The organism is Actinoplanes sp. NPDC021490 (assembly GCF_055562135.1).
The window spans coordinates 1-57279 of the sequence record NZ_JBVHFW010000001.1 but is presented as its reverse complement, the minus strand read 5'-3'; the positions used below and the strand labels follow the sequence as shown (position 1 = coordinate 57279).

The 57279-nt window shown below is 69.8% G+C and carries 51 protein-coding genes, 1 tRNA gene and 1 rRNA gene (1 of these 53 only partly in view); 20 read left to right on the top strand and 33 right to left on the bottom strand.

The genetic code is table 11. From position 1 onward, the window contains the following. From ACZ3I4_RS00265 to ACZ3I4_RS00255, 3 genes are all read right to left on the bottom strand, one after another. Positions 1-86: the 5' end (the start) of a SigE family RNA polymerase sigma factor gene (locus ACZ3I4_RS00265; protein WP_465379651.1), read on the bottom strand. 439 nt of this gene lie to the left of the window's left edge; 86 of the gene's 525 nt are visible here — the first part of the coding sequence; it begins with the start codon at positions 84-86; its stop codon lies beyond the left edge, outside the window. A 61-nt stretch (positions 87-147) separates the two neighbouring features. After that, entirely contained in the window at positions 148-1044 is an 897-nt protein-coding gene (gene mqnP / locus ACZ3I4_RS00260; RefSeq protein WP_465379650.1) for a menaquinone biosynthesis prenyltransferase MqnP, read from the bottom strand. After that, a complete protein-coding gene (locus ACZ3I4_RS00255; protein ID WP_465379649.1) occupies positions 1041-2501 on the bottom strand; it encodes a menaquinone biosynthesis decarboxylase in 1461 nt (486 codons plus the stop codon). The genes mqnP and ACZ3I4_RS00255 overlap by 4 nt, the downstream gene beginning before the upstream one ends. 115 nt (positions 2502-2616) lie before the next feature. Here ACZ3I4_RS00255 and ACZ3I4_RS00250 point away from each other — a divergent pair, with 115 nt between their 5' ends. After that, the gene (locus ACZ3I4_RS00250) at positions 2617-3522 is read left to right on the top strand and encodes a hypothetical protein (protein ID WP_465379648.1); all 906 of its coding nucleotides are present in this window, start codon (positions 2617-2619) and stop codon (positions 3520-3522) included. 1 nt (position 3523) lies between these two features. On the opposite strand, the gene ccsB is transcribed toward ACZ3I4_RS00250, so the two are convergent. The 6 genes from ccsB to hemL are packed head-to-tail and all read right to left on the bottom strand — an operon-like array spanning position 3524 to position 9488. Further along, a complete protein-coding gene (gene ccsB / locus ACZ3I4_RS00245; RefSeq protein WP_465379647.1) occupies positions 3524-4504 on the bottom strand; it encodes a c-type cytochrome biogenesis protein CcsB in 981 nt (326 codons plus the stop codon). Further along, on the bottom strand, positions 4504-6126 hold the full coding sequence (locus ACZ3I4_RS00240) for a cytochrome c biogenesis protein ResB (RefSeq protein WP_465379646.1): 1623 nt from the start codon (positions 6124-6126) through the stop codon (positions 4504-4506). The genes ccsB and ACZ3I4_RS00240 overlap by 1 nt, the downstream gene beginning before the upstream one ends. Beyond that, a complete protein-coding gene (locus tag ACZ3I4_RS00235; protein WP_465379645.1) occupies positions 6123-6929 on the bottom strand; it encodes a cytochrome c biogenesis CcdA family protein in 807 nt (268 codons plus the stop codon). The genes ACZ3I4_RS00240 and ACZ3I4_RS00235 overlap by 4 nt, the downstream gene beginning before the upstream one ends. After that, entirely contained in the window at positions 6929-7489 is a 561-nt protein-coding gene (locus tag ACZ3I4_RS00230; protein ID WP_465379644.1) for a TlpA disulfide reductase family protein, read from the bottom strand. Before ACZ3I4_RS00230 ends, ACZ3I4_RS00235 begins: the two co-directional genes overlap by 1 nt. After that, on the bottom strand, positions 7486-8142 hold the full coding sequence (locus tag ACZ3I4_RS00225) for a histidine phosphatase family protein (RefSeq protein WP_465379643.1): 657 nt from the start codon (positions 8140-8142) through the stop codon (positions 7486-7488). Before ACZ3I4_RS00225 ends, ACZ3I4_RS00230 begins: the two co-directional genes overlap by 4 nt. Further along, entirely contained in the window at positions 8139-9488 is a 1350-nt protein-coding gene (gene hemL, locus ACZ3I4_RS00220; protein WP_465379642.1) for a glutamate-1-semialdehyde 2,1-aminomutase, read from the bottom strand. Before hemL ends, ACZ3I4_RS00225 begins: the two co-directional genes overlap by 4 nt. A gap of 146 nt (positions 9489-9634) precedes the next feature. Here hemL and ACZ3I4_RS00215 point away from each other — a divergent pair, with 146 nt between their 5' ends. The 3 genes from ACZ3I4_RS00215 (at position 9635) to ACZ3I4_RS00205 (ending at position 10743) form a co-directional block, all read left to right on the top strand. Then, positions 9635-9961 carry an STAS domain-containing protein gene (locus tag ACZ3I4_RS00215; protein ID WP_465379641.1) on the top strand — a complete coding sequence of 109 codons (327 nt, stop codon included), beginning with the start codon at positions 9635-9637 and terminating at the stop codon, positions 9959-9961. A 69-nt stretch (positions 9962-10030) separates the two neighbouring features. Beyond that, complete coding sequence (locus tag ACZ3I4_RS00210; RefSeq protein WP_465379640.1) at positions 10031-10423, top strand: MerR family transcriptional regulator; 393 nt, start codon at positions 10031-10033, stop codon at positions 10421-10423. Further along, on the top strand, positions 10396-10743 hold the full coding sequence (locus ACZ3I4_RS00205) for a thioredoxin family protein (RefSeq protein ID WP_465379639.1): 348 nt from the start codon (positions 10396-10398) through the stop codon (positions 10741-10743). The genes ACZ3I4_RS00210 and ACZ3I4_RS00205 overlap by 28 nt, the downstream gene beginning before the upstream one ends. On the opposite strand, the gene ACZ3I4_RS00200 is transcribed toward ACZ3I4_RS00205, so the two are convergent. Continuing rightward, a complete protein-coding gene (locus ACZ3I4_RS00200; RefSeq protein ID WP_465379638.1) occupies positions 10740-11288 on the bottom strand; it encodes a response regulator in 549 nt (182 codons plus the stop codon). The two genes, ACZ3I4_RS00205 and ACZ3I4_RS00200, sit on opposite strands and share 4 nt — an antisense overlap. 22 nt (positions 11289-11310) lie before the next feature. Beyond that, positions 11311-15717, bottom strand: coding sequence for a HAMP domain-containing protein (locus ACZ3I4_RS00195; RefSeq protein ID WP_465379637.1), 4407 nt, complete (start codon positions 15715-15717; stop codon positions 11311-11313). A 113-nt stretch (positions 15718-15830) separates the two neighbouring features. Here ACZ3I4_RS00195 and ACZ3I4_RS00190 point away from each other — a divergent pair, with 113 nt between their 5' ends. Together ACZ3I4_RS00190 and ACZ3I4_RS00185 are read left to right on the top strand one after the other, a co-directional pair. Continuing rightward, complete coding sequence (locus ACZ3I4_RS00190; RefSeq protein WP_465379636.1) at positions 15831-17870, top strand: SpoIIE family protein phosphatase; 2040 nt, start codon at positions 15831-15833, stop codon at positions 17868-17870. 251 nt (positions 17871-18121) lie between these two features. Further along, complete coding sequence (locus ACZ3I4_RS00185) at positions 18122-18733, top strand: dihydrofolate reductase family protein (protein WP_465379635.1); 612 nt, start codon at positions 18122-18124, stop codon at positions 18731-18733. Between the two features lie 71 nt (positions 18734-18804). Here ACZ3I4_RS00185 and ACZ3I4_RS00180 read toward each other — a convergent pair whose 3' ends face one another. Then, positions 18805-19923, bottom strand: coding sequence for an FAD-binding oxidoreductase (locus ACZ3I4_RS00180; protein ID WP_465379634.1), 1119 nt, complete (start codon positions 19921-19923; stop codon positions 18805-18807). Positions 19924-20108: 185 nt separating this feature from the next. On the opposite strand from ACZ3I4_RS00180, the gene ACZ3I4_RS00175 reads away from it, so the two are divergent. The 3 genes from ACZ3I4_RS00175 (at position 20109) to ACZ3I4_RS00165 (ending at position 28306) form a co-directional block, all read left to right on the top strand. Then, complete coding sequence (locus tag ACZ3I4_RS00175; protein WP_465379633.1) at positions 20109-22187, top strand: S9 family peptidase; 2079 nt, start codon at positions 20109-20111, stop codon at positions 22185-22187. 95 nt (positions 22188-22282) lie between these two features. Further along, positions 22283-25300 carry an FG-GAP repeat domain-containing protein gene (locus tag ACZ3I4_RS00170; RefSeq protein WP_465379632.1) on the top strand — a complete coding sequence of 1006 codons (3018 nt, stop codon included), beginning with the start codon at positions 22283-22285 and terminating at the stop codon, positions 25298-25300. 24 nt (positions 25301-25324) lie between these two features. Beyond that, positions 25325-28306: an FG-GAP-like repeat-containing protein gene (locus tag ACZ3I4_RS00165; protein WP_465379631.1), complete on the top strand. Its 2982-nt coding sequence runs from the start codon at positions 25325-25327 to the stop codon at positions 28304-28306. Here ACZ3I4_RS00165 and ACZ3I4_RS00160 read toward each other — a convergent pair. The 6 genes from ACZ3I4_RS00160 to ACZ3I4_RS00135 are packed head-to-tail and all read right to left on the bottom strand — an operon-like array spanning position 28300 to position 33903. Beyond that, entirely contained in the window at positions 28300-29844 is a 1545-nt protein-coding gene (locus ACZ3I4_RS00160) for a SpoIIE family protein phosphatase (RefSeq protein WP_465379630.1), read from the bottom strand. The genes ACZ3I4_RS00165 and ACZ3I4_RS00160 overlap by 7 nt on opposite strands. Beyond that, positions 29841-31196 carry an ATP-binding protein gene (locus ACZ3I4_RS00155; RefSeq protein ID WP_465379629.1) on the bottom strand — a complete coding sequence of 452 codons (1356 nt, stop codon included), beginning with the start codon at positions 31194-31196 and terminating at the stop codon, positions 29841-29843. The genes ACZ3I4_RS00160 and ACZ3I4_RS00155 overlap by 4 nt, the downstream gene beginning before the upstream one ends. Beyond that, positions 31193-32224, bottom strand: a complete 1032-nt coding sequence (locus tag ACZ3I4_RS00150; RefSeq protein WP_465379628.1) for an ATP-binding SpoIIE family protein phosphatase — start codon at positions 32222-32224, stop codon at positions 31193-31195. Before ACZ3I4_RS00150 ends, ACZ3I4_RS00155 begins: the two co-directional genes overlap by 4 nt. Further along, positions 32221-32625 carry an ATP-binding protein gene (locus tag ACZ3I4_RS00145; protein ID WP_465379627.1) on the bottom strand — a complete coding sequence of 135 codons (405 nt, stop codon included), beginning with the start codon at positions 32623-32625 and terminating at the stop codon, positions 32221-32223. Before ACZ3I4_RS00145 ends, ACZ3I4_RS00150 begins: the two co-directional genes overlap by 4 nt. After that, positions 32622-33044, bottom strand: a complete 423-nt coding sequence (locus ACZ3I4_RS00140) for an STAS domain-containing protein (protein ID WP_465379626.1) — start codon at positions 33042-33044, stop codon at positions 32622-32624. Before ACZ3I4_RS00140 ends, ACZ3I4_RS00145 begins: the two co-directional genes overlap by 4 nt. 1 nt (position 33045) lies before the next feature. Next, positions 33046-33903, bottom strand: coding sequence for an STAS domain-containing protein (locus ACZ3I4_RS00135; protein ID WP_465379625.1), 858 nt, complete (start codon positions 33901-33903; stop codon positions 33046-33048). A 159-nt stretch (positions 33904-34062) separates the two neighbouring features. On the opposite strand from ACZ3I4_RS00135, the gene ACZ3I4_RS00130 reads away from it, so the two are divergent. From ACZ3I4_RS00130 to ACZ3I4_RS00120, 3 genes are all read left to right on the top strand, one after another. Continuing rightward, positions 34063-34416, top strand: a complete 354-nt coding sequence (locus ACZ3I4_RS00130; RefSeq protein WP_202997596.1) for an STAS domain-containing protein — start codon at positions 34063-34065, stop codon at positions 34414-34416. A 104-nt stretch (positions 34417-34520) separates the two neighbouring features. Then, positions 34521-34949: a large conductance mechanosensitive channel protein MscL gene (mscL, locus tag ACZ3I4_RS00125; RefSeq protein WP_465380427.1), complete on the top strand. Its 429-nt coding sequence runs from the start codon at positions 34521-34523 to the stop codon at positions 34947-34949. A gap of 63 nt (positions 34950-35012) precedes the next feature. Beyond that, a complete protein-coding gene (locus tag ACZ3I4_RS00120; RefSeq protein WP_465379624.1) occupies positions 35013-35246 on the top strand; it encodes a hypothetical protein in 234 nt (77 codons plus the stop codon). An 83-nt stretch (positions 35247-35329) separates the two neighbouring features. Here the strand turns inward: ACZ3I4_RS00120 and ACZ3I4_RS00115 are convergent, their stop codons facing one another. The 4 genes from ACZ3I4_RS00115 to ACZ3I4_RS00100 form a co-directional block, all read right to left on the bottom strand. Beyond that, positions 35330-36211: a zf-HC2 domain-containing protein gene (locus tag ACZ3I4_RS00115; RefSeq protein ID WP_465379623.1), complete on the bottom strand. Its 882-nt coding sequence runs from the start codon at positions 36209-36211 to the stop codon at positions 35330-35332. Positions 36212-36567: 356 nt separating this feature from the next. Further along, positions 36568-37206, bottom strand: a complete 639-nt coding sequence (locus ACZ3I4_RS00110; protein ID WP_465379622.1) for a CGNR zinc finger domain-containing protein — start codon at positions 37204-37206, stop codon at positions 36568-36570. Positions 37207-37520: 314 nt separating this feature from the next. Beyond that, the gene (sthA, locus tag ACZ3I4_RS00105) at positions 37521-38924 is read right to left on the bottom strand and encodes a Si-specific NAD(P)(+) transhydrogenase (protein WP_465379621.1); all 1404 of its coding nucleotides are present in this window, start codon (positions 38922-38924) and stop codon (positions 37521-37523) included. Positions 38925-38985: 61 nt separating this feature from the next. Continuing rightward, positions 38986-39444, bottom strand: coding sequence for a hypothetical protein (locus tag ACZ3I4_RS00100; RefSeq protein ID WP_465379620.1), 459 nt, complete (start codon positions 39442-39444; stop codon positions 38986-38988). Between the two features lie 166 nt (positions 39445-39610). Here ACZ3I4_RS00100 and ACZ3I4_RS00095 point away from each other — a divergent pair, with 166 nt between their 5' ends. After that, complete coding sequence (locus tag ACZ3I4_RS00095; RefSeq protein WP_465379619.1) at positions 39611-40522, top strand: tetratricopeptide repeat protein; 912 nt, start codon at positions 39611-39613, stop codon at positions 40520-40522. Here ACZ3I4_RS00095 and ACZ3I4_RS00090 read toward each other — a convergent pair. The 3 genes from ACZ3I4_RS00090 to ACZ3I4_RS00080 form a co-directional block, all read right to left on the bottom strand. Continuing rightward, complete coding sequence (locus tag ACZ3I4_RS00090) at positions 40516-41202, bottom strand: anti-sigma factor (protein ID WP_465379618.1); 687 nt, start codon at positions 41200-41202, stop codon at positions 40516-40518. The genes ACZ3I4_RS00095 and ACZ3I4_RS00090 overlap by 7 nt on opposite strands. Then, positions 41156-41734, bottom strand: coding sequence for an RNA polymerase sigma factor (locus tag ACZ3I4_RS00085; RefSeq protein WP_465379617.1), 579 nt, complete (start codon positions 41732-41734; stop codon positions 41156-41158). The genes ACZ3I4_RS00090 and ACZ3I4_RS00085 overlap by 47 nt, the downstream gene beginning before the upstream one ends. A gap of 127 nt (positions 41735-41861) precedes the next feature. Then, positions 41862-42683, bottom strand: coding sequence for a universal stress protein (locus tag ACZ3I4_RS00080; RefSeq protein ID WP_465379616.1), 822 nt, complete (start codon positions 42681-42683; stop codon positions 41862-41864). A gap of 447 nt (positions 42684-43130) precedes the next feature. Between ACZ3I4_RS00080 and ACZ3I4_RS00075 the strand changes: the two genes are divergently transcribed. The 5 genes from ACZ3I4_RS00075 to ACZ3I4_RS00055 all read left to right on the top strand — a co-directional run bounded on the left by ACZ3I4_RS00075 (position 43131) and on the right by ACZ3I4_RS00055 (position 46700). Beyond that, entirely contained in the window at positions 43131-44255 is a 1125-nt protein-coding gene (locus ACZ3I4_RS00075) for a glycoside hydrolase family 19 protein (protein ID WP_465379615.1), read from the top strand. Positions 44256-44449: 194 nt separating this feature from the next. Next, positions 44450-44890 (top strand): VOC family protein, encoded by a 441-nt coding sequence (locus tag ACZ3I4_RS00070; RefSeq protein ID WP_465379614.1) that lies wholly within the window; start codon positions 44450-44452, stop codon positions 44888-44890. Positions 44891-44968: 78 nt separating this feature from the next. Further along, positions 44969-46012 (top strand): SGNH/GDSL hydrolase family protein, encoded by a 1044-nt coding sequence (locus ACZ3I4_RS00065; RefSeq protein WP_465379613.1) that lies wholly within the window; start codon positions 44969-44971, stop codon positions 46010-46012. A gap of 257 nt (positions 46013-46269) precedes the next feature. After that, positions 46270-46482, top strand: a complete 213-nt coding sequence (locus tag ACZ3I4_RS00060) for a type II toxin-antitoxin system HicB family antitoxin (RefSeq protein ID WP_465379612.1) — start codon at positions 46270-46272, stop codon at positions 46480-46482. Then, positions 46482-46700, top strand: coding sequence for a type II toxin-antitoxin system HicA family toxin (locus ACZ3I4_RS00055; RefSeq protein WP_465379611.1), 219 nt, complete (start codon positions 46482-46484; stop codon positions 46698-46700). Before ACZ3I4_RS00060 ends, ACZ3I4_RS00055 begins: the two co-directional genes overlap by 1 nt. A gap of 281 nt (positions 46701-46981) precedes the next feature. Here the strand turns inward: ACZ3I4_RS00055 and ACZ3I4_RS00050 are convergent. From ACZ3I4_RS00050 to ACZ3I4_RS00040, 3 genes are all read right to left on the bottom strand, one after another. Continuing rightward, positions 46982-47053: transfer RNA gene (locus tag ACZ3I4_RS00050), tRNA-Lys, on the bottom strand. A gap of 124 nt (positions 47054-47177) precedes the next feature. After that, on the bottom strand, positions 47178-48809 hold the full coding sequence (locus ACZ3I4_RS00045; protein WP_465379610.1) for a hypothetical protein: 1632 nt from the start codon (positions 48807-48809) through the stop codon (positions 47178-47180). Further along, on the bottom strand, positions 48806-50725 hold the full coding sequence (locus ACZ3I4_RS00040; protein WP_465379609.1) for a hypothetical protein: 1920 nt from the start codon (positions 50723-50725) through the stop codon (positions 48806-48808). The genes ACZ3I4_RS00045 and ACZ3I4_RS00040 overlap by 4 nt, the downstream gene beginning before the upstream one ends. Positions 50726-50989: 264 nt before the next feature. Here ACZ3I4_RS00040 and ACZ3I4_RS00035 point away from each other — a divergent pair, with 264 nt between their 5' ends. Next, the gene (locus ACZ3I4_RS00035; RefSeq protein WP_465379608.1) at positions 50990-52063 is read left to right on the top strand and encodes a hypothetical protein; all 1074 of its coding nucleotides are present in this window, start codon (positions 50990-50992) and stop codon (positions 52061-52063) included. A 122-nt stretch (positions 52064-52185) separates the two neighbouring features. Here ACZ3I4_RS00035 and ACZ3I4_RS00030 read toward each other — a convergent pair whose 3' ends face one another. The 3 genes from ACZ3I4_RS00030 to ACZ3I4_RS00020 all read right to left on the bottom strand — a co-directional run bounded on the left by ACZ3I4_RS00030 (position 52186) and on the right by ACZ3I4_RS00020 (position 55006). After that, a complete protein-coding gene (locus ACZ3I4_RS00030; protein WP_465379607.1) occupies positions 52186-52563 on the bottom strand; it encodes a hypothetical protein in 378 nt (125 codons plus the stop codon). 176 nt (positions 52564-52739) lie between these two features. Further along, on the bottom strand, positions 52740-53867 hold the full coding sequence (locus tag ACZ3I4_RS00025) for a glycosyltransferase (protein WP_465379606.1): 1128 nt from the start codon (positions 53865-53867) through the stop codon (positions 52740-52742). Beyond that, a complete protein-coding gene (locus ACZ3I4_RS00020; protein ID WP_465379605.1) occupies positions 53864-55006 on the bottom strand; it encodes a glycosyltransferase family 4 protein in 1143 nt (380 codons plus the stop codon). The genes ACZ3I4_RS00025 and ACZ3I4_RS00020 overlap by 4 nt, the downstream gene beginning before the upstream one ends. 108 nt (positions 55007-55114) lie before the next feature. Between ACZ3I4_RS00020 and ACZ3I4_RS00015 the strand changes: the two genes are divergently transcribed. Further along, on the top strand, positions 55115-55846 hold the full coding sequence (locus tag ACZ3I4_RS00015; RefSeq protein WP_465379604.1) for a hypothetical protein: 732 nt from the start codon (positions 55115-55117) through the stop codon (positions 55844-55846). On the opposite strand, the gene ACZ3I4_RS00010 is transcribed toward ACZ3I4_RS00015, so the two are convergent. Further along, complete coding sequence (locus ACZ3I4_RS00010) at positions 55843-57015, bottom strand: phytase (protein WP_465379603.1); 1173 nt, start codon at positions 57013-57015, stop codon at positions 55843-55845. The two genes, ACZ3I4_RS00015 and ACZ3I4_RS00010, sit on opposite strands and share 4 nt — an antisense overlap. A gap of 170 nt (positions 57016-57185) precedes the next feature. Continuing rightward, positions 57186-57279, bottom strand: a 5S ribosomal RNA gene (gene rrf / locus ACZ3I4_RS00005); the annotation flags it as partial.

Genomic DNA, 57279 nt, shown 5'->3' with positions numbered 1-57279 from the left:
TCCCCGCACGTGAGGTACGCGAGCCCGCGCAGCGACTCCATCTGCGCCCCGACGAACTCGCGGAACTCGGCCTCGTTGTCGCTCACGCGGGTTGGACGGAGACCATGGCTCGAACGGTTACACCAGGGAGGAAGAGCCGGGGCGCCGTTACAGAAGGAGCAGATCGAGGAGGGCGAAGAGGAACAGGGCGATGCCGACGAAGCCGTTGGCGGTGAAGAACGCGCGGTTGACCTTCGACAGGTCGGACGGCGTGACCACGATGTGCTGGTAGACGAACGCCACGGCGGTCAGGGCCAGGCCGATCCACCACAGCCAGCCCAGGCCGACCAGCTGGCCGAACCACACGAAGAGCGCGAACGTCACCACGTGGGTGACGGTGGAGATGTGCAGGGCCGTGCGGACGCCGAAACGGGCCGGGGTCGAGTGCACGCCGATCTTGCGGTCGACCTCGACGTCCTGGCAGGCGTAGATGATGTCGAAGCCGCCGATCCAAAGGCCGACCGCGACGCCGAGCAGCCAGGCCGGGCCCGAGCCGTCGAACGTGCCGGTCATGGCCAGCCAGGCGCCGACCGGGGCCACAGCCTGGGCCAGCGCGAGCACGTAGTGCGGGAAGTTGGTGAACCGCTTGGCGTACGGATAGACGACCAGCGGGATCACGGCGAGCGGCGACAGCAGCAGGCAGAGCGGGTTGAGCAGGCCCGCCGCCACGAACAGCACGACCAGGGAGATCGCGGCGCCGGTCCAGGCCGTGCGCAGCGAGACCGCGCCGGTGACGAGCTCGCGGTTGCGCGTACGGGGATTGAGGGCGTCGATCTTGCGGTCGAGGATGCGGTTGGCCGCCATCGCGAAGGTGCGCCCGGAGACCATGGCCACGGTCACGAGCAGCAGGTCGAGCCAGTGGACGCCGGTGCCGAGGCGGTCGAGCGCGACGAACGCCGACAGGTAGGCGAAGGGCAGCGCGAACACCGAGTGCTCGATCGCGACCAGGCGCAGGAACGCCTTGACCTTGCCGGGTTTCTCGGGAACCTCCGCGACCGCCGTCATATGCCGTACTCCTTCCAGCGCTTGTCGACCAGGCTGATCACCTCGGGCGACATCGCCATCTCCTCGGGCCAGCCTCGTGAGTAGCCCTCCGACGGCAGCTTACGGGTGGCGTCGATGCCCGCCTTGCCGCCCCAGAACTGCTGGTAGGACGCGTGGTCGAGGTGGTCGACCGGGCCCTCGGTGAGCAGCAGGTCGCGGCTGTAGTCGACGTTGCCGAACGCGCGGAAGGCGACCTCGTTGTAGTCGTGGACGTTGCAGTCCTCGTCGACGATGACGATCAGCTTGGTGAACGACATCGAGTGGGCGCCCCAGATCGCGTTCATGATCTTTTGGGCGTGCTTGGGGTAGCGCTTGCGGATCGAGACGATCGCGCAGTTGTGGAAGACGCCGGCCGACGGCAGGTCGTAGTCGACGATGTCGGGGATCAGCATCTTGAGCAGCGGCCGGAAGATGCGCTCGGTGGCCTTGCCGAGGCCGTGGTCCTCCTGCGGCGGCTTGGACGTGATGATCGAGTGGTAGATCGGCTTCTTCCGCATGGTCATGCACTCGATGTGCAGCACCGGGAACGGCTCGACCGGCGTGTAGAAGCCGGTGTGGTCGCCGAACGGGCCCTCGGGCAGCCGCTCGCCGGGCTCGAGATAGCCCTCGAGGATGATCTGGGCCTCGGCCGGCACCTGCAGCGGGACGGTCACGCAGTCGACCATCTCGACCCGCTCGCCGCGCAGGAAGCCCGCGAACAGGTATTCGTCGATGTCGGAGGGAAGCGGGGCGCTCGCGGAATAGCTGACCACCGGGTCGCAGCCGATCGCGATGGCCACAGGCAGACGCTGGCCCAGCCGCTCGGCCACCGCGTGGTGGGCCGTCGAGTCCTTGTGGATCTGCCAGTGCATGCCCAGCGTGTTCTTGGAGTGCTGCTGCAGGCGGTAGAGACCCAGGTTGCGCTTGCCGGTTTCGGGGTGCTTGGTGTGCGTGAGCCCGAAGTTGTGGAAGATGCCGCCGTCGCCCGGCCAGATCTGCAGGCCGGGCAGCAACCCGAGATCGACCTCGTCGCCCTTGAGCACCACCTCTTGGCAGGGCGCCGTCTTGACCTTGCGCGGCGGCAACGACTTGAGCTGGAGCACCTTGCCGATGCCCTCGCGGATGCCGGACCAGCCGACCGGAAGCTCCGGCTTGATCATCCCTCCGATGCGGTCGCCCACCTCGTCAAGATTTTCGACCCCCAGGGCCATCGCCATCCGTTTCTCGGTGCCGAAGAGATTGATGGCCAGCGGCATCGAGCCGCGGGTGGGCCGCTCGAACAGCAGAGCCGGGCCGCCCTCGCGCACCGTGCGGGTCACCACCTCGCTGACCTCCAGCGTCGGGTCGACCGGGACGGTCACCCGGCGCAGCTCACCGGCCGCCTCGAGGGCGTCGAGGAAGCTCTGCAGATCTTCATAGGGAAACCCACGAGGCGCCATGACTCCCAGTCTCGCGCACCGGTCCGGCAGTTCCGCGTCCGGGCGATCACCGTCACTCATGATGTCCGATTCGCGTTGAGTGGTCGATTGTTACCAAGGCTCGGGCGAGGTGCAGGTGAAGATCCGGAACGCGGCGCTCTGGTGTGTGATGGCCGGCCTGGCCGCGGTCCCGGCGGCCGCGACTCCTGCCATATCCGCCGGTCCGCAGCTCAACGAGACGGTGTCCAGGGCACGCTCGCTGCCCGCCTGCCCGCCCGCCGGCAAGTCCACCGGGCCACCGAACCGACCAGCCGGTCCGGCCAGTGCCGGGGCCTGCCGTGCCAGAGGTCACATCCTCGAGTCGGGCGTGCGGATCCCCCGTCGCGGCGAGGCCGGGTTCACGCCGAGCGGCTATCACCACCTGGGCGCCAATACCGGTGGCGAGTGGGCCGGCGTCTCCGGCCGGATGACGGTCGTCGACACCACGATCCGGCCCCGCACGTACGACTTCGTCGCGGGCCGCTTCATGGTCAAGCGCGACATGGGCCGGGGCAACATCGCGTGGCTCGAAGCGGGCTGGGCCGAGACCGGCTGGGCCGACCCGGGCCGCCAGAAGGTCTACACGTTCAACACCAACACCAAGACCTGGCAGTTCTACGACCAGTACACGCTGCGGCCGGGCGAGAAGGTGTGGCTGGACCTGCACGCCGACTCCGACGGCGTGTGGAGCGCGTGGCTGTGGTGGGGCAACCGGTGGAACCTGCTCACCGCCCAGCGGCTCCCGCTGGGCCCCACCGCCACGATCGAGCAGTACGTCGAGGTGCACGTCGACGCCGGACGGCAGGGGCGGATCGACGTGCCGCCGGTGACGGTCGACAACGTGCGGCTCAAGCCCGGCGGCGGCGGGGAGACCCGGCTCTGGCGCGACGACGTGCCCACGCTGACCGGCTCGGACCCGGCCCGCCGCGAGCTCAGCGGCGGCTTCTGCCTCGACTGGCTGACGCGTTACGACACCTGGACGGCCGGGGACTGCGGCCGGTAGGTCAGCCCGCGTTCGCGTACGAGTGCAGGCCCTCGAAGAACAGGTTGACGCCGAACAGGTTCATCAGCATGGTCACGAAGCCGAGCAGCGCGATCCAGGTCGCCACCGTGCGCTTGACGCTGGGCGTGGCCCGGGCGTGCAGGTAGCCGGCGTAGACGATCCAGGAGATGAACGCCCAGACCTCCTTGGGGTCCCAGCCCCAGTAGCGGCCCCAGGACGCCTCGGCCCAGATCGGGCCCGCGATCAGCGCGCCAAAGGTGAACAGCGGGAAGGCGAACGCGTGCAGCCGGAACGTCAGCCGCTCGAGCGCCACCGCCGCGGGCACGTGCTTGCCCAGCGTGTAGGGGAAGCTGCGCTTGCCCTCGTCGTAGCCGTTGCGGATGAGGTACATCGCGGCCGGCACCGCGCCGATCAGGAAGATGCCCGAGCCGATGATGATCGTCGACACGTGGATGATGAACCAGTACGAGTGCAGGGCCGGCACCAGCGGACCGACCGGCGTGTAGGCGATCATGCTGGCCGCGCCGAGCATGACGACCAGCGCCAGTGAGGCGAACAGGCCGAGGTGACGCACGGCCGGGCGGGCCAGCACGATGCCGATCCACACCGCCGAGGCGATGAACGTGGTGGCCAGGATGTACTCGTACATGTTGCCCCACGGCATCCGGTCGGCCGCGACACCGCGGGTGACCAGACCGCCGAGGTGCAGCAGCACGGCGACGACGTTGAGCCCGACGGCGATCTTGCCGATCAGCTCGCCGCGGTCGCGCCGGACGGGCTTGGCCGGCTCGTCGACGACCGGCGGAGCGACGGCGTCGTCGTCGGCCGGGGCGCCCGCACCCACCAGCTGTTTGGCCGGGCGAACGGCGGCGCGGCCGATGCGGCTGCGCTTGCCGAACGCGTACTCCCCCGCGTAGGCGACCATGGCGGCCAGGTAGAGCAGGACGGCCGCCGCCATCAGCTGATTCGACAACTCCGCCATCAGGTTGTTCCTTCCTCGGCGGCCTTCACCAGAGACTTGAACTCGTCTTCGAAACCGGGATAGTCGGTGCGCGGCAGGCCACCGGCCGTCAATAACGTACCGCCGGACGCTCCCGGCGAACCTGTCAGGTCGGCATTCTCGTGGACTTTGAACCACACCCGCCGCCGGTGACCGCCCAGCGAGAGCATCAGGCCGAGCAGCCCGGCCACCGCGCCCGCCAGCGCCAGGGTCTGCGTGGGGTCGTGCCGGATGGACAGCGTGGCGAACGGGCGGGTGCCGACGAACTGGAGCTTGGTGCCGTCGTCGAGCGTCCACGTGTCGCCCAGCTTGAGCGCGTACGGCCGGGCGTCGCTGACCTTCTTGAGATCACCGCTGTGGATCTGATCCTGGTCGAGCGAATACACCGAGCCCGGCGTGCCGACGTCGAGGCCCAGGTCGCCCCGGTACGCGCTGAGGTAGAGCATCGGGTTCCGCTCGGCCGGGAACGCCGAGGTCGCGCTGCCATCGGTGGGCGCCGTGGGCAGGTAGAGGCCCTCGAAGCCCATCTGCAGCGACGGGTCCCGTTTGTCGGTCTTGGGGTCGATGTTGACGTCGGGGAACTGCGCGACGCCCTCGCTGGTCTGCATGGCGTCCATCGGCAGGAACGGCACGACCTTGGTCTGCGAGACGCCGTAGCGGTCGGTGTATTTCAGGACCGGCGCGTAGCCGTGGCCGAGCAGATAGATGTTGGCGCCGTCGAGCCGCAGCGGGTCGTTGACCGTGAACTTGCGGGTCTCGTACGGGCTGTTGTCCTGGCTGACCTGCACGGTGGCCGAGAAGGTCTTGGGCTGGCCGGTGCTCTGGAACGTCGCGTCGAAGTCGCTCAGCCGCAGGCAGAAGTTGGGCAGGTCGGACGGCTGGACGCGGGGCCCGAGCGTGGAGTCGTCGTACTGGGTGAGCGTGTTGCAGAAGCCCAGCTCGTTGCCGCCGATCAGGATCCGGTTGGCGTGCCAGCCGTACCAGTGGCCGAACCCGACACCGATCAGCACGGCCAGCAGGGCGGTGTGGAACAGCAGGTTGCCGCTCTCTTTGAGGTAGCCCTTCTCGGCCGAGACCGTCCAGCTGCCGTCCTCGCTCTCCCGCAGCCGGGTGCGGAACCGGCGGCGGCGCAGGACCGCGGCGACGCTCCGGGCGACCTCGGCCGGCGCGCCGGGCCGCGACCACTGGGCGGCGTGCTGGGGCAGCCGGTCGAGCCGCTTGGGCGCGTCCGGCGGGGCCTGGCGCAGCGCGCGCACGTGGTCGGCCATCCGGGGAAGGACGCAGCCGATCAGCGAGGTGAAGAGCAGCAGATAGATCGAGGCGAACCAGGGCGAGGCGTAGACCGAGAAGCCGCCGAGCCGTTCCAGCCAGGGGGCCAGATCGGGGTGCGCCTGGTAATACTGCGAGACGCGCTCGGCGTTGACCGCACGCTGCGGGAAGACCGAGCCCGGGATGGCCGCGACGGCCAGCAGGAAGAGCAGCACCAGGGCCGTACGCATGCTGGTCAGTTGCCGCCACGAGTTGCGCAGCAGCGCCCAGAGCCGGTTGGGGCGGCGGGGCGGCGGCGCCGACGCGGGCGCCTGACGTTCCTCGATGACGGTCACAGCACCGTGCCTCCGCCGAAGTCGAAGGTGATCTTGAGCCACACCATGAAGTGGTCCCATCCGCCGGTGACCAGGGCCAGCCCGACCAGGATGAGCAGCACCCCGCCGACCCGCGTGACCCACCGGCTGTTGCGGCGGACCGCGCGGAACACCCCGAGCAGCTTGCGGAAGAACAGGCCGAAGAGCACGAACGGAACACCCAGACCCAGGCTGTACGCCACCGCGAGGATCACCGCGCGGTCGGTCTGCCCGGTCGTGGAGGCGAGCAGCATCACCGCGCCCAGGGTCGGTCCGACGCACGGGATCCACGAGAACGCGAAGATCGCCCCGAAGACCGGCGCGCCCAGCAGGCCCGCGGCCGGGAGCCGGGTGATGCGGGCCTCGCGCTGCAGGCCGGGGATCCAGCCCAGGTACGCAACGCCCAGCACGATGATCAGGGCGCCGAGGACGATGTTGAGCACGTCCTGGTGGCGTACGAGGAAGGTCAGGTTGGCCACGGCCGTCGTGAGCAGGGTGAAGACGACGGTGAAGCCGAGCACGAAGAGGCTGGTGCCGGCCAGCACGCGCCCCCGCCCGGCCACGCGCGGCCGGGTGAGGGTCTGAACCGTCCCCGCCGACGAAGCCTCGGGCCGGTCCCCGGCGTCCAGATCGGAACCGGCCAGCCCGGTCACGTAGGACAGGTAGCCCGGCAGCAGTGGCAGGACGCACGGGGACAGGATGCTGACCAGGCCGGCCAGCGCGGCCACGCCGATCGCCAGCAGCAGCGGGCCGGTGCCGGCGATCCCGGCGAAGCTCTCGCCCATCAGCCGTTCCCCTCCGCGGCCACCCTTTCCACCAGCGGCCGAAGCTGCGTGATCGTGGTGGCCTGGCGCAGCGCGACGGCGATCCGGCCCTGACGGTCGATGATCAGCGTGGACGGCATCGCGGTGCTGGTCCCGTCGAACTGAAGACCGACCTTGCCCTCGAAGTCGTAGATGCTCGGATAGGTCACCCGGCCCCGCTCGAACTCGCGGGCGGCGTCCTTGTCGTCACGGGAGTTGACCCCGATGAACGTGACGCCCTTGTCCTTGGTGGCCTGGAACGTGTCCTCCAGGTCGTCGGCCTCGGCCCGGCAGGGCGCGCACCACGACCCCCAGAAGTTGACCACCACGACCTTGCCCTTGTCCTGGCTCAGGTCGTACGTGCCGCCGTCGAGCAGTTCGCCGCTGACCGGCTTGACCGGCGTGCGCTGATCGGGCGCGCACTCGACCACCCCGCTCACGGCCTGGCACTTGTCGGCCCACGTCTCCTCCCCGCATCCGGCGAGGACACCGGCCGTGACAGCGGCGGTGGCCAGGACGGCGGCGAGGCGGCGCATGGTCAAGCTCCCTTGGCGGTCTTGGCGGTCGCGGAGAGGGCCACGAGGTGGGCGGCGGGCTCGGAGTAATCGATCCCGACGACCTTGGAACCCTCGAAGCGGAACGAGGTGAGGCTGGCCAGGCCGCACTGGCGGCGGCGTGGGTCGTGCCAGAGACGCTTCTTCTCTATATAGCGCCTCAGCGTCCAGATCGGCAGTTGATGCGAGACGCAGACCGCTTCGTGACCCTCGGCGGCGACCCGGGCCGCCTGCACCGCGGCGAACATGCGCTGCGCGATGACCAGATAGGCCTCGCCCCAGGACGGGGTGACCGGGTCGCGCAGCACCCACCAGTGCCGGGGGTTGGTGAGCGCGCCGTCGCCGACCGACACCTTCTTGCCCTCGAAGTAGTTGGCGCTCTCGATCAGGCGGGTATCGGTCGCAATGTCGAGTTCGAACTCCGCGGCGATCGGCACGGCCGTCTCTTGTGCGCGCTCGAGCGGGCTGGCCACGACGTGCGTGATGTCGCGGGGGGCCAGCGCCTCGGCGGCCGCCTTGGCCATCTGCACGCCGAGCTCCGACAGGTGGAAGTCGGGCAACCGGCCGTACAGGATCTTGCCGGGGTTGAAGACCTCGCCGTGCCGAAGCACATGCACAGTGGTCCTGGTCGGTTCGCTCATGATGCCGCCTTCTCCCCCGCTGCCGCCCGAGCCGCGTAAGGCAGCGCGGCGGCGATCACTTCGAGCGCCTCCTCGTCGATCGCGGTCGAGACGAACCACGACTCGAAGGCGCTCGGCGGCAGATAGACGCCGCGGGCCAGCATCGCGTGGAAGAACGCCTTGAACGCGCCCGCGTCCTGCGTCTTGGCCGACTCGTAGTCGACGACCTCGGACTCCGTAAAGAAGATCGAGAACATGTTGCCCGCGAACGAGAGCCGGTGCGCGACGCCCTCGGTGGTCAGCGCGTCGGAGGCGAGCGCGCCCACGGTGGCCGAGAGCTCGTCGAGCCGCTTGTAGGTCGCGTCGTCGGCCAGCCGGAGCGACGCGATCCCGGCCGCGCAGGCCAGCGGGTTTCCCGAGAGGGTGCCGGCCTGATAGACCGGGCCGGCCGGGGCGAGCCGCGACATGATCTCGCGACGGCCGCCGAACGCCGCCGCGGGCAGTCCGCCGCCCATGACCTTGCCAAAGGTGAACAGGTCGGCGTCGACCGGGTCGAGCCCGGCCCAGCCGCCCGCCGAGACCCGGAAGCCGGTCATCACCTCGTCGACGATCAGCAGGGCGCCGGCCGCGTGGGCGATCTCGGCGAGCCGCTGGTTGAAGCCGTCGCGCGGCGGGATGACACCCATGTTGCCGGCCGCGGCCTCGGTGATGATCGCGGCGATCTCGCCGCCCTCTTGCCGGAAGGCTTCCTCGACCGCGGCGACGTCGTTGTAGGGCAGCACGATGGTCTCGCTCGCCGCCGCGCCGGTGACGCCGGGCGAGTCGGGCAGGCCCAGCGTGGCCACCCCGGAGCCGGCCGCGGCGAGCAGCGCGTCGACGTGGCCGTGATAGCAGCCGGCGAACTTCACGATCTTGGAACGACCGGTGTAGCCGCGGGCCAGCCGGATCGCCGTCATGGTCGCCTCGGTGCCCGAGTTGACCAGGCGGACCTCCTCGACCGCAGTACGCCGGACGATCTCCTCGGCCAGGTCGACCTCGCCCGCCGTGGGGGTGCCGAAGCTGGTGCCGAGCGAGGCGGCGGCCTGGATCGCGGCCACGATCTGGGGATGCGCGTGACCGTGGATGAGCGGGCCCCACGAGCAGACCAGGTCAACGTAGCGGCGGCCGTCGGCGTCGGTGAGCCACGGACCCTTGCCGTGCGCCATGAATCGGGGCGTGCCGCCGACCGCTCGGAACGCACGCACGGGTGAATTGACCCCGCCCGGCACGATGGCCCGGGCGCGGTCGAACAGGGCCTGAGAGACCGGGGCGTCCTCCGGATAGGGAAGGCCCTCGGCACGGTATGAGGTGGTCACAGCGGCTCCCATTGTGTCAGCGCGGTCCGGCAAGAATCTCAAGAGGGTTCCTCACATCACCCGAGGATCGCCGAATGCGGCAATCGGTCATGTCGGGATCGCCCCGATACGGTCGGGCCCAACAGGCCGAACATGCGCACAGGCGATAGGCTGACCGGGTGGAACGACCCGAGCTGTCGATCACGGCTGAGCACGCACCCGACGAGGTCATCTTCCACCTCGCCGGGGAAATCGACGTGCTCACGGTCACGAACCTGTCGACGCTGGTCAACGAGGTCCTGACCGATGCGCCGGCCCGCATCGTGCTCGACATGGCCGGTGTCACCTTCTGCGATTCGCAGGGCCTCGGCACCCTCGTCGTGCTGAGCCGCAAGGCCCAGCATGCCCGTTCCGTCCTGTCCCTGGCCAACGTCGGCGACTTCCTGCTGCGAGTGCTCGACATCACCGGATTGCGCAGCGCGCTGATGATCAGCAGCACGGCCTGACGCCCGTTTCGCCCTTGCGTTGACGCCGGTGTCAAGGCCTAGCGTCGGGTGACGACGGAGGGCTGAGGGATGTTGATCGGGGAGTTGGCATCGCGCGCCGGCACCAGCACACGCACGCTGCGCTACTACGAGCAGCACGGCTTGGTGCAGGCCGGTCGGGACGCGAACGGATACCGCCAGTACGACGACGCCGAGCTGCGCGTGGTGCACGAGATCCGGTCGCTGCTGGCGGTGGGCTTCGGCCTCGACGACATCCGGCCCTTCGTCGCGTGCCTGCGAGCCGGTAACGAGTCGGGTCACGTCTGCCCCGACTCGGTGCTCGTGCTGCGCCGCAAGCTGGCCGAAGTGGACGGCTACATCGGGCAGCTCACCGAGATCCGGCAACAGTTGCGCACCCAGTTGGACCACGCTGTCGAACAACGGGAGTCGCCGCTATGCCAAACACAGATCTGCCTGCCCTGACCGACGCCACCCTGGCCGCGACCGTCCGCGACTCGGCCGTCCCGGTCGCCGTCGACGTCTGGGCCGAGTGGTGCCCACCCTGCGGGCCGATGGCGCGCACGCTGGCCGAGCTGCAGCCCGAGTTCGCCGGGCGGTTGCTGATCACGACGCTGAACGCGGACGAGAACCCGGAGACCGCCCGGGGGCACCGGATCCTCTCGCTGCCCACTCTGCTGATCTTCCAGAACGGATCGGTGATCAGGACGCTCGTGGGAGCGCGACCGAAATCGGTGCTCCGGCAGTTGTTGTCGGAGGTCCTCAGCCCGTACGCGAACGTCTAGTTGCCCCAGCGGGCCTTTTCGAGCAGGGCCAGGGCCTCGGCGCCGGCGTCGGCGCCGCCGGAACGCAGCACCCGGGCCGCCTCGTCGACCGTGTCGGTGAGCCGCTGCCACTGGGTCTCGCGCTCGCGGGTCGCCTCGGCCTGGGCCTTGAGCTGCTGCGTCTTGGTCCACAGCTCGACGAAGATCGAGACCTTGGCCCGCAGCACCCAGGGGTCGAACGGCTTGGTCAGGTAGTCCACCGCGCCGACCGCGTAACCCCGCAGCGCGAGCTGGGCGTCGCGGTCGGCGGCGGTGAGGAACAGGATGGGCACGTGCCGGGTGCGCTCGCGCCGCTTGATGTGGCCGGCCGTCTCGAAGCCGTCCATGTTGGGCATCTGGGCGTCGAGCAGGATCACCGCGAAGTCGTCGGTGAGCAGCTGCTTGAGCGCCGCCTCCCCGCTTTCGACCGCCACCGCCGTCACCGGCAGGCCCTGGAGGATGGCCTCCAGGGCGAGCAGGTTGTCCTTGCGGTCGTCGACCAGCAGGGCCTTCGCGCGCTCCGCCACCTTGTTCCTTTCCGTGGACCGGTCAGCCCAGATCCCGCTCGGTCGTCTTGTCGGCGTTCACCCAGCGGGCCATCAGCTCGATCAGCTCGTCGAGGTCCACGGGCTTGGTGATGTAGTCGCTGGCGCCGGCGGCGAGCGCCGACTCCCGGTCGCCGGGCATCGCCTTGGCCGTGAGGAAGACTACCGGCAGATCCTGGAAGCGCTGATTGCGCCGGATTCCGCGGGTGGTCTCGTAGCCGTCCTGGTCGGGCATCATCGCGTCCATCAGCACGATGTCGACCTCGGGGTGCTCGGCCAGCAGCCGTACGCCGTCGACCCCGTTGTCGGAGTACAGGACGTTCAGCCCGTGCATCTCGAGCGCGCTGGTCAGGGCGAACACGTTGCGGACGTCGTCGTCGACGATCAGCACGGTGGCGCCGTCGAGCTGCCGGCTGGCCGGGCTCACCACGTGGCTCTCGAGCTCGGGCCGCTGGTGCAGCACCGGCATCTCCATCAGCGGGATGTCGATCGGCGCCGGCGCGGGTTGCACCACCACCGTGGCCGACGGCAGCGTGGGCAGGCTCAGCGGCGGGATGGCCTCGGCGCTGAGCGCGTCCGGCATGTAGAGCGTGAACGTCGAGCCCTCGCCCGGCCGGGACGAGACCACGATCGTGCCGCCGAGCAGGGCGGCCAGGTCGCGGCTGATCGACAGGCCCAGGCCGGTGCCGCCGTACTTGCGGGTGGTCGTGCCGTCGGCCTGCTGGAACGGCTCGAAGATGATCGCCAGCTTCTCGTCGTTGATGCCGATGCCGGTGTCGGTCACCGCGAAGGCGATCACCTGCCGGGCCGAGGCCAGCGCCGGAACGTCGAAGTCGGTCTCGGGCGGGGCGCCGAAGATGCTCAGCGTGACCGAGCCGCTGTCGGTGAACTTGACCGCGTTGGAGAGCAGGTTGCGCAGAATCTGCTGCAGGCGCTGCGGGTCGGTGAGGATCGAGTCGGGCAGGCCCGGCTGCAGCCAGACCCGGAACTCGAGGTTCTTCTCGTTGGCCTGCGGCGCGAACGCCTGCTCGACGTAGCTGCGGACGCCCTCGAACTCGACCTGGTCGGGCTCGACGTCCATGCGGCCGGCCTCGATCTTGGCCAGGTCGAGGATGTCGTCGATCAGCGACAGCAGGTCCGAGCCGGCGCTGTGGATCGTACGGGCGAACTCGATCTGCTTCTCGGTCAGGTTGGTGTCGTTGTTGTCGGCCAGCAGCCGGGCCAGCAGGAGCAGCGAGTTCAGCGGCGTCCGCAGCTCGTGGCTCATGTTGGCCAGGAACTCCGACTTGTACGCGCTGGCCCGGCTGAGCTGCTGTGCCTTCTCCTCCAGACCGCGGCGGGCCTGCTCGATCTCGCGGTTCTTGGTCTCGATGTTGGCCTTCTGCTCGCTGAGCAGCTGGGCCTTGTCCTCCAGTTCGGCGTTGGTGCGCTGGAGCTCGGCCGACTGGTCCTGCATCTCGCGAGCCAGACGCTGCGATTGGGAGAGCAGTTCCTCCGTACGCCGGTTGGCCTGGATGGTGTTGAGGGCGACGCCGATCGTGGACACGAGCCGCTCGAGGAACGTCAGGTGCAGGCCCGAGAACGCCGCCACCGACGCGAACTCGATCACGCCGAGCATCTCGCCCTCGAACAGCACCGGCAGCACGACCAGGTCGTTGGGCGGCATCGACATGAGGCCCGAGCGCATGGTCAGGATGCCGTCGTGGGTGGCCCGGACCCGGATCGTGCGGCGCGAGACCGCGGCCTGGCCGACCAGCCCCTCGCCCGGCCCGAAGGTCACCTCGTGGTTGCGGGCGACATAGCCGTACGAGGCGGCCAGGCGCAGCCGCATGACCGCCTGCTCGTTGTCGACCAGGAAGAACGCGCCGAGCTGGGCGTCGACCAGCGGGGTGACCTCGGTCATGATCATGCGGCAGACCTCGCCGAGATCGCGCTGGCCCTGCAGCAGGCCGCCGATGCGGGCCAGGTTGGAGTCGAGCCAGCCCTGCTCGGCGTTCGCCTTGGTGGTCTCGCGGAGCGTGACGATCATCTGGTTGATGTTGTCCTTGAGCTCGGCCACCTCGCCCTGAGCCTCGACCGCGATGCTCTGGGTCAGGTCACCGCGGGTCACGGCCGTGGACACCTCGGCGATCGCGCGCAGCTGGATGGTCAGCGTCGAGGCGAGCTGGTTCACGTTGTCGGTGAGGTCCTGCCACGTGCCGGAGACGCCCTTGACCTGGGCCTGACCGCCGAGCTTGCCCTCCACGCCGACCTCGCGGCCGACCCGGGTGACCTCGGTGGCAAAGCTGGAGAGCTGGTCGACCATCGTGTTGACGGTGTCCTTGAGCTCGAGGATCTCGCCCCGGGCGTCGACCGTGATCTTTTGCGACAGGTCGCCCTTGGCCACCGCCGTGGTCACCGAGGCGATGTTGCGCACCTGGGCGGTCAGGTTGGACGCCATGTAGTTCACGTTGTCGGTCAGGTCGCGCCACGTGCCGGCCACCCCGCGCACCTGCGCCTGACCGCCGAGCTTGCCCTCCGAGCCGACCTCGCGGGCCACGCGCGTGACCTCGTCGGCGAACGACGACAGCTGGTCGACCATCGTGTTCACGGTGTTCTTCAGCTCAAGGATCTCGCCCTGCGCGTCGACCGTGATCTTTTGCGACAGGTCGCCCTTGGCCACCGCGGTCGAGACCTGGGCGATGTTGCGCACCTGGCCGGTGAGGTTGGAGGCCATCGAGTTGACGTTGTCGGTGAGGTCGCGCCACGTGCCGGCCACCCCGCGCACCTGCGCCTGACCGCCGAGCTTGCCCTCGGTGCCGACCTCGCGGGCCACGCGCGTCACCTCGTCGGCGAACGACGACAGCTGGTCGACCATGGTGTTGACGGTCGACTTCAGCTCCAGGATCTCGCCGCGGGCGTCGACCGTGATCTTTTGCGACAGGTCACCCTTGGCCACGGCCGTGGTCACCGACGAGATGTTGCGCACCTGGCTCGTCAGGTTGGACGCCATGTAATTCACGTTGTCGGTCAGGTCGCGCCACGTGCCCGAGACGCCCTTGACCTGCGCCTGGCCGCCGAGCTTGCCCTCGGAGCCGACCTCGCGGGCCACGCGCGTCACCTCCTCGGCGAACGACGACAGCTGGTCGACCATCGTGTTCACGGTGTTCTTGAGCTCGGCGATCTCGCCGCGGGCGTCGACCGTGATCTTCTGCGACAGGTCGCCCTTGGCCACCGCCGTCGAGACCTGGGCGATGTTGCGCACCTGGTCGGTGAGGTTGTCGGCGAGCTGGTTCACGTTCTCGGTCAGGTCGCGCCAGGTGCCGGAGACCCCGCGCACCTGGGCCTGACCGCCCAGCCGGCCCTCGGTGCCGACCTCGCGGGCCACGCGCGTGACCTCGTCGGCGAACGACGACAGCTGGTCCACCATCGTGTTGACGGTGTCCTTGAGCTCGAGGATCTCGCCCTGCGCGGCCACCGTGATCTTCTGCGACAGGTCACCCTTGGCCACCGCCGTCGAGACCTGGGCGATGTTGCGCACCTGGCTCGTCAGGTTGGAGGCCATCGAGTTCACCGAGTCGGTGAGGTCCTTCCAGGTGCCGGCCACGTTGGGCACCTCGGCCTGGCCGCCCAGCTTGCCCTCGGTGCCGACCTCGCGGGCGACCCGGGTCACCTGCTCGGCGAACAGCCGCAGGGTGTCGGTCAGGCCGTTCATGGTGTCGGAGAGCTCGGCCACCTCGCCGCGGGCGGAGACCGTGATCTTTTGCGACAGATCGCCGCGAGCCATCGCGGTCGCGACCTGTGAGATTGATCGCACCTGGTGGGTCAGGTTCGACGCCATCGTGTTGACCGAGTCGGTCAGGTCCTTCCAGGTGCCGGCGACGCCGCGCACGTCGGCCTGTCCGCCCAGCTCACCCTCGGTGCCGACCTCACGGGCCACGCGCGTGACCTCGTCGGCGAACGACGACAGCTGGTCCACCATCGTGTTCACCGTGCGGCCGATGCGCAGGAACTCACCCCGCAGTGGGCGGCCGTCCATCTCCAGCGCCATGTGCTGCGAGAGGTCGCCCTCGGCCACGGCCACGATGACCCGGGAGATCTCGGTGGTCGGGCGGCCGAGGTCGTCGATCAGCGAGTTCACCGACCGGACGCTGTCGGCCCAGGCCCCGTCGAGGCCCTCGTCGTCTAGTCGCTCGGTGAGCCGGCCGTCGCGTCCGACGATGCGGCTGATCCGCCGCAGGTCGAGATTTTGCCGCTCCTGCAGCGACACCACCTCGTTGAACGCATCGGCGACCTCACCGGCTGTCCCGCTGCGGCGGGGCAGCCGGACCTTGAGATCACCACGGCGAACACGCCGCAGAGCCTCGGCGAGTTCACCGAGCACGGCGGTGTCGTCGGGCAGGCCGACGCTGGCTTCCTTGGCCGCGGTCATGCTGTCCTCACTCGCTGTCCATCCGGCGTGGGCTCCCTATCCTCTCTCGCTCGACCGGGTCAATGCGAGAGACGACTTTGTGCACGGGCCCACCTACAGGAGAGGATGCAGGCGTGTCAGTGGAGGCCGATGCGATCTCGGACACCCCGGCGGGTGGGCACGTCCGGCGCGTCCGGCTGCCCAACGACCGGCGGACGCCGGCGGCTGCGCGCGCCCTGGTGCGCTCGGTCCTCGAGGAAGCGGGGCTGGATCCCCTCCTCAACGAGGCGCTGCTGCTGACCACCGAGCTTTCCACCAATGCGGTGGTTCACGCCAACACCGAGCTCGACATCGAGGTTCGCGCCGACACCACCGGGCTGACGGTCACGGTCACCGACTTCGCGCCCGGCCCGGTCGAGCAGCTGGCCGTGGGGCCGCGCAACGAGAGCGTCGACATCGGCGAGGTGGCCGAGCGCGGGCGGGGCCTGCTGCTGGTCGACCACTTCGCGAGCCGCTGGGGCACGGTCCACGAGGGCACCGGCAAGGGTGTCTGGTTCCGGCTCGAGGCCGGGCCGGAGGTCGGTTCCACCACCGTGGTGCCGGCCGTGGGCAACGCGGTCGAGGACAACACGCCCAGCGTCGGCGCGCTCACGATGCTGCTGCAGGTCAGCCCCGAGCGCCACTCCGAGGAAGGCGTGGCCGAGTTCGCCGCCGACCTGCTGGCCCAGCTGGCCCGGCTGACCGGCGCGGCCGGCGGCGTGATCCGGCTCGACCGCGGCGACGGCGGCGGCCGGCAGATGCTGGCCCGCTACGGCCGGGCCCCGCGCGACGACGCCGACACGATCCGGGTGCCGCTGACCGTCCAGCGGCCCTGCTCCGGCGAGCTCGAACTCGACGCCTCCCCCGTCGGTTTCGCCCAGCCGCTGGCCACGCTGGTCGCCGAGCGGTTCTCGCTGCATCTCGAGAACGACCGCCTGCGCCGCACCGACCTGCGCCGGCAGACCTGGCTGACGTTCCTGGCCGAGGCCAGCGAGCTGCTCGCCCAGTCGCTCGACGTCAACCTCACGATGGCGCTGATCCCGCAGCTCGTGGTGCCCCGGCTGGGTCAGTGGTGCGCGGTGCACACGACCGACGCGTGGGGCCGGCTGCAGCTGGCCGCGGCGACCCACGCCGACGAGGCCGCGCTCCCGCAGCTGCACGACACGCTGGCCGAGACCGGGCCCGACTCGATCCTGTCCCGGCTCGAGGAGGCGTCGCGCCTCGGCACCCAGGTGATGCTGGGCGCGCCGACCGAGGGGTTCGCGGTGCCGCTGGTCGCCCGGGGCACCCGGCTCGGCACGCTGGCCGTGGGCCGGCACCACCGCATCCGGCACGACGCCGAAGAGGTGAACGTGCTGGAAGACGTCGCTCGTCGCGCGGCCCTGGCCATCGACAACGCGCGCATCCACGACGAGAGGCACAAGGTCGCCCGTACGCTCCAGGCCTCTCTGCTCCCCCCGGCCCTGCCCAAGGTCGACGGGATCGGGTTCGCCGCGGAATACGTGCCGACCGGTTCCGAGGTGGGCGGCGACTTCTACGACGTGGTTCCCTCGGGGCCGGACAGCTGGATCGTGGTCGTCGGGGACGTCTCCGGCAAGGGCGTGCAGGCGGCGACGGTGACCGGGCTGGTCCGCGACGTGATCCGCATCCTCGTCGACGACGGCAAGCCGATGGTCGAGATCCTCTGCCGGGTCAACAAGACGCTCGTGCAGCGGGGCGGCGGGCGCTACTGCACGCTCGCGATGGCCTCGGTGACCCGCTCGAACAACGGCGTGCTCGAGGTCGGTCTGCACCTGGCCGGCCACGACCGGGCGGTGCTGGTCCACGCGGACGGCAAGACGTCGTTCGTGGGCGAGGGCGGCACGGCCCTGGGCCTGCTCGAATCGATCACGTCACCCGACGTGGACGTGCGGCTGCAACCCGGCGACTCGCTGATCTTCTACACCGACGGCGTGACCGAGCGCCGCCGCGGCCGCGAGCTGTTCGGCACCGGCCGCCTGCGCGACGCCGCGGGCCCGCTGGCGGGCTATCCGGCCGAGGTGATGGCGGCCCGGCTGCGCTCCACGACGATCAACTTCTCGGTCGAGGAGCCACGCGACGACATCGCCATCCTGGTGCTGCGAAACGACGCCTGAGCCGAACGGCCGCGGCCGGGCCCCCGCGAACGTCCGACCCCACCCGCAGCCAGACCTCCGGAAACGTCCGACCCCGCCCGCGCCCGGTCCCCGGCAAACGTCCGACCGCACCCGCGCTTGGGCCTCCGCAAACGTCCGACCGCACCCCGCGGGCGGGGTCCCGGCCACACGCCACCTGCTCCTCCGGTCACCCCACCCAAGCCCGCCGATTCGCCCCTTTTCAGCGTTTATTTCGTGGCATGGTGTTTGTCATGGCGAAAACTCAGTACTACACGGCGACGAGCATCGACGGTTATATCGCCGACGAGAACAACTCGCTGGAGTGGCTCTTCGACGTCGACGGGGGCAACGAGAACCCGTTCGGCGGCTTCTTCGCGGGTGTCGGCGCGTTCGCCATGGGCGCGACCACCTACGAGTGGGTGCTGGAGAACGACAACGTGCTGGCCGAGCCGCAGAACTGGCACGACCTGTACGGCGACGTGCCCTGCTGGGTCTTCGCCAACCGTGAGCTGCCGCTCGTGCCCGACGCCAACGTCTTCATGGTCAGCGGCGACGTGAAGCGCGTCCACGAGGCCATGCTGGTCGCGGCCAAGGGCAAGAACGTCTGGCTGGTCGGCGGCGGCGACCTGGTCGGTCAGTTCGTCGACCAGGGCCTGCTCGACGAGATCATCCTGGGTATCGCCCCGGTCGTGCTGGGCGGCGGCGCCCCGCTGCTGCCCCGTCACCTGACGGCCCGCCACCTGGCCCTGACCGGCACGGCCCAGATCGGCCGCTTCGCCTACCTGACCTACGCCGTCGGCAGCGAGCCCATCCCCGACCGCCACCCGGCCGCCGCCGAGCACCGCCACGCCGTCCTGCACTGACCGCCCCGGACCAGAACGGACCGGAGTAGAACGGACCGGCAGCCCCGACACCCAGACCACACGCTGGGCTGTCAGAAGAAATCGTGGCGGCCGGCCATCTCGACCGCGTGCGCCACCTCGGGCGGGGCGGCGACGATGGCCGCGCGCCCGTTGCGGGCCAGCAGCACGTGCCGAACGCTCTCGATGATGCCGGTGAGACGATCGGGCGGCAGCGCGCCCGGCAGGACGGCGTGCACGCTGCCCAGCCCGGCCGAGCCACGCACCGGAACCGGGCCGCCCACGGCGTCGCCCACCGCATAGAGCGCCGCGGGCAGGTCGGCCGCGGAGACCGAGAGGCGCAGCGCCACGTCGTCGCGCCGGAACGGGTAGACGCCCCACCACGGCGGCGCGATCGGGGTGGCCACGGCGCCCGCGCCCCAGGCGGCGGCCAGTCGTTCGGCCCGCTCGACGGCCTCGGCCTCGGCCCCCTCGAACAGCACCGCCAGAGTGCCGCCCTGACCGCCGGCCGGCAGGTCGACCTCGATCGCGCTCGGCTCGATGTCACCGGCCGCGCCGACCAGCTTGCCGAGCTGCAGCGGGGTGGTCACGGCGACGCCGACCCACCGGCGGGCCTGCGGCAAACGCTCGAGACGCAGCGTCGCCGCGGTGACCACGCCGTCGATCTCGGCCAGCCCGGGGCGGCCGTCCTCCCCGTCGGACTCCGCTTCGCGGCCGGCCCGGTCGACGTAGGCCACGCTGTGCACGTATTCGGCCGGGGTGCCGAACCGGTAGCGCAGCGGGCCGGACTCGTTGACCGCGAGCATGCCGCCGACCGTCGCCGTGCGTGACGGCGGGTCGACCGGGAGCCGCTGACCCTGCAGGGCCAGGGCCGCTTGCAGAGCTCGGACGGGGGTGCCGGTCGCGACCTCGGCCGTGGCCCGCTCGACGTCGTGGTTCCACATGCCGCTCAGCCGGCCGGTGTCGATCACCACGTCGACGCCGGGGCGGGGCCGGCCCCAATCGATCTTGGAACCGCTGCCGCGCGGCAGGGCACTCAGGCCCCGCTCGGCCACCAGGCGCAGGACGTCGGCCACCGAACGCGCCGTGGCCGGCACCGCGACATGACCGGCCCGGCGCCCGCCGACCGTGTCGATCGACCGGGCGGCACGCGCGTAGTCAGGTCCGCAGATGTCTATCAGCGCGCTGAGCACTGGATCTAGCGAAGGTAGTGACTGCGAAGGTGGTGACACAGCCCGGTTCCCCAACGTCGACGGCGGCTGATCGAACGGTCCGAAGATCGTCCACTCTGGCATATCGTACACGTGTTCGAACGACTGCGGTCGACGCCGGCAAGAACACCGGAAGGCGGGAAAACCGGACCGGTAACCTAGGGCGGGTGACGATCCAGACTCCGGACAGCCCGCCCTCGGCCGCCCAGGTGCCCAGCGAGCGCACCTTCCACGGCGACACCGTGACCGACGAATACTCGTGGCTGGCCGACAAGAAGGATCCGCGCACCACGGCCTACCTCGAGGCGGAGAACGCGTGGACCGAGAAGGCGACGGCCCACCTGGCCGGCCTGCGCGGCAAGATCTTCGACGAGATCAAGGGCCGCACCCTCGAGACCGACCTCAGCGTCCCGTCACGCAAGGGTGATTACTGGTATTACCTGCGCACGGTCGAGGGCAAGCAGTACGCCATCCACTGCCGGGTCCCCGTGCAGCCGGGCGAGGCCGACCCGCCGTCCACCACCGACCAGCCCGGCGAGCAGGTGCTGCTCGACGAGAACGAGGTCGCCGGCGACAGCGAGTTCTTCGCCCTGGGCGCGTTCGACGTGAGCGTCGACGGCAACCTGCTGGCCTATTCGACCGACTTCAGCGGCGACGAGCGCTTCACCCTGCGGATCAAGGACCTGCGTACGGGCGAGTTGTTCCCCGACGAGGTACCCGACACGTCGTACGGGTCGGCCTGGTCCGCCGACGGCAGCTCCCTGTTCTACATCACCGTCGACGAGGCCTGGCGCCCGCACCGCGTCTGGCGCCACACGGTCGGCCGCCCGCAGAGCGAGGATGTGCTGGTCTACGAGGAGCCGGACGAGCGCTTCTGGGTCGGCGTCGGCCTCACCCGCAGCGACAAGTTCATCATCATCGAATCCGGCAGCAAGATCACCTCCGAGGTCCGCGTCCTGCCCGCCGACGCGCCCGCCTCCGAGCCGGCCGTGATCGCCCCGCGCGTACAGGGCGTGGAATATTCGATCGAGCACCACGGCCACCGCTTCCTGATCCTGCACAATCGCGACGCCGAGGACTTCGCGGTGGCCTGGACGTCGGCCGACGCTCCGGGCGACTGGATCGAGATGATCCCGCACGAGCCCGGCACCCGCATCGAGTCGGTCGACGCGTTCGCCCGGCACATCGTGATCTCGCAGCGCCGCGACGGCCTGACCGGGCTCCGAGTGATCACCGACGGCAGCACCGACTCGTACGAGATGGAGTTCCCCGAGCCCCTGTACGCGGTGGGCCTGGGCGGCAACCCGGAGTACGACACCGCGACCGTCCGCATCGGATACACGTCGATGATCACGCCGGGTTCGGTGTTCGACGTCGATCTGACCACCCGCTCGATGGTGCTGCGCAAGCAGAAGCCGGTGCTGGGCGGCTACAACCCCGACGACTACGAGCAGTTCCGCGAGTGGGCGACCGCCCCGGACGGCACCCGGGTGCCGATCTCGATCGTCGCGCGCAAGGGCGTGCACGAGCGCGGCCCGGCCCCGATGATGCTGTACGGCTACGGGTCGTACGAGACCAGCATCGACCCGTACTTCTCGATCGCCCGCCTGTCGCTGCTCGACCGCGGCGTCGTCTACGCCATCGCGCACATCCGCGGCGGCGGCGAGATGGGCCGCCGGTGGTACGAGCAGGGCAAGACCCTGACCAAGCGCAACACGTTCACCGACTTCGTGGCGTGCGCCCAGTCGCTGAGCCGCGACGGCTGGACGTCGCCGGAGCTGCTGGTGGCCCGGGGCGCGTCGGCCGGCGGCCTGCTGATGGGCGCGATCGCCAACCTGGCGCCCGAGGCGTTCGCCGGGATCGTCGCCGAGGTGCCGTTCGTCGACCCGCTCACGTCCATTCTCGACCCGTCGCTCCCGCTCACGGTCACAGAGTGGGAGGAGTGGGGCAACCCGATCGAATCGGACGAGATCTACGCCTACATGAAGGGCTACAGCCCGTACGAGAATGTCGCGAAGCTGAATTATCCGCGACTGCTCGTCATGGCCGGCCTGAACGACACCCGCGTGCTCTATCACGAGCCGGCCAAGTGGGTGGCCCGGCTGCGGGCCGTCGCCCCCGGCGGTGATTACCTGCTCAAGACCGAGATGGGGGCCGGCCACTCCGGTCCCAGTGGGCGCTACGACGCCTGGCGCGAGGAGGCGTTCGTACTCGCCTGGGCATTGGACGTGCTGAAACTCGCCTGACCCGCGGCCGGGCCCCCGTAAACGGCCGCTGACTTCGCTGTTGAAAAGGCAACGGTGAATGTCTACGATCCGGCTGACCAATACGGGGGTCCTCGATGTTCAAAGCTTCTCGCCGTCCCTTGACGGCAATTCTCTCCGGTGTCGTTCTGACAGCCGCCGGCTCAGTCGCCTTCGCGGCCGAGGCGCAGGCCGCCGCGGCTCCGTCCGAGGTGCGGGTCGTGCCCGCGCCCACCTATTCGACCTTCGCCACCGATACGCCGGTGTTCGCGGGCAAGACCGGCTTCCTGCACCGTCGTACGGGGACCTCTCCGATGCTGTGGACGAGGTATGCCGACCGGCACACCACGGTCGTCGACGCGCTGATCGGCGTAGGGTCCTCCTACATCCTCCCGGCCGGCGGCGACACCGTCATGCTGTTCGCCTCGGCGCCGGGCCACCCGGTCAACGACACGACCAAGCAGTCGCTCGACCTGGGCACGATGACGTGGCGGGAACTCCCGGCCGGTGCCAGCGCCGCCTTCAACCGGCTGATCGGCGACGCGGTGCTGGCGATCCAGCCCGGCACGCCGTCCACGGCCGAGCTTCGCCGGCGCAACGCGAGCGGCACGTGGGTGGGCACGCCGATCACCGGTGTCCCGGCCGGCACCACGACGATCCACATCGAGGAGAGCGACGGCACCGGCGCGGTCCTGCGCTTCGGCATTCCCAGCGGCCTGCGTTACGGGCTGCTCGACGCCGTCTCCGGCCGGGTCGCGCTGCTGCCTGTGGTGCCCGCGGCCACCCTGGCCCTCATCACCGACGACCGGATCGCCCTGGTCAACCCGACCCGGGTCCAGATCTTCGTACGCTCCGAGGTGCTCGACGGCACCGCGGCCGAGCCCGACGTCGTCACGTTCCCCACCGCCATCCCGCTGCAGAACATCGGTCTGGCCGGCGAGGACGTCATCGCCTCGTCGGTGACCACCGAAGGCCCTCGCCTGCCCGTACTGCGTTACTCGCCGGGCGGCGAGCCGACGACGGTCGCGGCGCTTTCCAGCCGCGGAATCCTTCAGGGTCCCGACGGCGTCTTCTTCGTCGGCGGCACCGGCGTCGGCGACTGGTCGGTGCGCAAGGCGACCGCCACCGGCGCGTCGGCCGTTCTGCCGTTGACGACCCCGCTGGTCAACGCGGGTGTCACGCTCTCGACCGGCGTTCTGCGGCATGCCGCGGCGGTCGGCTGGCCCGGCCAGGCGGACGACTACCGCCTCTACTCCCAGCAGGTCGGACCGGGCGCGGACGGCACCGGTTCGCCCGTCGTGGCCGATCTTCCCCTGGTCAGCCCGGTGCCCTGCGAGACCGGGGCCACCTGTGTCCGGATGGTCGACGGCACCAACCAGGGCCCGGCCTATCTGGGCCGCGACGGCGCCTCGACGGTGCTCCGGTCGACCGACACGGCCCAGCGCGTCCTCGACGTCCCGGCGACGGCCAAGGTGCTCGACGCCTCGCCCCGTTACCGGCTTCTCCAATACCCGGGCGGTCTGACCTACTTCACCACGGTCGGCGGCGTCGGCGTGCCCGGCCCGGCCGCCGGCGCCCTGTGGTTCGACACGCTGTGGCGGGCCCAGGAGGGCGCGTCCCTGCTGCCCTGGCACGTGCCGACCGAGACCGCGTCCGGCCCGGCCCTCGCCACCGGTTCGACCTGCACGCCGACCGAGGTGCAGGCGACCGGCAAGCACCTGTACTGGAGTTGCGGCCCGCAGGGCCCGGCCGGCGTCGTCGAGATCGCGGCCCGCAAGACCATCGCGGTGCCCGCCGGTCAATATCTGCTCGGCGACAACTACCTGGTGCGGCACGCCACCAACGGCGACCTGCTGCGCTACGACCTCACCGGTGGCACCCTGGGCGAGGCCGTCACCATGGCCACCTTCGCCCGCGGCACCCTCGCCGACGACCGCAACATCACCTGGGCCGTCGACAAGTTCGGCGGCGACGTCGCCTGGGTCGACACCGACAACGCGGTGCACATCGTGGACCCCGGGGTCGCGCCCTCCAACCCGGTCGCGGTGTCGAGTTCGGCCCCGGCCCTGCTCGAATACCCGGGCGGCGACTTCGCGGTCCGGGCCGAGCTCACGCGTCCGGTCGACAGCACCACGCTGACCATCACCCAGGTGCGCACCGGGCAGACCGTACGGGCCACCGGCGGCGCCGCACGGGTCACCTCCACCACCGCGTGGGACGGCGTGTTCAACGGCGACCGGGCCACCCGGGGCTTGTACCGGTGGTCGCTGGCGGCCTCGGCCGACGGCGTGTCGACCACTCTCGCCACCAAGGAGTTCACCGTCGGCTGCGGCGGCCGGCCGGTGCTGCACGGCTACGAGTGCTCGGGGCAGCCGACCCTGTTCGCGCTGAACAACGCCACCGACGGCACCGGGGTCTGGAAGTCGGCCGTGCGCGGCCCCAACGACACCACCACGCTGACCGACCTCAACTTCGACGGCCTGCGCGCGCTCAACGGGCTGGTCCCGTTCGGTGACATCAACAAGGACTACAACAACGACCTTCTCGTACGCCGTTCCGACGGCACGCTCCAGGTCTATCGGAGTGGGGTCCCGTTCGGCAGCAGCACACCCTCGACGATCCCGGGCAACTGGAACGTCTACGACGCGCTGATCCACACCGGTGACGTCAGCGGCGACGGCCAGTCCGACCTGATCGCCCGCGACCGGGCCAGCGGCGCGCTGTTCCTGTTCCGGGGCAACGGAACCGGCGGGTTCAACGCCGCTACCAAGATCGAGGGCGGCTACAAGGGCTACAGCCGGTTCGTCGGCAGCGGCGACCTCAACGGCGACGGCAAGGCCGACCTGATGCTGCAGTACGACCCGACCAGCACCATGTACGCCATGTTGGGCAACGGCGACGGCACCTTCCAGTCCGGCCTGCGCGTCATCGGGACCGGGTGGCTGGGCTACAACGCCGTCGTCGGCGCGGGCGACCTCAACGAGGACGGCAAGAACGACCTCATCCTGCGCGACACCGCCGGCAACCTGTTCCGCCGCCTCGGCACCGGACAAGCCACCTTCGGCGACCGCGCCCAGATCGGCACCGGATACCAGCAGTACGCCGGTATTTACTGACACAAGGACGTCATGAGAAGAGCAATGGTGGCGACTCTGATCGCCGCCGGACTGGCCGTGCCCGGCGTCGCCCACGCGGCCGCCGGGCCCTCCGAGGTGCGGGTCGTGCCCGCACCCGTCTACACCACCCTCAGCTCCTACACCCCGGTGTTCGCGGGCACCACGGGCGTGCTGCACCGGCGTACCTCGACCTCGCCCTATCTGTGGACGACGTACGCCGGCCAGCGCACCACAGTCGTCGAGGCGCTGGCCGGCGTGCCGGTCGGCGCGATCCTCCCGGCCGGCGGCGACACGGTCATGCTGTTCGCCTCGGCGCCCGGCCACCCGGTCACCGACACGACCCGCCAGTCGCTCAACCTGGGCACGATGACGTGGCGGGAGCTGCCCTCAGGGCCGACCGCCGCCCTCGACCGGCTGGTGGGCGACTCTGTGCTGGTGGTCGACAGCGATCCCACCCCCAACACCGCCGAGCTGCGCCGGTTGGCCGCCGACGGCTCGTACACGACGACGCCGGTCACCGGCATCCCGGACGTCTCGCTGACCACCATGATCATGGCCGCCGACGCCACTGCGGCCGTGCTGCGGTTCAACTTTCCCGACGGCTTCCGGTACGGGCTGGTCGACGCCGCGTCCGCCCGCGTCACCATGCTGCCCGCCGGTCCGGCCGCGGGCAAGGTCGTGCTCACCGACGACCGGGTCGGCCTGGTGACCAGCACGTCGGTCCGCAGCTTCCGCCGGGCCGCGGTCCTGGCCGGCACTCCCGGCGAGCCCGAGACCGTCACCCTCCCGGCGTCACGGCCGGTGCAGTTCATCGGTCTGGCCGGCGCCGACGTCATCACCGCGCCCCTCGACGACGCGTCGTACCCGGCCGTGCTGCGGCACACCGCGGCCGGCGGCGAGCCGAGGGAGGTCGTGGCCCGCGGCGACGCGGTGCTCGTGCAGGCGCCCGACGGCGTCGTGGTCGTCGGTGGCGACACCAGCGCCGCCTGGGCCGTACGCAAGGTGACCGCCGAGGGCGAGTCGGCCGTCGTGCCGATCAACACCCCGCTGGTCAACGCCGGGGTCACGCTGTCGTCGGGCGCGCTGCGGCACACCGCCGCCCGGATCCGCCCGGGCGAGGAGGCCGCGTACCGGAACTTCGGCCTGCTGCTCGTGCCCGCCCCGACCGGCACCGGCTCGGCCGTCGGCTCGGTCGACCTCACCAGCCCGGTGACGTGCGAGACCGGCGCCACCTGCGTCCGGATGGTCGACGGGTCGAACGCCGGCTCGGCCTACCTGAGCCGCGGCACCGACCTGCAGTTGCGGGCCACCAACCCGGCCGCCACTGCCGTACCGGTTCTGCCGACCGCCCGCCTGGCCGACGCGTCGCCCAACTACCGCCTGCTCCTGAACGACGGCTCGCGGGACGTGGTGCGCACCGACGGCACCAAGGTCGGCACGGTCAGCAACCCGGCCGCCAGTGCCCTGTGGTTCGACACCCTCTACGAGGCGAGTTCGACCGCCCTCGTCGAGACGTACGACCTGAAGACCGGTGTCCGCGGCGCGCAGCCGGTCGGCACCGGTTCGGCCTGCCTCAAGACCGAACTGCAGGCCACCGGCACGCATCTCTTCTGGAGCTGCGGCCCGGACGGACCGGCCGGCGTAGTCGACCTGGCCGCCCGGAAGAACATCACCGTGCCCGCCGGTCAGTATCTGCTCGGAGACAACTACCTGGTGCGGCACGCCACCAACGGCGACCTGCTGCGCTACGACCTCACCGGCGGCACCCTGGGCGAGGCCGTCACCATGGCCACCTTCGCCCGCGGCACCCTCGCCGACGACCGCAACATCACCTGGGCCGTCGACAAGTTCGGCGGCGACGTCGCCTGGGTCGACACCGACAACGCGGTGCACATCGTGGACCCCGGGGTCGCGCCCTCCAACCCGGTCGCCGGAACGTCGTCGGCGAGCCCCGCGCAGCTCACCCTGCCCGGCACCTTCACGGTGACCGCGCAATTGAGCCGTCCGGTCACCGCGACCACGCTGACGATCATCCCGACGCGCACCGCCCTGGCCACCCGGGTCACCGGCGGCGCCGCCCGGGTCACCACCACGGTGACGTGGGACGGCAATATCGGCCGGCGGGCCCCCAAGGGCTCGTACCGCTGGACGCTCACGGCCACCGCCGACGGCGTCTCGACCACCGTCGCCAACGGGACCTTCACCGTCGGCTGCGGTGGCTCACCCAACCTGCACAGCTACGAGTGCACCGGCCGGCCGACGCTGTTCTCGCTGAGCACGGCGGCCGACGGCACGGGCGTCTGGCAGTTCACCCGGCCCGGCCCCAACGACACCACCACGCTGGTCGATCCGCTCAATGACGGGCTGCGCGCGCTCAACGGGCTGGTTCCGTTCGGCGACATCAGCAAGGACTACAAGAACGACCTTCTCGTACGCCGTTCCGACGGCTCGCTGCGGGCCTACCTGGGCGGCGAGAACCCGCCGTTCGGAAGCAACACGTCCGTGCTGATCCCCGGCAACTGGAACGTCTACGACGCCCTGGTGCACACCGGCGACGTCAGCGGCGACGACCAGTCCGACCTGATCGCCCGTGACCGTGAGAGCGGCGCGCTGTTCCTGTTCACCGGGGACGGGAAGGGCGGCTTGAACCCGGCCACGAAGCTCGAAGGTGGCTACAAGGGCTACAGCCGGTTCGTCGGGGTCGGTGACATCAACGGTGACGGCCCGCCCGACCTGATGCTGCAGTACGACCCGACCAGCACCATGTACGCCATGCTGGGCAACGGCGACGGCACCTTCCAGTCCGGCCTGCGCGTCGTCGGCACCGGCTGGCTCGGCTACAACGCCGTCGTCGGCGCGGGTGACCTCAACGAGGACGGCAACAACGACCTCATCCTGCGCGACACCGCCGGCAACCTGTTCCGGCGCCTCGGCACCGGACAAGCCACCTTCGGCGACCGGAGCCAGATCGGCACCGGATACCAGCAGTACGCCGGGATCTACTGAGGATTGTCCGATCGGCGGCGCAGGGCGACCACGGCGATGTCATCCGCCTGTTGCCCGGCGCCGCCGAGCTGCACCATCAGACGGCGGCAGAACGCGTCCAGGCTCGGCTCGACCGTACGGGCCGCGTCGGCCAGCGCGGCCAGCCCCACGTCGATGTCGGCGTCGCGCCGCTCGACCAGGCCGTCCGTGTAGAGCACGAGCGTCCCGCCCGGCGGCAACAGGAATTCGAGGTCGTCGGGGCGGGGCGCGTTGATGCCGAGAAGCGGCCCGTGCGGTTCCACGAACTGGATTCCCTCATCGGTGTGCAGCAGCGGCGGCAGATGACCGGCGCTGGCCATGCGCACATGGCCCGTCCCGGGTTCGAGGGTGAGCAGGCAGATCGTGGCCGAGTCGGCGGGCAGCACGGTCCGCATGAAGTTGTTGACGAGCTTCAGCACGGTGCCCGGCGGATGGCCTTCGACGGCGTACGCGCGTACGGCGTGCCGGACCTCGGCCATCACCGTGGCAGCGTGCAGGGAGTGCCCGGCCACGTCACCGATGGCCACCAGCAGCTTGCCGTCGAGCATCGTGAGCTCGTAGAAGTCGCCGCCCACCTCGGTCTGCGCGGCGGCCGGCTCGTAGCGCATGGCCAGTTCGACGCCGGGCACGTCGGGCAGGCGCGACTGCAGCAGGCTGCGCTGCAGGGTGACCGCGATCCGGTGCTCCTCGTCGTACGACCGCTGCGCCTCGACCGCGGCGGCCACGGTCTGGGAGAGCTGCCGCAGCACCGGGAAGCCCGGATTCTGGCTGCTCGCGGGCACCGCCACATAGATCGGCGGGCGGTCGTTGCGCAGCCGGGCGGCGGCCACCGCCACCGACTCCCCCTCGGGCCACGTGACCATGTCCCAGTGAGTCACATCGTCGTTGCGCACCACCGACCCGACGGCGACCGTGTCCTCCGGCAGAGTCCACGCCCGTGCGGTGGGAGGCGAGCCCGCCACCGCGATGCCCTCGCCGTCCGTGCCCTCGGCCAGCACCACCACCGGCTCGCCGAAGATCTGCATCGCGCCCGCCGCGGCCGCCTCGAGCAGGGCGGGCAGGGTCGCCGCCGTATTGATGGCCAGCGTGGCCTCGGCCAGCCGCACCATCCGGGCGGCCAGCGACTCGGCGCGCCGCCGGGCCGAGTAGTACCGCAGCACGGCCTGGGCGGTGGCGATCAGCTCGTCCGGTTCGATCGGCTCGACCAGGTACGCGTCGGCGCCGCGGTTCAGGCCCTGGGTGCGGTCGACGACGTCGACCGCGTGGGCCGACACGTGAATGACGGGCAGGGCCCCGTACACGGGATCGGTCTTAATCCTTTCGCAGACGTCGAAGCCGCTCATGTCGGGCAGCTTGACGTCGAGCACCACCAGTTCGACGTCGGAGCCGGGCAGCATGCTCAGCGCCTCGCCGCCGGTCTCGGCCTGGCAAACCGTGAAACCGGCGCGGGTGAGCCAGCTGACCAACAGGTAGCGCTTGGTCGCGCTGTCGTCGACGACGAGGACGCTGCCCTTGTTCATGACGCAGGCAGCCGCAGGGTGAAAGTACTGCCCTCCCCGGGCGTGGATTCGACCATCAGCGCGCCGCCCAGGATGCCGGCCAGCCTGCGGGCGTACGGGAGCCCGAGGCCGGTGCCCTTGCCGCTGAGCGCCTTGCTCCCGGGCACCTGGTAGAACTCCTCGAAGATGCGCTCGTGCAGCTCGTCGGGGATGCCGGTGCCGGTGTCGGCCACGGTGAACTCGATGTCGTCGCCCACCGTGCGGACGGTCAGCCGCACCTGACCCGCGGCGGTGAACTTGAGCGCGTTGGTCAGCAGGTTGCGCAGCACCCGGGCCAGCAGCACCTCGTCGGAGCGGACCGTGGGCACGGCCGGCTCGTCGATGGTGAACTCGACCTCGGGCCGGGTGGCCAGCGGCCGGAGCGTGCCCCGCAACTGGCCGAACATCGCCCTGAGGTCGATCTGCTCCCAGTTCGGCTCGATCCGGCCCGCCTCGGCCTTGGCCAGGTCGAGCAGGTCGTTGACCAGGGTCAGCAGGTCGCTGGCGGAGCCCCGGATCAGATCGACCTGACGCCGCTGCTCGCTGGTCAGCGGGTCGGAGGAATCGTCACCGAGCAGCCGGCTCAGCCCGATGACCGCGGTGACCGGGGCGCGCAGCTCGTGGCTGACGTTGGCCAGGAACCGGCTCTTGGCCTCGCTGGCCGCGGCCAGCTGCACGGACTTCTCGTCGAGTTCGGCATAGAGCGCGACCACGCCGCGGTTCGTCTCTTCCAGCTCGTCGGAGAGCTGGTGATAGAGCGCCATGACGCCCTTGTTGGTTTCCTCGAGCTCCTCATTGAGCCGGGACAACTCGTCACGCTGCGCGCGCACCTCGTCCAAGGCGGCGATGAGCTGCTGATTCTGCACGTTCAGCTCGTCCAACGGACTTCCCGGCACATGGCGGGACAACCCGGCACGGATCTCCTCCAGCCGTTCCGGGGTCAACCGCGGCGCGCTTGCCGGCAGACGTCGAGCCATCCACACGACCGTACCGTTTTCACCGTCCTGGACCTCCATCTTGTCCACCAGGCGGCCGACATGTGCGAGCCCGTCCCGGAGCCGACCCGCTCCGGTCGCCGGGTGTTCGACCGACACCCGCAGGAACGTGGATACCCCCTCGAGCCGGACAGTGAACGTCACATCGGCATCAGCGTCCCCGGTCAGTACCAGCCGGCTCACCTCGCTCAGCGCCGTCGCGATCCGGGTCTGGTCCTGCTGCTCGAGGCCGACCTCCTGAGCCACCTCGCGGGCCAGCTGGCGGATCAGGAAAACGTCCTGGGCCACCCGCAGCCGCATCTTCAGCAGCGTCTGCGGTCCGGCGGCCAGGCCGGTCATGGCAACCGGGCCACGAGCACGCCGGCGTCGTCGCGACGCACGCCCGCGTCGCGCAGCACCGTCGCCGCGATCACCAGCGGCGAGTGGGTGAGCAGGCCCGGATAGTCGGCCGGAGTCCACCGGTCGGCCACCCCGTCGGAATGCATCAGCACGACCGCGTCGGGGGTCAGGGGGTAGTCGTACTCCCGGATCTGACGGCGCTGGTGCCCGGCGATGCCGGGCAGCGACACCATGCCCCGCCTCGACCCGTCCGCGGCGAGCACGGTGCCGGCGATGTTGCCCAGGCCGGCGTACCGGACGAGGCCGGCGCCGGTGTCGAGTTCGGCGATGGCCAGCGCCGCGCCCCGAGTGTGGCTGAGCTTGCGGTGCACGATCTCGAGGACGGCCGCGGGCGGGCCGGCGGGGGCGTCGGAGAACGCGCGGACCGCCTCGTGCGAGGCCGCCGCGGCCAGTCCACCGTGACCCAGCCCGTCGCACATCATCATCTGGCGGCGGCCGTCGGCGTCCCGGACGGCGTACGCGTCGCCGCTGACCGGCTCCCCGGTCAGCGGACGGGTCAGTCCGGCCGCCCACGGCGCCGTGGGTGCGTCTCCGGGCCACACCTGAGCGGTGAGAACAGTGCCCTTCCCCGGTACGGAATGGATGTCGCACGAGGTGGCCTGCCGGATGATCGCTCCCAGCCCGATGCCGAGGGTGCCCGCCGTGGAGTGCCCGTCACCGACCGAGTGCACCAGGTCGGCCATGCCGGGCCCGCGGTCGAGCGCGACGATCTCGACCCCGGCCTCGCCCTCCGCGCGGACCGCACGGAGCAGAAGGACGCCCTGGTCGGCGTGCTTGACCAGGTTTCCGGCGATCTCGGCGGCCACGATCGAGAGGTCGTTGATGCGGCGCTCGGGAATGCCCAGCTCGACGGCCAGGCGCTCGGCCTGCCGGCGCACGGAGGAGGCGGTCGGGGCGGCCTCCACCCGGAACCAGACTCCCCCGTCGAGAAGCCCCTCGGGTAGCGACGCCACTGCGCCTCCGCTCATCGGCACCACTTGGTCACGGTAATGGTCGTACCTTCGCCGACTGCGGTGACGATGTCGAACTCGTCGACCAGACGCCGCGCCCCGCTCAGACCCAGCCCCAGACCGCCACCGGTGGTGTACCCGTCGGTGAAGGCGAGATCGAGGTCGACGATGCCCGGTCCCTGGTCACTGAAAACAATCCGGATGCCCTTACGCCGGCCGTTGTCGACCGGGGCCACGTCGACCGCGCCACCCCCGCCGTAGACCAGCGTGTTGCGGGCCAGTTCACTGGCCGCGGTGACCAGCTTGGTCTGATCGACGAGTGACAGCTTCACCGCGACAGAGAGCGTACGGACGAGCTGGCGGACCCGAACGACGTCCTGGTCGGAGACGACCTCAATTCGCTGGGTCTCGTTGTTCACGGCGTGAATACCACAGGCGTCTCGGGATCGTCCTCGTTCTCGCCGTCCCGCTCCTCGTCGTCGTCACCGCGCTCGCGGGCCAGCAGATCCATGCCCAGCTCGACGTTGAGCGCCGTCCGGATGCCGGGCAGCGACAGCCCGAGCTCGACGAGCGTGATGGCGACGGCCGGGCGCATGCCGACGACGACCGTGTCGGCGTCGAGCACCTTCGAGATCCCGGCGATCGTGGCCAGGGTGCGGCCGACGAACGAGTCGACGATGTCGAGCGCGCTGATGTCGATGATCACGCCGTGGCAGCCGGTCGCCACGATCCGGTCGGCCAGGTCCTCCTGCAGCTGCAGGGCGACCTGGTCCTCCATGTCGATCTGAATGGAGACGAGGAGGATGCCGCCGATCTTGAGGATCGGAACCCGTTCCACGTCAGCGGCCCTTCTTGCCCGGGTGGGCCTGGCCGGTCCGGCCGAGGACGTAACGCAGCGCGTCGGCCAGGGACGACTTGGTCGCGATGTCGCCGAACTCGATGCCGAGCGCGACGATCGTCTGGGCGATCTGCGGGCGGATGCCGGAGATGATGCAGTCGGCGCCCATCAGCCGCGCGGCCACCACGGTCTTGAGGATGTGCTGCGCGACCTGCGTGTCGACGGCCGGGACGCCGGTGATGTCGATGATCGCGTACGGCGAGCCGGTGTCGACCAGCGTCTGCAGCAGCCGTTCCATGACGACCTGGGCCCGGGCCGAGTCGAGCGTGCCGACGAGCGGTACGGCGACCACGCCCTCCCAGAGCTTGACGACCGGGGTCGAGAGCTCGAGCAGTTGCTCGGCCTGGTCGGCGATCAGCTCTTCGCGTACGCGGACGTAGCTCTCGAACGTGAAGAGCGCCGCCTCGTCGACGAACGAGGAGAAGGCGATGTAGTCTCGCAGCATGGTGACGTCGATGTTGCTGCTGCCGTCGAGGATCGCCAGCACCGCGTCCTTGAAGGCGTAGATGCTGACGGCCGTCTCGTTGGCGTTGAAGCCCTGCCGGGCGCGGCTCGACGAGAGGTCGGCCAGCTGGGCGCGCAACTCGCCCGCGGGCTCGGCGTCGAGGTCGCGGGCGGCGCCGGCCATCGCCTGCTGGAAGCCGCGCCGCAACTCGGAGGTCTGCCTCTGCAACTCGGCGCGGCTCAACCGGCCGCGCAACGAGGCGGCGACCCGGTCGGTCCAGGCCGCGACCAGGGCCTCCTGATGCTCCTCAAGCAGTGTGGCGAAGCGAGCCGCCTCATCCGAGCTCAGCGTCACCGCTGCCTCCCTCATACCCGTGTCCGGCCTGCAACGGGCGGGACTTTACCATCGCCAGGTCTAATACTTGCTGCCAGCCAAATAACGGCGCGGGGGTTCCCCGTTCTGCGCGCGGCAGACGTCTTGGAGTACCGTTCAGCTCATAACTGGAGGTCCTGAATGTCTCTGACGGTACAAACGGAACAGCGCGCCGACATGGTCGTCGTGTCGGTCGCGGGCGAGCTGGACATGGCCACCGCGCCCCAGCTTCAGGACCAGATCAGTGACCTGCTGGAGAAGGGACGCACCCGGCTGGTCTTCGATCTGGCCGAGGTCTCGTTCTGCGACTCCACCGGGCTCTCGGTCTTCGTCCGGGCCAAGAACAGCACCGACGACGCCGGCGGCACGGTGCGCCTGGCCGCTCCGCAGCGGGGCGTGCTGCGCATCCTCGAGGTCAGCGGCCTGGTCGAGGTGCTGCGCACCTATCCCACGGTTGACGAGGCCGTCAGCGCCCAGGAGCCGGCACTCGACTGAGCTTTCCAGGGTCGTCCCGATCGGCGTAGTTTGTCGCCGACCGGTCGTGGGCACCTGCGGCCGGAAAGATTTACTCGGGCGCGCGGGAGAGCTTCGTGAGCAAGATTGTGCAGGGCTTCAAAGACTTCATCATGCGGGGCAACGTCGTTGACCTCGCGGTCGGCGTCGTGATCGGCGCCGCCTTCACCGGGGTCGTGACCGGCTTCACCAACGGCTTCATCAAGCCGCTGATCCAGCTCATGGGCGGCGGGTCCGGCGTGGGCGCGGGGACCTTCTCGGTCAACAAAGTCCCCTTCGACTACGCCACGTTCCTCAACTCGCTGATCACCTTCCTGATCACCGCCGCGGTGCTGTACTTCTTCGTCGTACTGCCGCTGAACATCCTGGCCGAGCGTCGTCGCCGTGGCGAGGAGCCGCCGCCGAAGGCCCCCGCCGAGGACATCGTGCTGCTCACCCAGATCCGCGACGCGCTGGTCGCCCGGCAGTCGCAGACCCCCGGTTATGGCGAAACTCCGGGGCGTCACCAGCAGTGACTTTTCTGGAAAAGATCATCCCCGGTCCGCGATACTCGAACAGATGTTCGATACGCTGCCGGGATGGAGCAGCGTAAGCACTGGTGGAACGGCAGGTGGGGCCGCACGGCCCGCAAGGATGTCTACTTGCGGGTCAGCGGCGACCAGTGGTACGTGGAGCAGCGCGCGGGCGGCGCCGAGGGCGTCTCACACTTCTTCGAGTACGACAGCGAAGAGGCCGCCCTGGATACAGTCCGCGCGTTGCTCGCCGCCCCCGGCGACTGGCGCGAACTCTCCGTACGCCCGCCGGCCCGCTGACGCTCCCGCTCTGTGCGCCCCTACGCAGCCACGCCGGCCCGCCCTGGCCGCTCCCTGCGGACTGACCGCTCCCCTGCGGCAGATCAAGCCGCCCGGCGCTCGTCGTGCTCGGCCGTCATCGGCCCGCGAGGCACCAGCCGCAGCCCCGGCCGGAAAGTCTCGACCGCCGGCTCCTCCTCGTCGTCGCCGCCCGCAAAGCTGGCCCGCCACGTGCCCCCGTTCGACCGCGCACCGGGCGGCGTGCTCACGAAGCCCCCCGGAATCCGGGAAAGCGCGACGATCAGCAGATAGCCCAAAATCACGAACCCGTGGCTGATCAACCGAGCCGCATCGACCCGGGCCGCCGTGAGGTCGTTGACCGAGAGCAGCAGAAGCATCCCGACAAAGGCCGTCAGCATCGGAACCAGACCCGAGGGCCGCGTACGCCTCAACGCGATGAACAGATAGCCGGTGCCGACGGCCACGTTCCAAGCGGCCGACTCATGCCAGAGATGCCCCGGCGTGGCGTCGAGTCCGGTATGCACGTGGGCCCCCACCACGCCCCCGCCGATCTGGTCGAGTCCCAGAATGAGCTGCACGGCCCCCACCGCCGCCAGCGCCACAAGCAAGACGGCCGCCACCGGGAACGCTCGAAGCCGCTCGCCCCACACACGCCATCGCGCAGTGTTACCCGTGCCCGTGCCCGTGCTGCCCTTGTCCCGAGCCTCGGCCTCGGCCTCGGCGAAAGGCGGAACGGCGACCAGATCACCGCCTCGTCCCGGCAGCGCGGCCAGAATCGCAGCCGTGAGATCGGGCGGCGTGGCCATGCTCGTGCTGCTCAGACGGTTGACCGCCGCCGCACGATCCAGCCATTCCTGGCATCCGGCACATCCCGCCAGATGCGCATCGACCGCAGCCCGCTCAGCCGGATCATCCTCGCCGTCCAGCTGCGCCGAAAGCATCTCGCGCCACCGCTCACAAGCCATACATCAATAGTCGCCCGGCCCACCCCGAGAGTTCCCACCCGAGCGGCTCACATCTCCGGCCCAACAGCCCAGCCCAGGCAGGCCTCAACCGGCCCAACCTGTCCCAGCCCAGCCCGGTCGCTCGAACTAGCCCGGCCCAACCTGGCCAGCCTCAATCAACCCCGGCCCAACCTGGCCAGCTCTGGTAGGCCTCAATCAACCCGGCCCAACCTGGCCAGCTCTGGTACGCCTCAATCAACCCGGCCCAACCTGGCCAGCCCAACCCGGTCGACCTCATCAGCGCCGGCCTCGCCCAGTCAGTTCAAGCCACGGCCCGGCAGACACGGCTCGCCCAGCGAGGATGCGACCACGCCAGGTCAGATGAGGCTTGGCGGGCCCTGCACGGTGGGACGCGGGGGCAGGGCGCCGCTTCCGCCCATCAAGCGCCGCCGCTCGCGGAAAGCTCGCAAGTTGGCAGTGTTGCCGCAGGTGCTCACGTCGTGCCAGACACCGCTGTTGTTGCGGGACGTGTCGAAGAACGCGGCCCGGCAATCGAAGTTGTTGCACAGTTTCAGCCGCGGCCAGATGCCCGCCTGCTGGGCCAGCAGAGCCTCCGCCCACAGCGCCGACGCCAGCCAGCGCGTGCCGCGGCCGGTGGGGACGATGCGCACCCAGCCGTCGGTGTCGGGGACCAGGCTCACTTGGACGTCGGCCGGCGGCAGGGCACCGTCGGGACCCCGGTTGCCGCCCGCGAGGATCACGTTTTCAAAGGTTGTCCGGAGCCGGCGCAGCGAGCGCAGGTCGGACGACGAGATCAGCAGCGTCGGAGCGGGGAGTCCGGAGACCAGGGACCAGGTGTTGAGCGCCTCGGTCAGCCACGGCTGGGCGTCGTCGGCCGTGACCAGCAGGTCGGTGCCGTACGACAAGGGCACGCGCGTGTTCAGCAGCTCTTGAAGGAGCGCCAAACCGGCAGGCGCCTCCCGCACGCCGTGCCGCGCGCTGGCCATCCATGACATAGCCGAAGGGTACTTGATTCTTTTTCATGACCGCTCCCACCTCGGCTTTGGTTCCCCTTAAGAGATCAGATTTTCATCGTTGAGGGGTGGTCCACTTGTGCCGATTCGCCACAGTGCGGACAGTTGATCGCGGGCGCGTAACGAAAATTTCCCGGTAATCATCGTCTCAACTCGCGCGAGCCGAAGGACATTGACGTTCACGATCGCGCTAAAAACGGCACGCTCACGGGCACCCTCCGGGACCATTCCGATAAGTCGTAAAAATCAGGCAGCAAGGGCGGGCCGGCGGCATAGACCGCCCGCCCGCCGAAGACTCAGCCGTCGATCCGCGTGATGTTCCGGATCTTGTTCGAGGCGTCCAGGGCGGCCACCTTGTACGCCTCCGACAGCGTCGGATAGTTGAAGACCGTGTCGACCAGGTAGTCGACCGTGCCGCCACAGCCCATCACGGCCTGCCCGATGTGGACGATTTCGGTCGCGCCCGTGCCGAAGACGTGCACGCCGAGCAGCTTGCCGCTGTCCGGGGCGACCAGCAGCTTGAGCATCCCGTACGAGTCCCCGACGATCTGCCCGCGGGCCAGCTCGCGATACCGCGCGATGCCCACCTCGAATGGCGTCGCCGTCTCGGTCAGCTCGTCCTCGGTCTTTCCGACGAAGCTGATCTCGGGAATCGTGTAGATGCCGATCGGCTGCAGCTGGTGCATCTCGCGGGCCGGTTCGCCGCACGCGTGGTGGGCGGCCAGGCGTCCCTGCTCCATCGACGTCGACGCCAGCGCCGGGAAGCCGATCACATCGCCCACGGCGTAGATGTTGTCGACCGACGTACGGAAATTGCTGTCGACCTCGATGCGGCCGCGCCGGTCGGCTTGCAAACCGGCCGCCTCGAGCGCCAGATCGTCGGTCTGGCCCTGCCGCCCGGCCGAATACATCACCGTGTCGGCGACGATCTTCTTGCCGCTCTTGAGAATGCACAGCGCGGCCGTCTGGTGACGCTCGACCGCGGCCACCTCTTCGCCGAAACGGAACGTCACGCTGAGGTCGCGCAGATGGTATTTCAACGACTCGATAATTTCGTCGTCGCAGAAGTCGAGCATTTTCTCGCGGCGCTCGACCACCGTCACCTTGGTGCCGAGAGCGGCGAACATCGACGCGTACTCCATGCCGATGACCCCGGCGCCGACCACGACCATGCTGCCCGGCACGGACTGCAGGTTGATGACGCCGTCGGAGTCGACGATCGTCCGGTCGTCGAAGTCGACGCTGTCGGGCCGCGCGGGCCGCGTACCGGCCGCAATAATGATCTTGTCGGCGGTGACCTTGGTGTCCCGGCCGCTGCCGCCATCGATCCAGACCGAGTTGGCGTCGGCGAACCGGCCCGTCCCGGTGATCATGGTGACCTTGTTGCGGGCCAGCTGGTTGCGGATGACGTCCGTCTGCCGGCTGATCACGTGCTGGGTGCGGGCGGCGAGATCGCTCACGGTGATCTCGTCCTTGACCCGGTAGCTGCTGCCATACAGGTCACGCTGGCTCAGGCCGGTGAGATAGAGAACGGCCTCACGCAGCGTCTTGGACGGCACGGTGCCGGTGTTGATGCACACGCCGCCGATCATGTCCCGCCGGTCGACGATGCCGACCCGGCGTCCGAGTTTCGAGGCAGCGATGGCGGCCTTCTGACCGCTGGGCCCGGAGCCCAGCACCAACAGGTCGTAGTCATACACAGTGCTTAGCGTCGCAGTGCCGGGCCTTCCGGTCCACCGAGTCCGATTTCTTTTTCATGGTCTATTCACCTCGGGCCACACCCACCCCTTCCCTCGTACGCCGGGGCGCCGGCAGCGCGGTCATCGGGGCGAACGCGGGCGGCCACGCGGTCCCGTAGAGCTCGGCGCACAGAACCACGCTCATCCACGGCACCCACGGCCCGCTCAGCGTCAGCGGCTGGTCCCGCCCGCGGATCTCGAGCGCGACCGACCACGACGCCGGGCCCGGCCGGATGGCCGTGATCGCCCGGAGCGCAATCTCGTCCCGTCCGGTGATGATGAGACGCAGGTTGGTGACGGCCGCAATGCCCCGCCCGCCGCCGTCGACGGTCACCGGCAGCCAGCCGTACTGCTTCTCGCCCGCCCGCAGCGCGACGGTCGGCGCCACCGCCGCCGGCCGTCCACCCCGCCGCACGAGGGCGGTCAGCATCGTCATGGAACGGAAACCGGCCGTCAGTTGCTCGGCGTCGTACTCGGTCACAGCAATCCCCCATTCCCCGCGGGTCACGCTCTGCGACCCCCCGGGCATCGTGCCTCCGCGACGGCCGGGCAACCAGGACGAACCGCCCCCCACGACTTGTTTCCGACGTTCACCCGGCCTGTTCTGCCGTTACCGGCTAATCCTTCCGAGGGTTCACACTGGCACCGTGAGCACCAGGACCAAGCCCGACGTACGCGCCCTGATCGCCGAGGGCGCGGCGAGGGCCGGCGCCGGTGATCACGGCGCAGCCCTGGCCTGCTACACGCGCGTGCTGGCCCGGGCGGCCCAGGGTTCGGCCCGGCAGGCGTGGGAGGTGGCCACCGCGCACATGCACTGGGTCGAGTCGGCCCGCTTCGCCGGTGTGCCGCTGCGGTCCCTGTTTCCGGTGCTCGACGCGGCCGACCGCTACCTCGACTCGATCGGCCACCCCGAGTGGCGCAGCGGGCTGCTGATCCAGCGCGCGGCCACCCATCGTGAGCTGGCCGAATGGGACGAGGCGGTGACCGCGGCCGAGGAGGCGCTGGCGGCCTATGTCGTGGGCGCGCCAGGAACGACGCCGGCGACCCTGCGTTACCGGCTGGGCGACATCCTTCTCGGCGCCGGGCGGCACTACGACGCGGTTCCGCATTTCCGGGCGGTCCTCGACGACCCCGGCGCGAGCCACTACAAGGCGCACGTCGGGCTGGCCAACTGCGCGCTGAGCCGCCACCAGCCGCGCACCGCCGTCCGGCACGCCACCGCAGCCGTACGGGAAGCCGAAGGTCTGGGTGAGGAGACGCTCCGCCTTCCCCTGCACGCCCTGGTCGCCGCTCAGCGAGCCGCCCACGACCACGAGGCCGCCACCGCCACCGCGGCCCGATATCTCGAGGTCGCCGACCGGCTCGGTTCCCCGTACGCGCGCTACTTCGCCCTTCGCAGCGCGACCGATGTGGCGCTCGACCGCCGCGACCTGGCGACCGCCCGTGACCTGCTGACCGATCTCGAACAGCAGGCCACGGTGCTCGACGACGCCAACGGACACCGCCGCCGCTCGGCCGAGGCGGCCAAGCGGCGCAGACGTCTGACCGGCTATCAGTAGGTCAGCGTCCCCCGCAGCAGGCTGCGTCCCGAATGGCCCGAGTCGCCGTCGTGCGGCTCGTCGCTGATGTCGACCAGGCGGTAGCGGTTGAGGTCGGTGCCGGGCGGAACCGGCAGCACGACTTCCGGCTGGTCGGTCAGGTTGCCCAGGGCCACCATCTTGGTCAGGTCGTCCGGATCGATCAGCCACACCTCGTGGAAGCCCGTGGTCAGCGGCAGATTACGCACGTCCAGCCGCATCTGACCGTCATCCAGCACCCGTACGCTCCCCTTCGCGTCCGCGGGCACGGCGGCCAGCGGAGCCAGGGTCGCCCGGGCCGCCACCTGTTCGACCGGGTCCCGCTTGGTGAAGTTGTCGACCGCCACCGTCCCGGCCACGGCCAGCACCGCCGCCGCGGCCGCCGCGAGCACCGGCGTGAGCCAGCGAGGACGCGACCACGCCCGGTCCCGCCGCGCCGGGGCGGGCCGGATCTCCGACGAGATCGCCCGCCACAAGTGCTCCGGAGGCGGTTCCAGGTCGGTCAGGTCCTGCCCGTCGGCGCCCAGGTCGGCGACATGGCGGAACGATTCGAGGTCGCGCCGGCAGCCGGCGCACCCCGCCAGGTGATCTGCCTCGCCGGGTTGTTCCGGTTCCTCAGAGAGCGCGAGAAGGACCAGCCGATCGGGTTCCAGATGCTGCACCGTCCACCTCCCAACGACGTCGCAGGTTGACCATTCCACGCCGGATATGGCTCTTGACCGTACCGAGGGGCAACCCGGTGACGGCCGCTATCTGGGGATGGGTGAGATCGTCGAAGAACGCCAGCTCGAGGGTGCGTCGTTGCTCCTCGGGCAGCCGGCCCATCTCGTCGGCCACGACCAGCCGGTCGACGATCCGTTCCGGGCTCTCCCGTCCGTCAGGCAGCGCGAGCTGCGCCCGTACGGACTCGGCCACCCGCTCGTCACGCGCCGCCGACCGCAGCCGGTCGACCGCCTTGCGCCGGGCGATCCCGAGCAGCCAGCCCAGCATCGTTCCACGCTGCGGATCGTACGAGTCCCGGCCTGTCCACGCCGCAACGAACGTCACCTGCGTGACATCCTCGGCGTCGGCCCGGTTGCCCAGCAGCCGTTGCGCCAGATACAGCACAGCGCCGCCGTGCCGCTCGTACGCCGTGCGCAAAGCTCTCTCGTCGCCGTCGCGCAAACGCTCGGCGATCTCGTCGTCGGAGCTCATCGACCTCCTTCCCGCGCAGGGGTTCCGTGAGTCCTTCGGTGCCACATCCGGTTCGGATGCGTCGAACCCCGGTTTTTCTGCCGGACGGACTCACAGCGCGGGACGCCGTCGCCTGTGGACGGCCTTCTCAGTCGCCGGACGCTCGGATGATGGCCACCGGGCAGTCCGAGTCACGGATCAGCGCCTGGCTGGTCGAGCCGAGCAGCAGCCCGGCCAGCTGACCGCGCCCGCGGGAACCGACAACGACCAGTGCGGCGCCGGACGTCTCCTGGGTGACGACCGACTCGGCCGGCCCCTCCACCACGCGCTCGTACGCGGCCACCGTCGGAAACGTCGAACGCCAGGGCGCCAGTGCGCCGGACAGCACACTCCGGGCCGCTTCCGCCCACTCCTCCCGGGTGGCGGCGCCCGCAGCCGCGGTGGCCAGGGTCCCCGCGCCCGTCGGCACCAGCGGCTGCTGCCACGCGTGCACCGCGAACAGGGCACATTCGCGGCGGGCGGCCTCCTGGAAGGCGAAGGCCAGCGCCGGTTCGCCCGACCGGGAACCGTCAACCGCAACGACAATCGGGCCGACCGGGTCGGTGTCGCCGCGCACGACCACCACCGGGCATGCGGCCTCGGCCACGACCCGCACGGCGACCGAGCCGGCCGCGAAACGCCCACGGTTGCTCTCCCCGAGCACAAGCAGGCTGGACTCCTTCGACGCCCCGATCAGCGCCGGCACCCGGTCCCCCGGCACCTCGTACGCGGAAAAGTCGAGCCCCGAACCAGCTTCCATCACCGCGGCGTTCAGCACCCGCTCGCTGACGCCCACCGGTTCGGCCGTGCGCGCCGCATAAACCAGGCGCAGCGGCCGCCCCGTATCCCGCGCGTGCCGCGCAGCCCACCGAACCGCCACCGCCGCGCCGTCCGACCCGTCCACTCCTACGACTACCGATCGCGCATCCATGCTTCCTGTTTGCCTGGCCGCCTTGGCGGACGCCTCTCGGCAAGATGACAGTTTCCGCTCATTCGACTTCCGCACCGAGCCACGTATCCACCGGATGCCGCATGCGCTGAAGAGCGCGACACCAGAAAGGCCACCTCGCCAACGTCCGCAATCGAGCTCCCGAACGTACGAAAGTTCGCGACCACTTCGCCTGCACAGCCGCCACGCGACGGTGACCTCGGTTGAAGACTGTGGGTGCTGTTGTCAGTTACTTGCCCTCAGGGGTGATGTCTCCTCCGCCGCTCCAGCCGCGCTGGACGGTGAGTACGGCTCGGCCTGCACTCTTCTCAAAAACATTGAAGTTTCTTTACTGATGGCTTGACGGGGCATGGGTGCGTGCAGTTGGGTCGGTTCTGCCCCCAATTTCCCTGCACTCCAGCGCGCTCCTCGACGCGCGGAAGGTGATTCATGTCCAAAAAACGGCTTCTGTCGATTCTGGCCGTCGTCAGCGTCGGCGTGGCCGGCGCTGCCGCGGCTATTTTGCCGATGGCAGCGTCGAACGCGGCTGAGGCCTGCGTCGCCGCGTACAGCAACTCGGCCGTCTACACGGGTGGCACGCGTGCGTCGCACAACGGGCGCAACTGGACCGCCAAGTGGTGGACCCAGGGCGAGACGCCCAGCACCGGCGGCACCGGCGTGTGGGCCGACAACGGTGTCTGTGGCGGCGGCACCACCCCGCCCCCGCCCGGTAACGGTGGCGGCGGCACGACCTGTAACCACCCGAACTGGGTGGCCGGCCAGTGGTACGACGCCGGCGCGGTCGTGCGCTACACCAACGGGCAGTACTACAAGGCGACCAACGCGAACCCGGGCTACGACCCGGTCATCAGCACCTGGTACTGGTCGCCCTTCTCCTGCACCGGTGGCGGTGGCAGCACCACGCCCCCTCCGCCCGGCAACGGCGGTGGCACCAGCGGCTTCCCGGTCAGCGAGGCGCAGTTCAACCAGATGTTCCCGAGCCGGATCCCGTTCTACTCGTACGCGGGTCTGATCGACGCCATGAAGAAGTTCCCGGCGTTCACCAAGACCGGCAGCGACACGGTCCGCAAGCAGGAGGCCGCGGCGTTCCTGGCGAACATCAACCACGAGTCGGGTGGCCTGGTCTACGTCGAGGAGATCAACCAGGCGAACTGGCCGCTCTACTGTGACCGGAACCAGTCGTACGGCTGCCCGGCCGGGCAGAGCGCGTACCACGGTCGCGGACCGATCCAGCTGAGCTGGAACTTCAACTACAAGGCGGCGGGCGACGCGCTCGGCATCGACCTGCTCAACAACCCGGACCGGGTCAAGAACGAGGCGTCGGTCGCCTACCAGACCGCGGTCTGGTACTGGATGACGCAGCGGGGCCCGGGCACGATGACGCCGCACGACGCCATCGTCAACGGCCGCGGCTTCGGCGAGACCATCCGCAGCATCAACGGCTCGCTCGAGTGCAACGGCGGCAACCCCGCCCAGGTGCAGAGCCGCATCAACGCGTACAACCGGTTCACCGGCATCCTCGGTGTGACCCCGGGCGGCAACCTCTCCTGCTGACCGCCGCGATCGTCAGGGCCGTCCCACGCGGGGCGGCCCTTTCGCGTCGCCATGGGGTGCCTTTCAGGCAGGCCCTGTCGGTGCGCACAGCTTGCCGCCTCCGTACGATTCCGCGCACCGATCTTGCCGAAGGCGTTGTTGATGTGTGTCTTCACGGGTCTTCTCGGCAACGACCAGCGCGGCAGACTAATCGGATGAATCGAGAGGGCCGCAGCGGAAACAGGCCGACCACGGGCACGCCTCATCACATCGAGATCTGGGTGCCCGACCTCGACCGGGCCGTGCTCAGCTGGGGATGGCTGCTGTCCGAGCTGGGCTACACGTTGTTCCAATCCTGGAGTGCCGGACGCAGCTGGCTTCTGGGACCGACCTACATCGTCGTCGAGCAGTCGCCGGACTTGACCGCGGCCGACCACGACCGCCGGCGGCCCGGCCTCAACCATCTGGCCTTTCACGTGGAAGGCGCCCACCTCGTCGACGCCCTGACCCGGCAAGCGCCCCAGCACGGCTGGACCCTGTTGTTCCCCGACCGCCATCCGAACGCCGGCGGCCCGGACCACCACGCCGCTTACCTGGAAGACTCCGACGGCTTCGAGGTCGAACTCGTCGCCATATCCGAGGAAGCCGCTCGCTGAATCAGAGGCGCCGGTCAGCACCCGACCCGCACCCGCCAAGTGACCGGCTGCGCACCCGCACCGGCCGATTCCTCTGGCGTGAAGATCCGCATCGCTTCCCGCCTCGGCGGCATCAGCCTCGCAGCCGCCACGCTTGTGGCCGCCACGCTGTCCGGACCGACCGCCGCCGTCGCCGCGCCGGACGCCACGCCCGCCGCCGTCTCGGCTGCGGCGGGTCTGGAGGACGCCCCGCTCAGGGTCATGCCGCTGGGCGACTCGATCACCTGGGGCAGCGGGTCGGCGGACTCACGGATCGGCAACCGGACCGGCGTTCCCACGGCGAGCGGCTACCGCATCGACCTGCGGAACCGGCTCGATGCCGCGGGTCTGAGCGTGGACTTCGTCGGCTCGCGGCAGGCCGGCCCGCCGGGGGCGGACACCGACAACGAAGGCCACTCCGGCTGGCGCATCGACCAGATCGCCGCCGAGGTCGACGGCTGGCTGGCCACCTACCGGCCGGACGTGGTCCTGCTGCACATCGGCACCAACGACATGGCCCAGAACAGGAGCGTCAGCGGCTCGGCCGCCCGGCTGTCCGCACTGATCGACCAGATCCGCGCCGCGAGTCCGGACGCCGACATCTTCGTGCAGAAACTCGTCCAGGGCCACGTCGATCCCTACAAGAGGCGGATCGCGGCCTACAACGAGAAGATCCCCGGCATCGTGGCCGGCAAGGACGCCAAGGTGCACCTGGTCGACCAGTCGTCGATCGGCGGCTTGTCCATCTTCGACAACCTGCATCCCAACGACCACGGCTACGCCAAAATGGCCTACAACCTCTACCGGGCCATGGCCAAGGTCTACCTGGGCGGCAGCATCTGGTCAACCGGCAGCAACCCGTACGCGGCCACCGCCGCAACCCTGTGCTTCCAGATCAACACAACCGTGGTCGGCCGGTGGACGTGGCACGCCGAATGCGGCCACTGGACGCTGCACACCGCCAAGACGACCACCGAATGGCAGCGGCGCGGCACCATCATCCAGACCTACTTGGTAGTCGTTAGGGCCCACTACGAGGCGCGTACCCGCGTCGTCAACACGTGGCTGTCCGACGACCCATACGTAACCAACGTCCGCCGATAGCGGTGTCGCCCAGCAAACCAAACGCGCGGAGCTTCCGGGGGCCTCGGCCCCCGGCGCAGACATGACGAAGCGACCAGGTTCGCGCTTTCCGCCAACACAGGTCGCCCTCGACTCGTGGGCCGCACGTTGCACCATGCGAACCACCCAGCCATCGTCACAGGCAGCTCGCTACCGGGGCATTTGACCAGCTCACAGCCGGACGGGCGGTGATGGAAACGCTCTGACAGTCGATCATTGAATCGCGCTATCGTGACCACATGGCCGAATCTCGCACGGTAACTGTGCCGGTCGTCGTGGAGCGCGACGAGGACGGCGTGTGGTGCGCCCACGCGCAACTGCGTCCGGGCGTGGGCGCGCACGGCGAGGGCGACACCGAGGAAGCCGCGCTTGAGGACCTCCGCGAGGCGCTGGCCGGCCTCATCGAAGAATTCGGCATTCCCCGAGAGCTTTCCGTCACCGTCGCTGCCTGATGCCGCCCCTTCCCGCTGTCTCCGGCTCCCGCGTCGTGCGCGCTCTGGAAAGGCACGGATTCAAGGTGGCAAGAGTTGCCGGCAGCCATCACGTCATGCGTCACCCCGACGGACGGGGCACCACAGTTCCAGTGCACGGCAACCGCGACATCGCCAAGGGCACCGTGCGAGGCATCCTCAGCGATGTCGGCATGACGATCGACCAACTCGCACCCTGAGCGCCCTGCCTGATGAAGGCGAATCCACCCGGAACCACGACGCAGCGCAACCCATAGACACCGTGGGACTTCCGGGGGCTGGTCCCCGGCGATGCGGAACCACGACGCAGCGCAACCGACAGACACCGTGGGGCTTCCGGGGGCTCGGCCCCGGCGATGCGGAACCACGACGCAGCGCCACCAATAGACACCGTGGGGCTTCCGGGGGCTCGGCCCCCGGAGCAGACATGACGAGGCGACCAGGTTCGCGCTTTCCGCGAACACAGGTCGCCCTCGACTCGTGGGCCGCCGGGGACTCGAACCCCGAACCTATGGATTAAAAGTCCACAGCTCTGCCATTGAGCTAGCGGCCCGCGATCATAGAGTACCTGTGGCCCACCCGATCCCCGTGCAGGTATCCGGTCTATGGGTTCGCCGCAGGTCGAAGGGGGCGCGGAACCAGCGTTCCGCGCCCCGTTTCACAGCACTGCGGGATGCCTAGTCGGCGATTTTGACGTCGTCGATCAGGCCACGGTAACCGCCGGTGCCGGCCGGCTGGTCGTAGCCCACCACCAGGGTGGTGACCTTCTTACCGGCCAGCGCGCCCAGGGGCACGACGATCTCGTTCCACTTGCCGACCGTCACCTTGTTGCACTGGTAGGCCGGGTGGGCCCGGTTGCCCTTGGTGTCGTTCAGGCGGCTGTCGCGCAGGTTCTTGCCGTCGCTGAAGAGCAGGTCGACCGCCACGCACGTGCTGTTGGCCGGTTTGACCTCGGGGCGCACGGTGTTGGCCTGCGGGAAGATCCAGTACGACAGCTTGGTCGACGACTTCACCGTGATCCGGCTCAGGGCCAGGGACTTCAGGTACGCGTACGACTTGGTCGCGTTGTTGTCCAGGCCGGAGTACATGAGAGCGGTGGTTCCGGTGTGCCCCGTTCCCGACCGCACTCCCAGCTCGGGGCCGGCCAGATTGCAGCAGATCCCGGCCACGTTCAGGATGCCGTTCTTGAACGCCACCGTGTTCGACCAGCTGGGCAGCACCTCACCGGCGCCGAAGCTGGTCGCCAGGTCGAGGTCGTACTGACCGGCGCGCAGGAAGTCGTCGAGCTGGGTCGGGGTTCCGGCCAGCGCCTTGTCGGTCCAGTAGACCAGGTTCAGGTCCTTGTTCTTGACCGCCGTCGTCTTGATCTGCTGGGCCAGGACCCGGTCGGCCTGGTACTTGCGGTCGAGCGCGATCTGGATGTCACGGTCGACCGCCTGGTGGAGGCCGGTGTCGATGAACGCCTTCCACACCACCTGGTCCAGGCTGCGGGTCGCGGCGATGGCGGCCGCCTGCACCTCGGTGCCGTCGTCGGTGAAGTTCCAGACCCGGATGATGAAGTCCCGGTCGGGCAGGTCGAGCAGCTCGTCGGTGACGCCCAGCCCGATCCGGTTGGCCGCCAGCTTCTTCGACGCCCGCGCCCGCTCGGCTGCCTTCTGGGCCTCGGTCTTGGCCTCGTCGGCCGCGATCCGGTCGTCGATGTCCTGCCGGGCCGCCTCGGCCATGCCGGTCGCGATGAACGCGGTCCGGTCGGCGTCGCTGCCGTCGCGGGCCGCACGCGCGGCCGCCTTGACCTTGGGCCACTTGACGTCGTCGGAGACCCGTTCCCAGATCAGCCGTACGAAGTCGGTGTCGGTGCCGTTGAGCAGCGTCGAGTCGGCCACGACGTCGATGCTGGCCGTGGCGGCCGTACGCGCCAGGTCGCTGACCCGCTTGGCCTCGGCCTCGGCCCGTTCCCGCTCGACGTCGCGGTCGAACGCGGCGAACACCTCGACCGTGATGAACTCGTACGAGAGCTGGTCGGTCTCGTCCGGATCGGCGGCGAACGCGGTTTCGGCCGCCACCCGCACCTCGACCTGGTCGGGGTTGTCCTTGACGTGGTCCCAGATGCCGATGACGAAGTCGCGGTCGGCCTTCTCGAGGAGCTCGAAGTCGTCGCCGAGCCCGAATTTCACGGCGACGGCGAGCTTCTGGTTGTAGTTCGCCGACGAGGCGGCCAGCACCACTGAGGCCGGGGCCGCGACGACGGCGGCGGACGTCCCGAGGACAAGCGACATCGCCACACCGGCGGCGAAGACGAGTTTCCTCATGCCGGGCTCGCGGCCATCTTGAACGTGGTGAACGGCGCCGCGACGGCACCGGTGTTGACGTAGCCGACACCGTCGTTGGCGATCACCGCGATGCGGTTGGTCTCCAACGCCATCGTGTACGAGCCGGTACGCACCTGGGTCCAGAGCGCGGACAGGCCGCCCTCCTTGACCTGCACGACGCCGTCGGTGTGCACGACACCGATACGGGTGCCGGCCAGGGTCAGCTGCCGGACCGCGCTGTGCTCGGTGACCCAGTTGGCGTTGAGGGCGCCGTCCTTGACGGACGCGACGTTGTCCGTCCGCAGGACGCCGATGCGGGTGCCCGACATCACGAGCTGCTTGACCGCACCCTGCTGGACGGACCAGTTCGTCGAGGCGGTGGTGCCGTCCTTGACCAGGGCGACGAGGTCGGGCCGCACGATGCCGATCCGGGTGCCGGACAGGACCAGCTGCGTGACCGCGGTGTCGTACTGCTTGACCCAGCCGGCGTTGAGCGCGCCCTGCTTGACCCAGGCGATGTTGTCGGTGCGGATCACGCCGATCCGGTCGGCCGACATCACGAGCTGCTTGACCGCGGTGTGCTGCTGCGTCCAGCCGGCGCTCAGGCCGCCCAGCTTGACCAGGGCGACGCCGGCGTTGGTGAGCACGCCGATCCGGTTGCTGGCCAGCACGAGCTGCTTGACGTTCGTGTACTGCTTGACCCAGGGGGCGTCGAGGCCACCCTCCTTGACGTACGCCGTGCCGTCCGCGGTGAGCATGCCGAGCCGCGTGGTCGTGAGCGCGAACTGCGTGACGTCCGGCCCGATCTGGAACTGCCCGACGCGCACGAACTCGGCGACCTTGTTGGCGTCGCCGGCCAGCGCGGCGCGGGCGGCGGCGGCCAGGCCACGCTGCGAGTTCTTGGTGGCACGGTCCAGAATGGCCTGCGCGAGGCGGCGGTCCTCGGCCTCCACCTTGGCCAGCGCGATCTGGATGTCGCGGTCCTTGGCGGCGTGGATGCCGGTGTCGATGAACGCCTTCCACACGGGCGCTTCGAGGCTGCGCGCGGCAACGATGGCCGCGGCCTGCACCTCGCTGCCGTCGTCGGCGAAGTTCCAGACCACGGTGACGAAATCACGGTCGGGCAGGCTCAGCAGCTCTTCGGTGACGGTCAGGCCGATGCGGTTGGCCGCCAGCTTCTTGGCGGCGCGGGCGCGCTCCGCGGCCTTCTCGGCTTCGGTTTTGGCCTCGTCGGCCGCGATCCGGTCGTCCACGTCCTGGTGAGCGGCTTCGGCCATCCCGGCCGCGATGAACGCACGCCGGTCCTCGTCGCTGCCGTCGCGGGCCTCGCGCGCGGCCGCCTTGACCTTGGGCCACTTGACGTCCTCGGAGACCCGTTCCCAGATCAGCCGTACGAAGTCGGCGTCGCTGCCGTCGAGCAGCGTCGAGTCGGCCACGACGTCGATGCTGGCCGCGGCGGCCGCACGGGCCACGTCGCTCGCCCGCTTCTCGTCCGCTTCCCGCTTCACCCGCGCGAGGTCACGGTCGAATGCCGTGAACACGCCGTCGATGATGAACTGGTAGCAGGCCTGGTCGACCGAGTCTTCCTCGAGCGGCTCGGCGCTGAACGCGGCCTCGGCGGCGAGGCGCACCTCGGAGTGGGCCGGGTCGTCCTTGACGTAGTTCCAGATGCCCACGACGAAGTCGCGGTCGGCCTTCTCGACCAGCGCGAAGTCTTCGCCCAGGCCGAACTTCACGGCGACGGCGAGCTTCTGGTCGTACCTCGCGAGTTTGCCTTCGGCGAGCGCCGAGAAGGCGGAGACGTGGGCGGGAGCGGGAGCGGCCTGCGCTGTGCCCGCCGTGGTGGCGGTGAGGGCGGCTACCGCAACGCCGGCAGCCATCAGCGGCCGCGCCCAGGCGCGGTTTATCGATGTCATGAAATTAGTCCCCGTGGTTGGTTCGAGTGCTGCACATGCCCGTGGTGACCTTCTACCTGCTGTTTCGACGCAGGCAAGAGCCACACGGAGGGCAAGGAGATCGATGTCGGCCGGTACGTTAGCGTTCGGTCACCCTCGGGCACAAGGCCGCGACACTGTGACCAACGTCGTCGCGCCGCCCCCACGGGGATCGAGGTTTCATGCTTGAATGGCCGCGACCGCATAGCGATCGATCAATTGAAGTGTTCACGGGGGAAACTGAATATGCGTACGCGTGCAGCAGCGCTCGCGCTGGTTGCGGTGATGGGCGTCGTGACCGTTCCGGCAGCAGCCTGGGCTTCGTCGCCCAGCGCCTTGGTCACCTTCGCCGACGAGTGGGATCCGGCCGCGGCCGATCGCCTCTTCGTGCAATGGTTGTCAACCGACGATCCTCGGCTGGCCGTTCGCAGTTCCGCCCGCGGCGCGCTGGGCAGCGGCGACGCGGCGATCGCCGAGTTCCTGGCCTTCGGGTGGGACGATGCCATCCGGCGGGCCGACCAGATCCGGACGCGCAATGTGGACTACACCACGCGCATGGTCAACACTCATCCGCCGCAGTTCTATCCGCGCGTCCACGCGGGTGGCCTTCGGGCGTTGGCCGGCACCGACGCTCAGCTCGACGAATACGTGAAGACCGGGTATGCGAAGGCGCTCAAGCAAGACCGCGATGACATCGAGGACGACGAAGAGCAGGCCGAGGCGATCCGTCAGGACGACCGCAACTACATCACTCTGCTGAGCACGGAGGACCCGGGCCCCCAGGTGCGCGAGTGGGCGTTCCGAGCCCTCGCTTCCGGCAAGGACGCCGACGTGGTCGAGTTCTTCCGGTACGGCTGGGTCAGCGCGTCCGGTCTCGACATGCAGATGTTCCGCACCCGCCTGGCCAACCTGGACCGCGCCTGGCACGTGACGTCACGCAACCTGGTCATCGAGGCGCAGGCCGCCGAGAAGGCCGCCCGCGAGACCGCCGGTGAGGCGCAGGCACAGAAGCGGGCCGCCGCAGCTCGCGCCTGGGCCGCCGTGGGCGCGCAGACCAGTCCGGCCCGGGTGGCTTGGGCCAACGCCGAGGATGTGGCGCTGCACCAGGCCGACACGTGGCTGGAGGTGTCGCAGGCCGCGGGCTCGTCGACCAGCACGAACTGGCTGACGATCGCCGCTGCCTCGCAGGACGCCCGCGCCGACTGGCAGTCCGAGCGGGAGAACGCGTCCACTCAGGCGGCCGCCTGGATCGCTCTCTATCAGCAGGCCCTGAGGGCCGAGGCGGCCATGCTCGAACCGGTCACGCCGGCCGGGCAATAAGTCCCGCAACAAATCGAGTGCCGGGCGCATGAAGCGCCCGGCACTCGACGGGGACCCAAGGGAAGTGACCAGAAATTGCTTCCGGGGCGACTCCTCAGCTAATCATTGAGCAATTCGATATGTCAGCGGTGACCGCGCAGCCCGTGCCCGTGGTGGCCGCCGCCGTGGTGACCCGGCCGGTTCCAGCCCCAGCCACGCTCCACCTCGAGGGCGAACACACCCCGGCCGAAGCCGCGGCGCTGGTAGTCACACTCGTAGTCGCTCCACCGGCCGAAACGCTCGCCGACCCGCCCGGCCAGCTCACAGGCGCGGTAGGAGCGGTAGTAGCCGACCACCACGTCCCGGTCCCGGTGCTTGTCGGCCTGGGCCGTCCGGTTGGGCTGGGACTGGGCAGCGGCCGTCGGCGAGGCGTCCGCCGCCTGCGCCGGCCCGACGCCGAAGGCCACCCCGGCCAGCAGACCCATGCCGGCCGTCACCAGGAGCCGCGTCATCTTGTTCATGCCTATTTCCCCTTCCAAGCGGTTCGCTTTCCATTCCGTGTTGCATGATCAGGAAAGCACCCCGGGCCGGACAAATAGTGCATTCAACACGCCAAGTAACCCGGACGATTGATAGCCGAAAAGACGAGTGCCACTAATACGTTTCGGTGGCCCGGAAACGGATAAATAGCGGCTGGTTACTTGTGCAGCACGGCGACCCTGGGGGCGCCGTGCGCGGACAGGAAACCGGCCACCGACCGGTCCCACGGGAAGAGTTCCGCTTGCGCGCGCGCCGCGGCCCGGCGTACGGATTCGGGGCGCGACAACAGCGTGCGGACGGCTTCGGCATAGGCCGGACCGTCGCCCGACGCGGCCACTCCGGCGTCACCGATCACCTCGGGCAGCGCGCTCTCCGAGCTCACGACCACGGGGGTGCCGCTGGCCAGGGTCTCGAGCGCGGCCAGGCCGAACGTCTCGATCGGGCCGGGGGCGATCGCCACGTCCACAGTGGCCAGCAGCGACGACAGTTTCGCCTGGTCGGTGAGGTGGCCCAGGAAACGTACGGGAAGGCCCCGGTCGGCCGCCTCGGACTGCAGAGCGGTTCGCAGCGGACCGCCACCAGCCACGACGAGAACCGCGGGCACGCCCGACCGGCGCAACGCGGCCAGCGCCTCGAGCGAGCGGCGGGGCTTCTTTTCGGGGGAGAGCCGGCCGCAGTGCAACAACAGCACGTCGTCGGCGGCCGACCAGTGTGTGCGCATCGCCGGATCCTGGTTGGCCGGCGTGAACCGCTGCAGGTCGACACCCAGAGGCACCTGAGTCAGGTTCCGTACGCCGAGACGAGCGAACTCGGAGGCCGCCCACCGCGTCGTGCACACGATCCGGTCGTGCTCGGCGGCCGTCCGCGCGTTGACGAGATCGCCGGCACGACGGCTGACACCCGGCCCGAACAGCCGCAACAGCCCGTCGAGGCTCTCGTGCGAGACCATCATGGACGGCACGCCGTGGCGTTTGGCCCAGCGGCCCAGCCAGCGCAGCGTCGATCGGTCGGAGATTTCAAGGCGATCGGGACGCAGTGCGCGCAGGATGGAGCTCACCCGGCCACGGTCGAGCAGCACGCGGTAGCCGCCCATGCCGGGCACGAGCGGGCCGGGCAGCGTGATCACCCGGCCCTGATCGGTCATCTCGTCGGATTCGCGGGCGCCCGGAACGACCAGGACGGGCTCGTGACCGGCGGCGCGGTAGCCGGCGCCCAAATGGCGCAGGGCGGTGCGAAGACCTCCGGACCGGGGTGTCACGAAGTTCGCCACCCGGACGATCCTCACGCGGCCACCGCCCGGCGCTCGACGTAACCGACGCTGCACGCCTCACCGTAGTGGCCGAGCAGCTCCTCACCCACCGCGTACCAGCTGCGGCCCTCGATGGCCTGACGTCCGGCGGCCCCGAAGACCGCGCGCTTCGCCGGGTCGGCCACCAGGTCCCGTACGGCCGAGGTGAAGCCCCCGGATTCGAAGGGCGGAACCAGGAAGCCGGTGTGGTCGTGGCCGACGAGATCGATCGGACCACCCGCGTGCGGCGCGACGACCGGCAGCCCGCTCGCCATCGCCTCCTGCACGGCCTGACCGAACGTCTCGTATGGACCGGTGTGGGCGAAGATGTCGAAGCTCGCGTACAGCCGGGCCAGCTCCTCCCCCCGGCGCACACCCAGGAACGTCGCACCCGGGAGGGCCTTGTGCAGCTGCGGCGCCGCCGGGCCGTCGCCCACGATCACCAGCCGTACGCCAGGAAGCCGGCTCACGTCGCCCAGCAAGTCGATCTGCTTCTCGACGGCGAGCCGGCCGACGAAACCGACCACGACCTCGCCGTCCGGGGCCAAGTCACGCCGCACCTCGGCACTGCGGCGGCCCGGATGGAACAAGTCGTCGTCGACCCCGCGCCGCCACAGGTGAACCCGTTCGACGCCGTGCGCGTCGAGGGCCAGGGCCGATTCGGACGACGGCACCAGGGTGCGCGAGGCCAGGTTGTGAACGGTCTTGATCCACTTCCAGGCGGCGCCCTCGGTCATGCCGACCTTGTAGGCACGGGAGTACGCGGCCACGTCGGTCTGATAGACGGCCACCGTGGGCAGGCGCAACGTACGCGCGGCCAGCATGCCCCACGCGCCCAGCACGAACGGGCTGGCCAGGTGAACCAGGTCGGTGCCGAACGCGCGTAACGCGCCGGTGAGGGCGGGGGTGGGCAGGCCCAGCCGGATCTGGGGATAGCCGGGCATGGGCAGGGAGGGGATGCGGACCACCGGGTAGGGAACGTGGACCGGGGTGTCGCGCACCGCGGGAGGAGGCTGCGGTGCGATCACCATCGGCTCGTGCCCGCGGCGCAGCAGGTGTTCGGCCGTGCGCACCACCGAGTTGGCGACGCCGTTCACATCGGGGAGGAACGACTCCGTGACCAGAGCGACTCGCATGCAGTCACGATGGGCCGCGTCCATGTCCGGCACACCGTACGTGCCGTAGCCGGATCACAAACGCTGCTCAAACGACTAGGAGGTGCGCCGCGCGGGTAAGCCCCCGCCGTGAGGTTCCGGACGGTGGCGCTGGTGCTCGTGATCGGCCTGGTCGGTGGATGCGACTGGGCCGGCGGTGATGGCCGCGACCGCAACCCCGAGAACCGCCCCGGCTACGTTCTCGGTGAACGCGAGGGCGCCCCGCACCGGATCCGCGGCGACGGCGACGTGACCTCGTTCCAGCTTTTCGGCGGCGCCGACGCGGTGCGCGTCCGGCTCGGTGACCTGGGCGGCGACCTGTACGAACTCTCCACACCGGACGATTCCAAGGCCGCGCCGACGGCGTCGATCGAAGGACCGGACCTGGTCGCGGGCCTGCGCGACACCGGCCAGGGCGGCCCGGCGGTGCTGACGGTCGTGCTCAGCGACGACGTGCGCTGGCAGGTCCGGCTCGCGGGTGGCGCCCAGGACCAGTCGGTCGACCTGACCGGCGGCCGGGGCGGCGATGTCGACTTCAGTGCCGGCACGGCCCGCGCCGCCGTGGTGCTGCCGGCCGCCGACGGAACCCAGAAGGTCACTCTCGGCGGCGGTGCCAGCCTTCTTTCCGTACGGTTGGCCGGCCGGGCGCCCGTACGCGTCTCCGCCCTGGGTGGCGCGGGCAGCGTCACGATCGACGGAGAGGTGCACACGGGCGTGCCGGGCGGCTCGGTCTGGGTGCAGAACGGCTGGGACGGCGCGGCCGCGCGATACGACGTCGACGCCACGTCCGGGGTCGCAACGGTGACGGTCGAACGCTTCTAGAAGATCTCTCGCCAGTCCACGTATTTGAAGTTGGTGCTGACCCGGCCGTCGTCGGGCTTGTTCTCGCCGTCGTGCAGCACCAGCAGGCCCTTCGGATATCCGGGCAGCGGCACGCTCGTCACGGCCGCACCGTCGGAGTGCTGCACGCCGTCGGTGCGCTTGCCGTCGACGGCCCGGAAGCTCTTGATCGGCCGGTTGGTGCGACGCTCGTACACATAGAACTTGCTGTCGCCCTGGCTGGAGACGACCAGATAACCGTCCCGCCGGCCGGTCGGATAGATCGCGGCCCCCTCCACGTCGGCCCGAATGCGTCCGGCCTCCTTGGCGGGCTCGCCGACCGTGCACTCCTCGGTCTCCGGGTCATAGGTGCCGGGAGCTCCGTATTCGGCGACGCGCTCGACGACCCGGGGAACGCCAATGAACCGGTCGCGGTCGAGCCGGATCTTCCACAGGGCGACGTCCTCCTGCGCGGCGTAGAGCACACCGGCTTCGGCGTCGACAACCATGCCTTCGATCTGCGGTTCCTCACCCGGCTCGAGGCACGGCGTCCACGTGGCCCCGCTCGCGAGGCGGAACTCCTTGGGCAGGTCGAGCGTGTCGGTGACGCGGTAGCTGACGGCGTTCTTGCGCTCCTCCAGCCGGAAGATGCCCAGACGCGTGGTGTGGCGGCGGCTGACAACGGCATATTTCCCGTACGTCGCCAGGCCGTACCCGGTCGCCTGGGTTTCGACCTCGGTGTCGTCCTTGGAGAAGAGCAGCGGGGCGTCGGCCGCGGTCACGTCGGTGAGCTTGCCCGACGCCTCGATGCGGTAGATGCGCAGCTTGTCGAGCCCACGATCGGTGACGACGGCGTAGTCGTGACGCCGGCTGCCGAACCCGGTCACCAGGTCGACGTTGTTGAACCGGCCGCCCGCGGGCGGCTGGATCGACTGCACCTCGCGGCCGGCCAGGTCGTAAACGCGGAGGCCACCGTTCTTGGCGGTCCCGATGACCCGGCTGCGCGACTTGTCGGCGCGGTTGACCCAGATCGCCGGGTCGTCGGCATCCGCGTCGCCTCCGGCCTCGTCATCGAACAGCGGGGGCGTCTCGACGGACGCGGTGATCTCCCGGAGCTGGCCCTCGGTGGGCCGCTCACCGGCCTGGGCGGGCGCGGCAACGGCGGTGCTCAAGGCAACCAGGGCAACGATCCCCACGGTACGACGCATAGCCTGTGACACTCCCCGATAAACCTGGCGCTGAGGTGGCCGCCGGTTGAACACCACACCGTAGTCGGTCGTGTAAAGGCCCGTAAACGACAGTAGGCCCACCCCGTATGGGGTGGGCCTGCTGTTCACGTTGAGTCCGGCGGCGTCCTACTCTCCCACACCCTCCCGAGTGCAGTACCATCGGCGCTGGAGGGCTTAGCTTCCGGGTTCGGAATGAGACCGGGCGTT

Bases quoted from the DNA above. Each gene is read 5' to 3' on its own strand.
- mqnP (WP_465379650.1), bottom strand. From the start codon at position 1,044: ATGACGGCGGTCGCGGAGGTTCCCGAGAAACCCGGCAAGGTCAAGGCG.
- ACZ3I4_RS00255 (WP_465379649.1), bottom strand. From the start codon at position 2,501: ATGGCGCCTCGTGGGTTTCCCTATGAAGATCTGCAGAGCTTCCTCGAC.
- ccsB (WP_465379647.1), bottom strand. From the start codon at position 4,504: ATGGCGGAGTTGTCGAATCAGCTGATGGCGGCGGCCGTCCTGCTCTAC.
- ACZ3I4_RS00235 (WP_465379645.1), bottom strand. From the start codon at position 6,929: ATGGGCGAGAGCTTCGCCGGGATCGCCGGCACCGGCCCGCTGCTGCTG.
- ACZ3I4_RS00225 (WP_465379643.1), bottom strand. From the start codon at position 8,142: ATGAGCGAACCGACCAGGACCACTGTGCATGTGCTTCGGCACGGCGAG.
- hemL (WP_465379642.1), bottom strand. From the start codon at position 9,488: ATGGGAGCCGCTGTGACCACCTCATACCGTGCCGAGGGCCTTCCCTAT.
- ACZ3I4_RS00210 (WP_465379640.1), top strand. From the start codon at position 10,031: ATGTTGATCGGGGAGTTGGCATCGCGCGCCGGCACCAGCACACGCACG.
- ACZ3I4_RS00205 (WP_465379639.1), top strand. From the start codon at position 10,396: ATGCCAAACACAGATCTGCCTGCCCTGACCGACGCCACCCTGGCCGCG.
- ACZ3I4_RS00195 (WP_465379637.1), bottom strand. From the start codon at position 15,717: ATGACCGCGGCCAAGGAAGCCAGCGTCGGCCTGCCCGACGACACCGCC.
- ACZ3I4_RS00185 (WP_465379635.1), top strand. From the start codon at position 18,122: ATGGCGAAAACTCAGTACTACACGGCGACGAGCATCGACGGTTATATC.
- ACZ3I4_RS00170 (WP_465379632.1), top strand. From the start codon at position 22,283: ATGTTCAAAGCTTCTCGCCGTCCCTTGACGGCAATTCTCTCCGGTGTC.
- ACZ3I4_RS00165 (WP_465379631.1), top strand. From the start codon at position 25,325: ATGGTGGCGACTCTGATCGCCGCCGGACTGGCCGTGCCCGGCGTCGCC.
- ACZ3I4_RS00160 (WP_465379630.1), bottom strand. From the start codon at position 29,844: ATGAACAAGGGCAGCGTCCTCGTCGTCGACGACAGCGCGACCAAGCGC.
- ACZ3I4_RS00155 (WP_465379629.1), bottom strand. From the start codon at position 31,196: ATGACCGGCCTGGCCGCCGGACCGCAGACGCTGCTGAAGATGCGGCTG.
- ACZ3I4_RS00150 (WP_465379628.1), bottom strand. From the start codon at position 32,224: ATGAGCGGAGGCGCAGTGGCGTCGCTACCCGAGGGGCTTCTCGACGGG.
- ACZ3I4_RS00130 (WP_202997596.1), top strand. From the start codon at position 34,063: ATGTCTCTGACGGTACAAACGGAACAGCGCGCCGACATGGTCGTCGTG.
- ACZ3I4_RS00120 (WP_465379624.1), top strand. From the start codon at position 35,013: ATGGAGCAGCGTAAGCACTGGTGGAACGGCAGGTGGGGCCGCACGGCC.
- ACZ3I4_RS00115 (WP_465379623.1), bottom strand. From the start codon at position 36,211: ATGGCTTGTGAGCGGTGGCGCGAGATGCTTTCGGCGCAGCTGGACGGC.
- ACZ3I4_RS00110 (WP_465379622.1), bottom strand. From the start codon at position 37,206: ATGTCATGGATGGCCAGCGCGCGGCACGGCGTGCGGGAGGCGCCTGCC.
- ACZ3I4_RS00085 (WP_465379617.1), bottom strand. From the start codon at position 41,734: ATGAGCTCCGACGACGAGATCGCCGAGCGTTTGCGCGACGGCGACGAG.
- ACZ3I4_RS00080 (WP_465379616.1), bottom strand. From the start codon at position 42,683: ATGGATGCGCGATCGGTAGTCGTAGGAGTGGACGGGTCGGACGGCGCG.
- ACZ3I4_RS00075 (WP_465379615.1), top strand. From the start codon at position 43,131: ATGTCCAAAAAACGGCTTCTGTCGATTCTGGCCGTCGTCAGCGTCGGC.
- ACZ3I4_RS00070 (WP_465379614.1), top strand. From the start codon at position 44,450: ATGAATCGAGAGGGCCGCAGCGGAAACAGGCCGACCACGGGCACGCCT.
- ACZ3I4_RS00060 (WP_465379612.1), top strand. From the start codon at position 46,270: ATGGCCGAATCTCGCACGGTAACTGTGCCGGTCGTCGTGGAGCGCGAC.
- ACZ3I4_RS00055 (WP_465379611.1), top strand. From the start codon at position 46,482: ATGCCGCCCCTTCCCGCTGTCTCCGGCTCCCGCGTCGTGCGCGCTCTG.
- ACZ3I4_RS00045 (WP_465379610.1), bottom strand. From the start codon at position 48,809: ATGAGGAAACTCGTCTTCGCCGCCGGTGTGGCGATGTCGCTTGTCCTC.
- ACZ3I4_RS00040 (WP_465379609.1), bottom strand. From the start codon at position 50,725: ATGACATCGATAAACCGCGCCTGGGCGCGGCCGCTGATGGCTGCCGGC.
- ACZ3I4_RS00035 (WP_465379608.1), top strand. From the start codon at position 50,990: ATGCGTACGCGTGCAGCAGCGCTCGCGCTGGTTGCGGTGATGGGCGTC.
- ACZ3I4_RS00030 (WP_465379607.1), bottom strand. From the start codon at position 52,563: ATGAACAAGATGACGCGGCTCCTGGTGACGGCCGGCATGGGTCTGCTG.
- ACZ3I4_RS00020 (WP_465379605.1), bottom strand. From the start codon at position 55,006: ATGCGAGTCGCTCTGGTCACGGAGTCGTTCCTCCCCGATGTGAACGGC.